This window comes from Microvirgula aerodenitrificans DSM 15089, from assembly GCF_000620105.1.
Taxonomy (GTDB): Bacteria; Pseudomonadota; Gammaproteobacteria; order Burkholderiales; family Aquaspirillaceae; genus Microvirgula; species Microvirgula aerodenitrificans.
Genome location: NZ_JHVK01000015.1, coordinates 56,498 through 99,358 on the forward strand (window position 1 = coordinate 56,498; position 42,861 = coordinate 99,358).

General features: G+C 64.2%; 41 protein-coding genes and 1 riboswitch (1 of these 42 running past the window's edge). Of the genes, 26 read left to right on the top strand and 15 right to left on the bottom strand.

Annotated elements, in window-relative coordinates:
* Together Q352_RS0112950 and folE are read right to left on the bottom strand one after the other, a co-directional pair.
* On the bottom strand, positions 1-179 hold the start of the coding sequence (locus tag Q352_RS0112950) for an acetate and sugar kinases/Hsc70/actin family protein (RefSeq protein ID WP_084300145.1). It extends 346 nt beyond the left edge of the window; only the first 179 of its 525 coding nucleotides appear in the window; its start codon is at positions 177-179; its stop codon lies off the left edge, out of view.
* Between the two features lie 11 nt (positions 180-190).
* Positions 191-901, bottom strand: coding sequence for a GTP cyclohydrolase I (gene folE, locus Q352_RS0112955; RefSeq protein ID WP_051528936.1), 711 nt, complete (start codon positions 899-901; stop codon positions 191-193).
* A gap of 383 nt (positions 902-1,284) precedes the next feature.
* Here folE and Q352_RS0112960 point away from each other — a divergent pair, with 383 nt between their 5' ends.
* The 9 genes from Q352_RS0112960 to Q352_RS0113000 all read left to right on the top strand — a co-directional run bounded on the left by Q352_RS0112960 (position 1,285) and on the right by Q352_RS0113000 (position 10,207).
* Positions 1,285-3,279: a TonB-dependent receptor plug domain-containing protein gene (locus Q352_RS0112960; RefSeq protein ID WP_028499715.1), complete on the top strand. Its 1,995-nt coding sequence runs from the start codon at positions 1,285-1,287 to the stop codon at positions 3,277-3,279.
* Positions 3,254-3,805: a DUF2478 domain-containing protein gene (locus tag Q352_RS0112965; RefSeq protein ID WP_169735654.1), complete on the top strand. Its 552-nt coding sequence runs from the start codon at positions 3,254-3,256 to the stop codon at positions 3,803-3,805. The genes Q352_RS0112960 and Q352_RS0112965 overlap by 26 nt, the downstream gene beginning before the upstream one ends.
* Positions 3,802-4,833, top strand: coding sequence for an ABC transporter substrate-binding protein (locus Q352_RS0112970; RefSeq protein ID WP_028499717.1), 1,032 nt, complete (start codon positions 3,802-3,804; stop codon positions 4,831-4,833). The genes Q352_RS0112965 and Q352_RS0112970 overlap by 4 nt, the downstream gene beginning before the upstream one ends.
* On the top strand, positions 4,830-5,843 hold the full coding sequence (locus tag Q352_RS0112975) for a FecCD family ABC transporter permease (RefSeq protein WP_036386282.1): 1,014 nt from the start codon (positions 4,830-4,832) through the stop codon (positions 5,841-5,843). Before Q352_RS0112970 ends, Q352_RS0112975 begins: the two co-directional genes overlap by 4 nt.
* Positions 5,840-6,625 (top strand): ABC transporter ATP-binding protein, encoded by a 786-nt coding sequence (locus Q352_RS21040; RefSeq protein ID WP_036386284.1) that lies wholly within the window; start codon positions 5,840-5,842, stop codon positions 6,623-6,625. The genes Q352_RS0112975 and Q352_RS21040 overlap by 4 nt, the downstream gene beginning before the upstream one ends.
* Positions 6,622-7,422, top strand: coding sequence for a class I SAM-dependent methyltransferase (locus Q352_RS0112985; RefSeq protein ID WP_028499719.1), 801 nt, complete (start codon positions 6,622-6,624; stop codon positions 7,420-7,422). Before Q352_RS21040 ends, Q352_RS0112985 begins: the two co-directional genes overlap by 4 nt.
* Position 7,423: 1 nt before the next feature.
* Positions 7,424-8,851 (top strand): ModD protein, encoded by a 1,428-nt coding sequence (gene modD / locus Q352_RS0112990; RefSeq protein WP_107889907.1) that lies wholly within the window; start codon positions 7,424-7,426, stop codon positions 8,849-8,851.
* Positions 8,852-8,913: 62 nt separating this feature from the next.
* Entirely contained in the window at positions 8,914-9,342 is a 429-nt protein-coding gene (locus tag Q352_RS21045) for a TOBE domain-containing protein (RefSeq protein WP_084300151.1), read from the top strand.
* A 115-nt stretch (positions 9,343-9,457) separates the two neighbouring features.
* A complete protein-coding gene (locus Q352_RS0113000; protein WP_028499721.1) occupies positions 9,458-10,207 on the top strand; it encodes a hypothetical protein in 750 nt (249 codons plus the stop codon).
* Between the two features lie 46 nt (positions 10,208-10,253).
* On the opposite strand, the gene Q352_RS24380 is transcribed toward Q352_RS0113000, so the two are convergent.
* Together Q352_RS24380 and Q352_RS23430 are read right to left on the bottom strand one after the other, a co-directional pair.
* Positions 10,254-11,354 (bottom strand): methyl-accepting chemotaxis protein, encoded by a 1,101-nt coding sequence (locus Q352_RS24380; protein WP_028499722.1) that lies wholly within the window; start codon positions 11,352-11,354, stop codon positions 10,254-10,256.
* 202 nt (positions 11,355-11,556) lie between these two features.
* The gene (locus Q352_RS23430) at positions 11,557-11,790 is read right to left on the bottom strand and encodes a hypothetical protein (protein ID WP_146745070.1); all 234 of its coding nucleotides are present in this window, start codon (positions 11,788-11,790) and stop codon (positions 11,557-11,559) included.
* Between the two features lie 135 nt (positions 11,791-11,925).
* Between Q352_RS23430 and Q352_RS0113010 the strand changes: the two genes are divergently transcribed.
* Both Q352_RS0113010 and Q352_RS23435 read left to right on the top strand, forming a co-directional pair.
* Positions 11,926-12,840: a hypothetical protein gene (locus tag Q352_RS0113010; protein WP_036386286.1), complete on the top strand. Its 915-nt coding sequence runs from the start codon at positions 11,926-11,928 to the stop codon at positions 12,838-12,840.
* A gap of 45 nt (positions 12,841-12,885) precedes the next feature.
* Complete coding sequence (locus Q352_RS23435; protein ID WP_156952548.1) at positions 12,886-13,053, top strand: hypothetical protein; 168 nt, start codon at positions 12,886-12,888, stop codon at positions 13,051-13,053.
* 36 nt (positions 13,054-13,089) lie between these two features.
* On the opposite strand, the gene Q352_RS0113015 is transcribed toward Q352_RS23435, so the two are convergent.
* Both Q352_RS0113015 and Q352_RS0113020 read right to left on the bottom strand, forming a co-directional pair.
* Positions 13,090-13,827 (bottom strand): SDR family NAD(P)-dependent oxidoreductase, encoded by a 738-nt coding sequence (locus Q352_RS0113015; protein ID WP_036386288.1) that lies wholly within the window; start codon positions 13,825-13,827, stop codon positions 13,090-13,092.
* 77 nt (positions 13,828-13,904) lie between these two features.
* Entirely contained in the window at positions 13,905-14,822 is a 918-nt protein-coding gene (locus Q352_RS0113020; protein ID WP_028499725.1) for a LysR family transcriptional regulator, read from the bottom strand.
* A gap of 138 nt (positions 14,823-14,960) precedes the next feature.
* Between Q352_RS0113020 and Q352_RS0113025 the strand changes: the two genes are divergently transcribed.
* The 3 genes from Q352_RS0113025 (at position 14,961) to Q352_RS0113035 (ending at position 16,894) form a co-directional block, all read left to right on the top strand.
* The gene (locus Q352_RS0113025; RefSeq protein WP_028499726.1) at positions 14,961-15,542 is read left to right on the top strand and encodes an NAD(P)H-dependent oxidoreductase; all 582 of its coding nucleotides are present in this window, start codon (positions 14,961-14,963) and stop codon (positions 15,540-15,542) included.
* 38 nt (positions 15,543-15,580) lie between these two features.
* The gene (locus Q352_RS21050) at positions 15,581-16,003 is read left to right on the top strand and encodes a MerR family transcriptional regulator (RefSeq protein WP_051528937.1); all 423 of its coding nucleotides are present in this window, start codon (positions 15,581-15,583) and stop codon (positions 16,001-16,003) included.
* Positions 16,002-16,200: riboswitch (cobalamin riboswitch) on the top strand. Its footprint overlaps the gene before it by 2 nt.
* Positions 16,201-16,240: 40 nt before the next feature.
* A complete protein-coding gene (locus tag Q352_RS0113035; protein WP_028499727.1) occupies positions 16,241-16,894 on the top strand; it encodes an energy-coupling factor ABC transporter permease in 654 nt (217 codons plus the stop codon).
* 66 nt (positions 16,895-16,960) lie between these two features.
* On the opposite strand, the gene mgtA is transcribed toward Q352_RS0113035, so the two are convergent.
* Positions 16,961-19,726 (bottom strand): magnesium-translocating P-type ATPase, encoded by a 2,766-nt coding sequence (gene mgtA / locus Q352_RS0113040; RefSeq protein WP_028499728.1) that lies wholly within the window; start codon positions 19,724-19,726, stop codon positions 16,961-16,963.
* 558 nt (positions 19,727-20,284) lie between these two features.
* Here mgtA and Q352_RS0113045 point away from each other — a divergent pair.
* On the top strand, positions 20,285-20,836 hold the full coding sequence (locus Q352_RS0113045) for a hypothetical protein (RefSeq protein WP_028499729.1): 552 nt from the start codon (positions 20,285-20,287) through the stop codon (positions 20,834-20,836).
* A gap of 42 nt (positions 20,837-20,878) precedes the next feature.
* On the opposite strand, the gene Q352_RS21055 is transcribed toward Q352_RS0113045, so the two are convergent.
* Positions 20,879-21,820: a class I SAM-dependent methyltransferase gene (locus Q352_RS21055; protein ID WP_051528938.1), complete on the bottom strand. Its 942-nt coding sequence runs from the start codon at positions 21,818-21,820 to the stop codon at positions 20,879-20,881.
* 125 nt (positions 21,821-21,945) lie between these two features.
* Positions 21,946-24,237 (bottom strand): 5-methyltetrahydropteroyltriglutamate--homocysteine S-methyltransferase, encoded by a 2,292-nt coding sequence (gene metE, locus Q352_RS0113055; protein WP_028499730.1) that lies wholly within the window; start codon positions 24,235-24,237, stop codon positions 21,946-21,948.
* Positions 24,238-24,347: 110 nt separating this feature from the next.
* On the opposite strand from metE, the gene Q352_RS21060 reads away from it, so the two are divergent.
* From Q352_RS21060 to Q352_RS0113070, 3 genes are all read left to right on the top strand, one after another.
* Positions 24,348-25,310, top strand: a complete 963-nt coding sequence (locus Q352_RS21060) for a LysR family transcriptional regulator (protein WP_084300153.1) — start codon at positions 24,348-24,350, stop codon at positions 25,308-25,310.
* 268 nt (positions 25,311-25,578) lie between these two features.
* The gene (locus tag Q352_RS0113065; RefSeq protein ID WP_199489822.1) at positions 25,579-25,926 is read left to right on the top strand and encodes a carboxymuconolactone decarboxylase family protein; all 348 of its coding nucleotides are present in this window, start codon (positions 25,579-25,581) and stop codon (positions 25,924-25,926) included.
* Between the two features lie 345 nt (positions 25,927-26,271).
* Complete coding sequence (locus Q352_RS0113070) at positions 26,272-27,717, top strand: PipA/GogA/GtgA family type III secretion system effector (RefSeq protein ID WP_028499732.1); 1,446 nt, start codon at positions 26,272-26,274, stop codon at positions 27,715-27,717.
* A gap of 6 nt (positions 27,718-27,723) precedes the next feature.
* Here Q352_RS0113070 and Q352_RS0113075 read toward each other — a convergent pair whose 3' ends face one another.
* From Q352_RS0113075 to Q352_RS23440, 3 genes are all read right to left on the bottom strand, one after another.
* Positions 27,724-28,539 (bottom strand): crotonase/enoyl-CoA hydratase family protein, encoded by an 816-nt coding sequence (locus Q352_RS0113075; protein WP_028499733.1) that lies wholly within the window; start codon positions 28,537-28,539, stop codon positions 27,724-27,726.
* Positions 28,540-28,673: 134 nt separating this feature from the next.
* The gene (locus tag Q352_RS0113080) at positions 28,674-29,039 is read right to left on the bottom strand and encodes an H-NS histone family protein (protein WP_107889896.1); all 366 of its coding nucleotides are present in this window, start codon (positions 29,037-29,039) and stop codon (positions 28,674-28,676) included.
* 271 nt (positions 29,040-29,310) lie between these two features.
* On the bottom strand, positions 29,311-29,478 hold the full coding sequence (locus tag Q352_RS23440; RefSeq protein WP_156952550.1) for a hypothetical protein: 168 nt from the start codon (positions 29,476-29,478) through the stop codon (positions 29,311-29,313).
* A gap of 130 nt (positions 29,479-29,608) precedes the next feature.
* Here Q352_RS23440 and dapF point away from each other — a divergent pair, with 130 nt between their 5' ends.
* From dapF to Q352_RS22355, 3 genes are read left to right on the top strand one after another with little or no spacing between them, the layout of a single operon-like run.
* On the top strand, positions 29,609-30,418 hold the full coding sequence (gene dapF, locus Q352_RS0113085; protein WP_233495254.1) for a diaminopimelate epimerase: 810 nt from the start codon (positions 29,609-29,611) through the stop codon (positions 30,416-30,418).
* A complete protein-coding gene (locus Q352_RS0113090) occupies positions 30,415-31,059 on the top strand; it encodes a DUF484 family protein (RefSeq protein WP_028499736.1) in 645 nt (214 codons plus the stop codon). Before dapF ends, Q352_RS0113090 begins: the two co-directional genes overlap by 4 nt.
* On the top strand, positions 31,056-31,628 hold the full coding sequence (locus Q352_RS22355) for a hypothetical protein (protein WP_051528939.1): 573 nt from the start codon (positions 31,056-31,058) through the stop codon (positions 31,626-31,628). Before Q352_RS0113090 ends, Q352_RS22355 begins: the two co-directional genes overlap by 4 nt.
* A gap of 5 nt (positions 31,629-31,633) precedes the next feature.
* Here the strand turns inward: Q352_RS22355 and Q352_RS0113100 are convergent, their stop codons facing one another.
* From Q352_RS0113100 to Q352_RS0113110, 3 genes are all read right to left on the bottom strand, one after another.
* Positions 31,634-32,434 carry a VanW family protein gene (locus Q352_RS0113100; RefSeq protein ID WP_028499737.1) on the bottom strand — a complete coding sequence of 267 codons (801 nt, stop codon included), beginning with the start codon at positions 32,432-32,434 and terminating at the stop codon, positions 31,634-31,636.
* 138 nt (positions 32,435-32,572) lie between these two features.
* Positions 32,573-33,970, bottom strand: coding sequence for a dihydrolipoyl dehydrogenase (locus tag Q352_RS0113105; protein WP_028499738.1), 1,398 nt, complete (start codon positions 33,968-33,970; stop codon positions 32,573-32,575).
* Positions 33,971-34,175: 205 nt separating this feature from the next.
* Entirely contained in the window at positions 34,176-34,913 is a 738-nt protein-coding gene (locus Q352_RS0113110) for a glutathione peroxidase (protein ID WP_028499739.1), read from the bottom strand.
* A gap of 195 nt (positions 34,914-35,108) precedes the next feature.
* Here Q352_RS0113110 and trkA point away from each other — a divergent pair, with 195 nt between their 5' ends.
* From trkA to Q352_RS0113135, 5 genes are all read left to right on the top strand, one after another.
* Positions 35,109-36,482, top strand: a complete 1,374-nt coding sequence (gene trkA / locus Q352_RS0113115) for a Trk system potassium transporter TrkA (protein WP_028499740.1) — start codon at positions 35,109-35,111, stop codon at positions 36,480-36,482.
* Positions 36,482-37,936: a TrkH family potassium uptake protein gene (locus tag Q352_RS0113120; RefSeq protein WP_028499741.1), complete on the top strand. Its 1,455-nt coding sequence runs from the start codon at positions 36,482-36,484 to the stop codon at positions 37,934-37,936. The genes trkA and Q352_RS0113120 overlap by 1 nt, the downstream gene beginning before the upstream one ends.
* A 37-nt stretch (positions 37,937-37,973) precedes the next feature.
* Positions 37,974-39,911, top strand: coding sequence for a lytic transglycosylase domain-containing protein (locus Q352_RS21070; RefSeq protein WP_051528940.1), 1,938 nt, complete (start codon positions 37,974-37,976; stop codon positions 39,909-39,911).
* 24 nt (positions 39,912-39,935) lie between these two features.
* On the top strand, positions 39,936-40,880 hold the full coding sequence (locus tag Q352_RS21075; protein WP_036386291.1) for a complex I NDUFA9 subunit family protein: 945 nt from the start codon (positions 39,936-39,938) through the stop codon (positions 40,878-40,880).
* A 94-nt stretch (positions 40,881-40,974) separates the two neighbouring features.
* Positions 40,975-42,861: RHS repeat-associated core domain-containing protein (locus Q352_RS0113135; RefSeq protein ID WP_169735655.1), on the top strand; the 1,887-nt coding region annotated here is incomplete at its 3' end.

Sequence of the window (42,861 nt, forward strand, 5' to 3'; positions counted from 1 at the left end):
GCGGCGGTGCGCCGCGTACCGATATCCAGCGCCAGCACCGCGTCCGGCACCGGCCCGTGGCCGCTGGCGATCCGCGTCTGTTCCGCGCCGATCTGCAGCACGGTGACCGGTGCGCCGGTTTCGGCCTGTCGCGTCGCGTAGTCGCGGCGCAGGCGTTCGTCGTCCAGGGAAACAGGCATGCGTCCTCCGCTCAGTCGCCCTTGTTCATCAACGCCAGGAATTCCCGGCGCAGATTGGCATCGCGCAGGAAAGCGCCGCGCATCACGCTGTTGGTCATCTTGGCGTGGTCATCCTTGACCCCGCGCCAGTGCATGCAGAAGTGGTCGGCCTCCAGCACCACGGCCAGTCCGTCCGGCTGCAGCTTGTCCATCAGCAGGTCGGCGATCTGGGTCACGGCCTCTTCCTGAATCTGCGGGCGGGTCATGATCCAGTCGATCAGCCGCACATACTTGGACAGGCCGATCAGGTTCGAGTGCTCGCTCGGCAGCACACCGACCCAGGCGCGGCCCATGATCGGGCACAAATGGTGCGAGCAGGCACTGCGCACGGTGATCGGGCCGATGATCATCAGCTCGTTCAGCCGCTCGACATTCGGGAATTCGGTGCTGGACGGGATCGGCACATAGCGGCCACGGAACACTTCGCGAATGAACATTTTCGACACCCGCCGTGCCGTGTCGCGGGTGTTGTGGTCGTTGCGGGTGTCGATCACCAGGCTTTCCAGCACGCGCTGCATCTGCTGCGCGACTTCGGCCTGCAGCGCGTCCAGCTCGCCGGGCTCGATATGGTCGGCAATATTGTCGTTGGCGTGAAAACGGACGCCGGCGGCCTCGAGCCGGGCGCGGATGCGCTGTGAAACGGGCGGGACGGAAGACGGGGGTTCGATGTCGGTGGGGCTCATTCTGGATTCTTGCCTTGGGTGGTGATGTTTCTTGTCACAGGCAGGGTAAAGCGCGCGCGCGCCGTTGACAAATGCCGGGGCCGGGCCGGCGGTGGCGGGCGGTCCATGAAGTGACGACGACGCACGGCCGCACCCCGTGGGCTTTCCCCCTCCCGCCGTCTTGACATGCATCATGGCTCCGGCCATCCCGATTGGGTTGCGTAATATATTCGGGTATATTTCGCGTCCGCATGGGCCAGGCCAGTCAGGGCTGGCCCGGGTTTCTGATTTTTTTACCTATCGCTATATATTGTTTTATATAGCGAGACAGGAGCGAAATGATTACGCCAGCGTCACCTCCGTTCCCCCGCCGTGCGCCGGGCCCGATCACCCTCTGTCCATCCGTGCCCGACTGGAGACGACGCTGGCTGCCGGCGCTGGTCAGTGCGGCCTTCGCCACCGCACCGGTGTGGGCGGCAGACGGGGTGTTCGAGCTGGGTACCGTGGTCGTCACCGGCAGTCCGGTGCCGCCGTCGGCCAGCGGGGAAGCGGTGGTCAGCGCGGCACAGATGGCGAGCGGGAACCGCGATACCGTTGCCGACGCCGTGGCCATGCTGCCCGGTGTCAGTCTGTCGAAGAACAGCCGCAATGAGGACATGGTGTATGTGCGCGGCTTCGACGCGCGTCAGGTGCCGGTGTTTGTCGACGGAATCCCGCTGTATGTCCCGTACGACGGCTATGTCGACTTTGGCCGTTTCACCACTTTCGATCTGGCCGAGATCCGCGTCGCCAGGAGCGATGCCTCGCTGCTGTACGGACCGAACACGCTGGGGGGCGCCATCAATCTGGTGACGCGCAAGCCGGTCAAGCCGCTGGAAGGGGATATTCGGATCGGCATCGGCTCCGGCGACCTGAGCAAGGTGGCGGTCAACCTCGGCAGCAATCAGGAAAGCTGGTATCTGCAGCTTGGCGCGTCCTACCTGGACGCGAACTCGTTTCCACTGCCGCATGGCTTCAAGGACCGCAAGGCGGTACCGACCGACACCGGCGACAAGCGCGAGAATGCGTACCGTACCGATACCCGGGCCTCGTTCAAGCTCGGCTTTACCCCGAATGCGACCGACGAATATGCGATCGGCTATGTGACCCAGGACGGGGAAAAGGGCAACCCGGTCTATACCGGTGACTCGAACAGCGGCATCCGCTACTGGCGCTGGCCGTACTGGGACAAGGACAGTCTGTACTTCATCAGCAACACCCGGCTGGGCGACAACATTCTCAAGACCCGGCTGTACGAGGATCGCTACAAGAACGGTCTGTATGCGTACAGCGACAGCACGTACTCGACCGAACTCGTAAACAGGAACTTCCCCAGCTACTACGACGACAGGGTGCGCGGTGCCTCGGTCGAACTGACCAGCTATCTGCTGCGCGATCATGAGCTGCGCGTGGCCGCGCACTACAAGGAAGACAAGCATCAGGACAGCAACCCGCTGTCGCCGACCAAGAACTACCGCGACGTGACCACCTCGCTGGCGATCGAGGATACGGTGACACTGGCCCCGGCCTGGCGCCTGCGGCTCGGTGCCAGCCATGACCGGCGTGATGCGAAAGAGGTCTACCAGTGGCCGACCGGATCGACCAGCGCCACCAATGGCCTGATCGAACTGAGCCATATTCTGGACGACAGCGGCAGCGAACTGTATGCGCTGGCATCGCACAAGACCCGCTTTCCGACCATCAAGGACCGTTATTCGGCCAGAATGGGAGCGGCACTGCCGAACCCGGACCTGAAGCCGGAAACCGCCAATCACGGCGAAATCGGGGTCAAGGGCACGCCGTGGGACGGCGGACGAGGTCAGCTGGCCGTGTTCTACAGCCATATCCAGGATCTGATGCAGAGCGTGATCATACCGGCGCCGACCGGCACCTGCGGCAAGAACAGCAAGACCTGTCCGCAGATGCAGAACGTCGGTCGTGCCCGCACCGCCGGCGTCGAGCTGTCGATCGAACAGCAACTGCCGGCCAACTGGTCGGTCGGCGGGGCCTATACCTACCTGGCCCGGCGCAACCTCAGCGATCCGGCCACGCTGCCGACCGATACCCCGCGCCACCGCCTGTTTGCCCATGTCAGCTGGGCGCCGGCCAACGAGTGGGTATTCAATGCCACTGCCGAGGCCGAGCAGGGTCGCAAGGTCGCCTATGCCGGTGCCAATGGCTCGACCTTCCGCAGCCTTGCCGGGTATGCGACCTTCGGTCTCAACGGCGAATGGACGCCACGCAAGGACATGAGCCTGCAACTCGGCATGAACAATATCGGCGACAAATGGTATGAACTGGCCGATGGTTATCCAATGCCCGGAAGGACCTGGTATGCCAATGCCACCTATCGCTTCTGAACCCGCCGTGCGCCGGGTCGCCGCCATCGTGCATGGCGAGGACGAGCAGGGCACGCACCGCCTGCTCGACACCTTCGCCCGCGAACTGCTGCAGCGTGGGCACCATGTGCGCGGCGTGGTCCAGAAAGACGCCGACTATTCGGTACTGACCGGCAAGCGCATGAGCCTGCTCGACCTGGACAGCGGCTGCAGCTATCCGATCTCGCAGGATCTCGGCCCCGGTTCAACCGCGTGCTGCCTGGATCCGGCGGGCATCGCCGCAGCCAGCGTCGTGCTGCGCCGGGCACTGGCCGAACGGCCCGAACTGGTGGTCGTCAACCGCTTTGGCGTGCTGGAGGCCGAAGGCAGTGGCTTTGCCGCCGAGCTGCTGGCGCTGATGGCCGACGGCGTGCCGGTGCTGACCGTGGTCGCGCCCAGATTCCTGGCCGCGTGGCGGGCGTTCACCGGCGATGATGCCGACGAGCTGCCGCCGCAGGCGGAGGCGCTGCGCGACTGGTTCACCCGGGTGGCGGAGCGCGCGCGGTGAAGCGACGCGAACTGCTGCTCGGGCTGGCGCTGGCGCTGGCGCCGTGGCTGACCCTGACTCAAGCCGGGTCGGCGCCGGCTACGGCTACGGTCTTTGGCCGTCCGCCGCCCCGGATAAAGCGCGTATTCGCCGCCGGTGCACCGGCCGGGGTGCTGGCGTGCGTGCTCGCACCGGATACCCTGCTGGGCTGGCCGATGCCGCTCAGCACCGAAGCGCGGGGCTGGCTGCCGCCGGTGGCGAGGTCGCTGCCCTTTGTCGGCCGACTGGCCGGGCGCGGCACGACCATGCCGGTCGAAACCCTGTTGCAGCTGCAGCCGGACCTGATTCTCGACGCCGGCAGTCTGGACGCCACCTATGTGTCGACCGCGCGCAAGGTCGCGCAGCAGACCGGCCTGCCGTATGTGCTGACCGGAGGCCTCCTTGCGCAACTGCCGGCGCAACTGCGCGAGATCGGCCGGCTGCTCGGCCGCGCAACGCGTGGCGAGACCCTGGCCACGCATGCGGAGCAGCTGCTGGCGCAGGCCGCGCGAGTCAGGGCGGCGCTGCCGGCCAGCGCCCGGCCGGGCGTCTATCTCGGCAGGGGCGCCGACGGGCTGGAAACCGGGCTGGACGGCTCGCTGAACATGGAAATCATCGCTGCCGCCGGCGGGCGCAATGTGGCGGCGGCAGCCGGGCAGGGCGGGCTGGCACGGGTGTCGCTGGAGCAGGTGCTGGCGTGGAATCCTGACGTCATCCTGACTCAGGATCCTGCCTTCGCCGCCCGGGCCCGCCGCGACCCGGCATGGCGTGCGCTGTCCGCCGTGCGCAACGGCCGCGTGCACTGCGCGCCGACGCTGCCGTTTGGCTGGCTCGACGGCCCGCCCGGCGTCAATCGCCTGATCGGACTGCCGTGGCTGCTGGCGCGGCTGCATCGCGAGCCGGCCCGGGTGCGTGCGCTGCCGGCAACGGTGTCGGCGTTCTACCGCCTGTTCTACGGCATCGAGCTGACTGCCACCCAGCGCGACCGGCTGCTGGGAGAGGAGGGATGAGCCGGCGCCATCCTCTGACTGGCTGGACCGTGGCGCTGGCGGCACTGCTGGCCACACTGGTTGCAGCCTTCGCCATCGGCAAGTTCCCGGTCGCTCCGGGCGAACTGCTGCGCGGGGTAGTGGCCCGCCTCGGCGGCCCGCCATCCGGCCTGCCGGTCGCCGTGGAAACGGTGATCTGGCAGATTCGCCTGCCGCGCATCGCTGCCGGCCTGCTGGTGGGGGCGGCCCTGTCGGCAGCCGGCGCGGCGTACCAGGGCATGTTCCGCAACCCGCTGGTCTCGCCGGATATTCTCGGTGTGTCGTCCGGCGCCGGTCTTGGCGCGGCATTCGGGATTTTTCTCGGCCTGCCGCTGTCGGCCGTGCAGGGGCTGGCGTTTGCCGGCGGTCTGCTTGCCGTTGGCGCGGTCTATCTGATTGCCGGGCTGGTGCGCCGCCATGACCCGGTGCTGGTGCTGGTACTGGCCGGTGTTGCGGTCGGTGCGCTGCTCGGCGCCGGGATTTCGCTGCTGAAACTGCTGGCCGATCCGTATACCCAGCTGGCGTCAATGACCTTCTGGCTGCTTGGCGGGCTCAATGCAGTGACGGCGGGCGATCTGCTGCTGACCGCGCCGCTGATCATCGCCGGCCTGCTGCCGATGGCGCTGCTGCGCTGGCGCATCAATCTGCTCGGCTTCTCCGACGAAGAAGCCTCGGCGCTGGGCGCCAATGTGACCCGATTGCGGCTGATTCTGGTGGCGGCAGCCACACTGACCACCGCCGCCGCGGTGTCGCTGACCGGCATTATCGGCTGGATCGGGCTGGTCATTCCGCATATCGCCCGGCTGCTGGTCGGCCCGGATTTCTCGCGCCTGCTGCCAGCGTCGCTGCTGCTCGGCGCCATTTTCCTGCTGTTGACCGATACCCTGGCGCGTACCGTGGCGCCGATCGAACTGCCGCTCGGCGTACTGACCGCACTGGTTGGCGCGCCGTTCTTCCTGTTCCTGCTGGCCCGGGGCGGGAGGCCGGCATGACGCCGCCGGTGATCGAAACCCGCGCGCTGGCCATCGGCCATGGCCGACAGCCGCTGGGGCGCGACATTGCCTTCTCGCTGGCCGCTGGCGAGGTGCTGTGCCTGCTCGGCCCGAATGGCAGTGGCAAGACTACTTTTTTCAGAACCCTGCTTGGCCTGCTGCCGCTACTGGCCGGCGAGGTCCGGGTCTGCGGCGAAGCCGTGGCCGGCTGGTCGCGGGCCGCCTTCGCGCGCCAGGTCGGCTATGTGCCGCAGGCGCATGCCGGCGTGTTTCCATTTACGGTCGCGGAGGTCGTGCTGATGGGGCGCCTGGCCCGAATCGGCCGTTTCTCGGCCCCGTCGCGGCAGGATCGCGACATCGCGGCAGACTGTCTGGACATGCTGGGCATTCTGCCGCTGCACGACCGTGTCTATACCGCGATCAGTGGCGGCGAGCGCCAACTGGTGCTGATCGCCCGCGCGCTGGCCCAGCAGCCGGCACTGCTGGTCATGGACGAACCGACCGCCAGCCTCGATTTCGGCAACCAGATCCGCGTACTCGACCATATCGGCCGGCTGCGCGGGCAGGGCATGGCCGTGCTGGTGTCGACCCATCAGCCCGAGCATGCCCTGCGGGTCGCCGATCGCATTGCCCTGTTCAATGCCGGTCAGGTGATCGCAGACGGCCCGCCGGCCGCCATGATCACCCCGGCGCGGCTCGCATCCCTGTACGGTGTCAGCGAAAGCGCCGTCTCCGCGAGCCTGTCCCCGTTGTTGTCCCCGGAAAGGAATGTATTGCCATGACCATTGCCGCCATTGATTTCGGCCGCCTGTACCAGGATCACCTGATCGCTGCCGCGCGCGCGCCCAAGCCCGCCAGCGACTGGGATGCCCGCGCAGCCGACATGAAGCGCAAAGTCATGCGCGGCCCGTATGTCGACGCCTTTATCGCCGGCATGAACCTGGATGGCGCCCGCACCCTGCTCGACATCGGTTGCGGACCGGGCACCATCGGTCTGGCGCTGGCCGACCGGCTGGAACGGGTCTACGGGCTCGATTACAGCCGCGCCATGCTCGACATGCTGGTCGCCAATGCCGCAGAGCTGGGGCTGGACAATGTCGAGGCGATCCACCGGGCCTGGGAGGATGACTGGTCCGACCTGCCGCAGTGCGACATCGCGGTTGCCTCCCGTTCCACCCTGGTCGCCGACATGGCTGCTGCGCTGAAAAAGCTCGACGCCAGCGCGCGACTGCGCGTGTACCTGACCCATATCGTCGGCGGCAGCTTTATCGATCCGGCCGTGCTGCAAGTGCTGGGGCGGACCCAGCCCTGCCTGCCGGACTACATCTATATCGTCAATATCCTGCACCGGATGGGCATTCATCCGCGGATCGACTATATCGAGACCCCGAGCCGGCTGGCCGATGCCGTGGATTTCGACAGCTTTGCCGCCCGGGTCGCCTGGTCGCTCGGCGAGCTGGACGACAACGAACGCGCACGGCTGCAGGACTGGTACCAGCGGGAAGGCACGGCGGCGATCGAGCCGATCCGCTGGGCGCTGATCTCCTGGGACGTTCGCCGTCCGCGCCAGGGAGCCTGACATGGCACATCCCCTCTCAAACTGGGTCAGCCACCATCGTCAGACCCATCCTGCCGCCCCGTATGGCAGCACTGCTGCCGGCGACGTGCCGGCAGACATTGTCCATATCCTGGCCAGCGTGCTGCGTCACGTACAGGACGGCGAACTGCCGCTGTTCGCCTGGACTCTCGGTCTGCCGCAACCCTCGCTGCTGTCGCTGATCGAGCGCTGCTTCCCGGAAATCGGCCCACTGGAGCGGATGGACGACAACGACTATGCGGATATTGGCAAGATCGTGCCGGAGCGCTACCGGCAGCTGGTGGCCGCGCTGTCTGCCCATCGCGCCGACAGCCTCAACCCCGAATACGCCGACTGGCTGGCCCGGGCCATTGCCGCCGCTGCACTTGGCCATCGCGAGCTGTGGCGCGACCTTGGCCTGAGCGGGCACGAATCGGTCCCGGCCCTGTTCCAGCGCCATTTTCCGTCCTTCTCCGCCGGCCTGACCCGGGTGCCGGACTGGAAGTCCTTGCTGCTGGCCGCAGCAGCGCCGCACCCCCAGGAGCATGCCGGCGGCGAGTTCGCCAATGCGGTGTTTTTCGACGAGGCGCAGATCGACAGCTGGATCGGAGAAGACGCCCCGCTGCTGGACCTGACCACGCAGTTGCTCGGTATCGGCACCCGGCCGGCGCGCATGCGGCTTCGCTCGCGTCAGGCCACCGTGGTGGCCTGCACCGAGGAGGCGGTCCGGCTGGTCGAGCGCTGCGGCGGGCGGGTCGAGCGTTTTGTTCCCAGCGGCAGCCGGGTGGCGGCCGGCCAGGTTCTGTTGAGTGCGACCGGCCGCGCCGATGCTCTGCTGCGGGCGTGGAAAGTGGCACAGAACCTGCTCGAATATGCGTGCGGCGTGGCCACTGCAACAGCGGCCATGGTCGATGCGGTCCGGGCGGTGAACCCGGACGTGGCGGTACTGACCACGCGCAAGTATCCGCCGGGGCTGCGCAAGCTGGCGCTGAAGGCCACACTGGCCGGCGGGGCGTTTCCGCACCGGCTGGGGCTGGGAGAAACGCTGCTGGTTTTCCCGCAGCACCGGGCGCTGCTCGATGACTGGGACGTGCTGCGCGAACGGCTGGCGCGAGTCTGCGGGGCGCTGAGCGAGAAAAAAGTGGTGATCGAGGCGCATGATCTCGACGACGCATGGCAGGCCCTGGCGGCCGGCGCCAGCGTCATCCAGTTCGACAAGCTGGCGCCGGACGCGCTGCGTGCCGCCTGCAACGCGCTGCGCGCCCATGACGGCGAACTGGCACTGATCGCCGCCGGCGGCATCCATGCCGGCAATGCGGCAGACTATGCGGGTTGCGGTGTCGATGCGCTGGTCACCAGCAGCCTGCATTACGCGCCACCGGCTGATATTGGCGTCGGGATCGAGCCCTGGCCTGCCGCAGATGGAGTGTGATCGACCGGGTTTTCGCCTACACTCGGCGCACCCCCGATCATCACTCAATTCAGGAGCCCAGCATGCAGACCAGTGCGCGCAACCAGTTTGTCGGCAAGGTGTCGCAGATCAAGACCGGCATGGTGAACGACGAGATCGAACTCGTGGTCGCCGGTGGCCAGAAAATTGTCGCGACCGTAACGTGTGACAGCACGGAACAGCTTGGTCTGGTCGTTGGCGGCGAGGCGTTCGCGCTGGTCAAGGCATCGTCGATCATTATCGTGACCGACCAGCAGGGCGCCCGCTTCTCGGCCCGCAATCACCTGCACGGTACGGTCTCGCGACTGCAGACCGGTGCGGTCAATACCGAAGTGGTGCTCGACCTGCCGGGCGGCGGCGCGGTGGCCGCCATCATCACCAACGAGAGCAGTCAGGCGCTCGGGCTGGCAGTCGGCGTGCCGGCCAGTGCGCTGTTCAAGGCAACCAGCGTGATTCTGGGCGTAGCGGCCTGACGGCAGGCGGGCGATACCGGCCATGATATCGCCCGCCTGCAAATACCAATTGCATACCGCTCCATTGATTTCTATTGTTCATCATGCCCGATGGTGAAACAGAAAAGGAAATGGCATGGAAGTGATCAAGATGGCATCGTCTCAGTGGCAGAACTCGCCGAGAGGGGCTTTCGCATTGACACCCAGCGCGAAAAGCATTCCCGGTCAGGCCATCGACTATGCGCTGTGCCAGATCTGCCGCTTGTCGAAAAAAGACGGGGGCATTGTCAGCAACCCGGCCGATGAGCTTGGCTGGAATCCTTCGACGACAGGAGAGGATGCGATCAAGCTGGCAACGCTGAATCCTGCCAACGGGTGGTTTGTCGACAATCTGTTCCGTGCCGACGCAAAGCAGAACTGCATCTATTTCATGGACAGTTTTGATCCGGCCTCGATCAAGACCATTCTGGACTACACGGCCGACTGCGTGGACAGCGGGACCCGATATATAAGCGGCGGGCCTGCCGCCGGCAGTCCGTTCAGTGGCGCGACCATTGCCGGGAACCTGAGGAACGGCACCATCGTGGCAACCGGCAGCAGTGCCGGAAAACAGGTCTTCCTGCAGGACAGGCCGGACATTGCCGCTGACGACCACCTCGATTTTCGTGTCTATCTGATGTACCGGACGGGAACCGAGCAGAAAAGCGAGTTCGTGACGGTCGGCGGTTTTACCTGGAGCTTTGATGGTGCCGACAAAACCGCCACCTTCGGTGGCTTTTTCACCCGCTGGGCCGACCTGATTGAAGATCTGATGGGCAAGGCCATGCAGTTCCAGAATCAGACCCAGAAAACGCAGTGGTCCTATCGCCAGACGACCGGCCAGTAACGGTCTGTTTGCCGGCGGGCTCCCCCGGATGCCCGCCGACGCTGGCTCAGTGCACCGCCACCTTGTCCAGCATGCGGCCGATACCGTCCATGACCCGCAGGTTGGCCTGCTCCATGGCCTGCAATTCGACCAGCGCCTGATCCCATTCGCCAGCGTAGTGGCACTCGATCGCCCGCCGCGCATGCTGGTGAACGGCGCGGTGCGGCGTTTCCAGCTCGGCGTAGCCGGGCAGGCCGGCAAAGCGCTCGTGGCCTTCGCCATCGTAGTACCACTGGCCGAGGCGGCATTCGGTTTCATCCGGCAACGCGTCCGGACGCAGATCGGACAGGCCGAGCAGCACCTTGTAGACCTCGAGCTTCAGCGTCAGCTCTTCAATGTTCGCCAGCTCGACATTGGACAGCGTTGCCGACGACGATACCGCCCGCTCCATGCCGCGCGACAGCGTCATCAGTTGCTGCATGCTGTGCATGGCCGCTTCGCTGTCGGTCGAATAGCGGCCGGCATCGTCGGCCCCCAGCTCCATCACCGAGCGGGCGGCACTGGTCTCCTGCTGGATGGTGCCAACCAGGGTCGCGATCTCGGCCGTGGCCTTGCCGGTACGTTCGGCCAGCTTGCGCACCTCGTCGGCCACCACGGCAAAACCCCGGCCGGCCTCGCCGGCGCGCGCCGCCTCGATCGCTGCATTCAGCGCCAGCAGATTGGTCTGGTCGGCGACCTCCTTGATCAGGCGGACGATGCCGTCGATCTCGGTCGCACGCTGGTGCAGGCCGTCGACGGTACGTGACGCCTCGTGCATGCGCTCGAACATGGCGCGCAGATTGCCGGCGATGCGCTCGAATGCCTGGCGGTTGCTGTCCGACTGGCTGGCGGCTTCGCGGGCTGCCTGCCGTTCCCCGTTCAGGGTGCCGGCCAGACCGAGAAACGACTGGCGCACGCCGCCGAGCGATTCACCAAAACGACCAAAATTGGCGAACACGCCATCCAGCGTCGCCTGACGTCGGCGCAAGGCACCGGCTTCGTCGCTCAGCCGGCTGCGCTCGGCATCCAGTTCGGCGGTCCGTGCCTGCTCCCGGGCCAGTTGCTGTTGCAGGGCGGCATTGTGCTGTGCGCTTTCGGCCAGCGCGTGTTTGTATTTCCAGAACAGCATGATGGCTCCACGTCCGGGGAGCAGGTGAGGGTGGCAATTAAAGATGAATATAAAATACATGTTTAAATGCGTCAACTCTCTGCACGTGTGTCCCTGCGACCATCAGCCGCATTGCGCGGGAACGGCAGGCTGTTTACGCTACAGATGTTCGTCGCCCCCAGCTGACGATTCACTCCAGGGTTATGCAAGCAGGAACGGCCGGTCAGCCCCCGGCCGTTTTTTCTGCCCGCCCGGCGACGATCTCGCCCTGACTGCCAGCCGGCCATGCAGACCGGCTGCCCGGAATGCGGATTTTGCCACTGCCCAGTCCTCCCCTTGAGCCCAGCCCTTGTCCTGCCTCGTGCCCACCGCTTTCTGGTGGATATCCGGTCGAAGTTTGAAAAATCGGATTTGTCTGATGGAAATCGCTTTGTGCACCGCCGATGATGGTAAGCATCAAGATGCTTGATGTTCTTGCTGCCTCACCTCTGCCCGCACTGTATGAACTTGTCTGGCTTTATCCCGGGGATGGCCAATATTGTTTTGGGAGTGACATGTTTACCGTAAACGATAAAACGTGGCGGAGATCGGCATGAACATTTACGACCCTATTTTCTCACGCAACATGATATTGGGCGTCGTGTTGCTGCCCATGATGGCGATTGCACAAGCCCCACTGCCCCCGTTGGAGTATCTAAAGAGTGATCCACCGACGGAGAAAACCAGTTATGCCTCCCGTATTGCCAACCGCAAAGGGGTACATGACGCAGACCCGCACGTGTATGTCTATAACGCCGAATTTGCCAGGCGCTTCCAGATGCCTGATGAGTGGATTTCGGCAGAGCTCAAGGGCGTCGATGCCGTGGCTTTTCGCGAGGTCCCCCGTCCGTACAAGACCTGCGGCTGGGGTGGAAACCCCAAGGCATGCCGCACGGATGAAGTGCGGTGCGAAATGGACATGTATTTCGACCAGACACGCAATCCGCTGCCGTGGGACGATCGAATGAACCCTGTAGATACTCTCTTTGACATTGCGAAGTCGTCCTGGTTTATCGGTTCATTGGCGAACCAAGAAATGCGCCCTCGCACCAGCTTGTGGGGCGGGGTGCCTCTGCCGCGATCCCCCTTTACCGACCCAAAGACGGGCAAGGAACTCATGTGGCAGGGGGGGTACTGGAATAGTGATAAAGATCGTGGCGGAAGCTACTGGGGGATAGCCAGTTACGACCGGGAACCATTCGCCGGTGTGTCACTGGTAACTGTGGGAGGGGGATGCGGTGAACCGGCAGATGCATGGTGGTTAAGCTCAAATAACACTGGATATGAGGAAAAAGCCCAAACGTACAAGCTGGTCACGTTACCCCAAACCTGGAGAGTTCGCGTGAGACAGGCGCTGCGCGAGTCCAGGGCGCGCGCAGAAGCCTTCTTCAAACGCGAAGGAGAGAAGGCGATGAAGGCGTTAAGTGAATCACCGACGCCCAGCCAATCGATTGTCCCCGTGCAGTGACGATCGGTGTAGAGCTTCAATTCGGTGTTAAATCTTTTGAGGTGCATGATCGAGCAGATTGCAACGGCAGACGGTCAGATACTACTCGATGCACAAGTTAATAACCTTGTTCAGGCGATGGCCTCGTTTTCTCCGCCAGCCGCCGGCCAGATGACACTGCCGGAAAACTACAGCCGCGCCCTTGCCCCAGTCATCGCAGCAAGCTGGAAGTAAATTCCTGTGATCGGCCCCAGTTCTCACGGCTTGTCCTTACACGTGCTGCCCCCCATTGATATGAATCTCGGCACCATTGATATATGACGACGCCGACGTGCACAGGAAATGAATGGTGGAAGCGACTTCGGCCGGGTCGCCGAGGCGTCGCATCGGCACGTCGTGCTCGATGATGTCACTGGTGCCGGGTGACAGGATCGAAGTTTCGATCTCGCCGGGGGCGATGGCATTGACGCGCACGCCATGCGGGCCGAACTCGTGCGCCATCTCGCGGGTCAGTGCCGCCAGCGCGGCCTTGGAAGCGGCGTAGGCGACGCCGGCAAACGGGTGGACGCGCGAACCGGCAATCGAGGTGACATTGACGATGGCGCCCTGGCCGGCCACCAGCTCTGGGAACAGCGCGCGGCCGAGCAGGGCGGTGGACAGCAGGTTCACGTTCAGCACCCGGGTCCAGGTCTGCGCATCCGATGCCAGCACGCCGAGGCGGGCGCCGTTGTCGCCCTTGGGCGAAATGCCGGCATTGTTGACCAGGGCATGCAGCTGGCCATTCGGCAATCGCGAGCGGACCTCGGCCACCAGTGCATCGATGCCGTCCAGATCAGCCAGATCGGCCTGCACATGCGAAGCCCGGGCACTGGGCCAGCGGCAGGCTTCGGAAAACGGCTGGCGCGACACGGTCAGGATATGCCAGCCATGCGCCTGGAACAGCTTGACGGTCGCATGGCCAATGCCGCGGCTGGCGCCGGTCAGCAGCATGTATCGCGTTTCGGGCATGACAGCCTCCTGTCTGGTCAACCATGCCGGGCAGCTTCTCATCCTCCTGCCCGCGCCCGCAAGCGTGGCAATGCCGTTCAGCCGGCCGGAAACGGCCAGTCGGCATCGAAGGCGGTGAAGCGCGCCTGCAGGTACTCGATCAACTGGCGCTGGCGATGGACCGGATAGCGGTTCTGCAGGAACACCAGCTGCAACGGCACGGTTTCCCGGCTCCAGTCCGGCAGCAGCAGGCGCAGGCGCCCGGCGGTCACATCCGCGGCCACGTCATGCCAGCTCTTGAACGCGATGCCGTGCCCGGCCAGTGCCCAGTCGCGGATCAGCGCACCGTCGTCGCTGCTGCGCCGGCCTTCGGCATGAATTTCGCGGACCTCGTCCCCGGCACAGAAACGCCACGGGCCACGCAGCTGGCCATCGTGCAACAGCGGCAGCAGCGCATGGCGGTGCAGATCGTCCGGGGTCTGCGGCGTGCCATGACGATCGAGATAGGCCGGTGCGGCGACCGCGACCCGGCGGGTCAGCGCCAGCTGACGCCGGACCAGCGGCGAATCATCGAGCTGGCCGTAACGCAGCGCCAGGTCGATATTGCTGCGCACCAGATCGGTCAGCGCATCGCCGACGCTCAGTGTCAGGGTAATGCCCGGATGTTGCTCCAGAAACGGGTCCAGCCACGGTCGCAGCAGGTGGCGGCCGAGATCGGACGGCAGCGCCAGCCGGATCGGCCCGGCAAGCTGCTGGCGTTGCGCCGCCAGCGCTGCCTCGCCATCGGCCAGTGCCGCCAGTGCGGCCCGGGCCGATGGCAGAAAGATCCGACCTTCCTCGGTCAAGCGCATGCGCCGGGTCGAGCGGGCGAACAGCCGTACGCCAAGCCGTTTCTCCAGCCGCAGAACGGCCGCGCTGGCAGCGGCGGCGGTGCAGCCCAGCTCGCGCGCCGCCGCGGACAGGTTTTCCAGCTCGGCGGTGCGGATGAACAGCCGCAGGTCGTTGATCGCATACATGTCAAAAATTTTTTGATAAATGAACGACAATTATCAATTCTAGCAGTCATGGCCAGGCCCGGAATGGAAAGCCCTTGACCCTGTCCCACGGGGCAGGGTTCACACTGCATGCTTTCGGACAGACAAGAGTGGGGCGGAATGAGCGGCAAACGCGTTCTGGTGATTCTCGGCCATCCGGCCAGTGACAGCTTCAACGCTGCGCTGGCCGATGCCCATGCCGAGGCTGCACGGCAGGCCGGGCACGAGGTCAGGGTGCTGCGGCTGGGCCAACTGGTGTTCGATCCGGTTCTGCATGATGGCTACCGCCGGGTCCAGCCGCTGGAACCCGGGTTGCAGGCGGCGACCGAGGCGATCCACTGGGCCGAGCACCTGACCTTTGTCTTTCCGGTCTGGTGGGGCGGGGTGCCGGCGCTGCTGAAGGGGTTTCTGGACCGGGTGTTCCTGCCCGGTTTTGCCTTTCGCTACCGGCCCGGCAAGGCGTTTCCCGCCCGGCTGCTGAGCGGCCGTTCGGCACTGCTGCTGGCGACGATGGATACGCCGCCGTGGTATTTCCGCTGGGTCTACCGCGACCCGGCGATCCGGCAGATGAAGGACACTACGCTGCGCTTCTGCGGCATCCGGCCAGTGCGGGTAGAGCGGCTGGGGCCGGTCCTCGGCGCTACGCCCGCCCGCCTTGAGGCCTGGCTGGAACGGGCCCGCCTGCTTGCCAGACGACTCTGAACGCGTTATCCAGTCAGCGGTCATGCGCGGGAGGAACCATGTATATCGGGGAACTGGCGAAACGGAGCGGTGCCTCGGCGCGCGCCATCCGGCTGTACGAATCGCTGGGCCTGCTGGGGCAGGTGCAGCGCCAGGGCAGTTACCGCGTCTATCGTGACGAGAGCGTGGCGCTGGTGCAGATGATCCGCCAGGCGCTGGCCCTCGGCTTGCGGCTGGCCGAACTGGCGCCGGTACTGAACGGGGATGGCGAGCCGGACTGGGACCGGCTGGCGGCGCTGCTGGCGCAGAAACGCGCCAGCCTGCGGCAGGAGATCGCGAGACTCGAAAGGCTCGACCAGGAGCTGATACATATCGAGGCGGAGATCCGTGCCTGCACCGATCTGCAGCAGCGCAGCCCGGCCTGTGAGCCTGTCCGTTCCCGTCATCAGCAGAAAGATGCATCTGTTCTGGAAACCCCTTAAGCTATGCGCGCTTAGTGGTTCCGCCGAAGTGGGCGGAGGAAACAGGGAAGTCGGCAAGCCTTCGGGCGGATACCGCGCTGCCCCCGCAACTGTGAGCGGTGAGTCTCGTGCATGAAGTCACTGGCCTGAAAGGCCGGGAAGGCGCACCGGGATGTCGACCCGCGAGCCAGGAGACCTGCCACGAGACATGCCGATCCCCGGCGTATTCCTCACCCGCATCTCCTCGGAGGGAGAACGATGCATATCGAACCCGGCATTCTCAATGCCGCCAAAGTGCTGTACGCCAACGTCGCCGCCGTCGGCGCGCTGGCCGCCTTTTCACCCAGACTGTTCACCCGGCCCGACAACCTGGTCAAGACGCTGCTGGCTGCCGTGTTCTTCTCGGTCTTCATGGAAATCTTCCACCTGCCGGTCGGCGCGTCGGAACTCCATTTCGTCGGCGCATCGGCGGTGTACTTCATCTTTGGCTTTATCCCCACCCTGTTCGGCTTCGCCATTGGCCTGCTGCTGCAGGGACTGCTGTTCGAGCCGCAGGATCTGGTCCATCTCGGCGTCAACTCGCTGTCGCTGATGCTGCCGCTGGTGGCTGCACACGGTCTGCTGGGCCGCCACTTCTTCGCCGAGGACGAACGCCGCCGCATCCGCTGGGCTGAAGTGGTCAAGTTCGACGCGTTGTACTACAGCGGCGTGGTCGCCATGGTCGGCTTCTGGCTGGCCTTCGGCGAAGAACCGACCCCGCTGTACAACTGGGCGCTGTTCGCCGTGTCCTACCTGCCGCTGGTGCTGTGCGAACCACTGTTCACCTGCCTGGTGGTGCGCACGCTGAAGCCGCACGCCGACAAGCTGCTGATCAGCCGCTTCACCTGCGTGAAGACGCTGGCCGTGGCATAGGCACGGGTCTGCAAAAAATGGCGCGAGTGCAACACTCGCGCCATTTTTCATTGCAGCGAAACCCGCTTACTGCCAGCCGTAGCGGCGGGCATAGAATCCCTTCATGGCCTGGGTCAGCGCCATATAGGCCAGCAGGGTGGCGATCAGCCACGGGAAGTAGCTCAGCGGCAGCGCCTGCAGCTTGAAGTAGCCGGCCAGCGGCCCCATCGGCAGGAAAATGCCGATGCTGATGATCACCGCCGTCATCGCCAGCAGCGGCCAGGCGGCACGGCTCTGGATGAATGGCAGCTTGCGGGTGCGGATCATGTGCACGATCAGTGTCTGCGACAGCAGCCCTTCGACAAACCAGCCGGACTGGAACAGCGTCTGCTGCGCCGCCGTGTTCGCGCCGAACACGAACCACATCAGCGCATAGGTGCTGATGTCGAATACCGAGCTGATCGGGCCGAAGAACAGCATGAAGCGTCCCAGTTCGTCCGGGTTCCACTTCTGCGGCTGGCGCAGCGCGTCTTCATCGACGTTGTCGAACGGGATGGCAACCTGCGACACGTCGTACAACAGGTTCTGCACCAGCAGATGCAGCGGCAGCATCGGCAGAAACGGGATGAACGCGCTGGCCACCAGCACCGAGAACACATTGCCGAAGTTCGAACTGGCAGTCATCTTGATGTACTTCAGCATGTTGGCGAAGGTCTTGCGCCCCTCGATCACGCCCTGGTCGAGCACCATCAGGCTCTTTTCCAGCAGGATGATGTCGGCTGCCTCCCTGGCGATGTCGACTGCCGAGTCAACCGAAATGCCGATGTCGGCCGCACGCAGCGCCGGGGCATCATTGATGCCGTCGCCCATGAAGCCGACCACATGGCCATTGCCGCGCAGCGCGCGCACCAGCCGTTCCTTCTGTATGGGGGACAGCCTGGCGAACACGGTCGCATTTTCCACCGCCATGGCCAGCCGGGCATCGCTCATCGGCTCGATATCGCCACCGAGCAGCACCCCTTTGACCGTCAGCCCGACGTCGCGGCACACCTTCAGCGTCACCCGTTCGTTGTCACCGGTCAGCACCTTGACCTCGATGCCATTGGCCTTCAGCGCCGCCAGCGCCGGCGCGGTCGACTCCTTCGCCGGATCGAGGAAGGCGATATAGCCGACCAGCGTCAGTCCCGACTCATCGGCCACTCCATACGTGTCGCGGGCTGCGGGCAGCGCCCGGGTCGCAACGGCAACCACGCGCAGCCCTTCCTGATTCAGCCCGGCGGTCACGGTACGGATGCGTGCCAGCAGTGCCTGGTCCAGCACTCCGGTCGTCTCGCCGTGCCGTACATGGCTGCAGACCGACAGCACTTCTTCCAGCGCGCCCTTGCAGATCAGCAGGTGGCGATCGTCGTGCTCGCTCACGACGACCGACATCCGCCGGCGGCTGAAATCGAAAGGAATCTCGTCGACCTTGCGGAAATTGCCGGCGGCATCCAGTTTCTGATGCAGGTCGGCATGTTCCAGCACCGCCACGTCGAGCAGGTTTTTCAGCCCGGTCTGGTAGCAGCTGTTCAGGTAGGCCATGTCCAGCACTTCGTCCGAGACGGCGCCGAAGGCATCGGTATGCCGTTCCAGCACAATCCGGTCACGGGTCAGAGTGCCGGTCTTGTCGGTGCACAGGACATCCATCGCGCCGAAGTTCTGGATCGCATCCAGCCGCTTCACGATCACCTTCTTGCGGCTGAGGATGACCGCTCCCTTGGCCAGGGTCGAGGTCACGATCATCGGCAGCATTTCCGGGGTCAGGCCAACCGCGATCGACAGCGCGAACAGCGCCGCCTCGACCCAGTCGCCCTTGGTGAAACCGTTGATGAACAGCACCAGCGGCGTCATGACGAACATGAAGCGGATCAGCAGCCAGCTGACCTTGTTCACCCCGGCCTGGAACTGGGTCGGCGTGCGGTCCTGCGTCGTCACCCGTTCGGCCAGGGCACCAAAATAGGTGTCGCTGCCGGTGGCGATGACGATCGCCGTGGCGGTGCCGCTGACCACATTGGTGCCCATGAAGCACAGATTGCCGAGTTCCAGCGGATTGCCGTCAGGGCAGGGGCCGGCCGCGCAGAATTTTTCCACCGGCAGCGATTCGCCAGTCAGCGCGGCCTGGGCGACAAACAGGTCCTTGGCTGCCAGCAGCCGTACGTCGGCCGGAATCATGTCGCCCGCCGACAGCAGGACGATGTCACCGGGAACCAGCAGCCGGATAGGTACCTCGACCCGGCGTGCCGCCTGCGGGTGCAACTGGACGCCGAAGTACTGCCGTGCTTCCTGTGCGATTTCCTGTGCCACATCGCGGCGCAGCACGGTGGCCGTGTTGCTGACCATTTCCTTCAGCTTGTCCGCTGCCGAGTTCGAGCGCTTTTCCTGCACGAAACGGAGCAGGGTAGAGATCACCACCATGGAACCGATGACGACAGTAGCCTTCATGTCGTCAGTCAGCCACGAGATGGCGGCCAGCAGTGTCAGCAGCACATTGAACGGGTTGCGGTAACACAGCCACAGGTGCGTGAACCAGCGCATCGGCTTTTCGTGCCCGACTTCATTCAGCCCGGTCAGCTCGCGCTTGCCGGCGGCTTCCGCCTCGGTCAGTCCGTCAGCGTGCGAGCCAAGTCGCGTGACGACCGCGCTGGGCACCAGCCGCGCCAGCGCTTCCAGGCGCCCGGTGAGCCGGTGTGGCATTTCCTTGCCTGCCGCCGCACCGCGCAGCAGGTCGAGAATGGCCTGGCGGCGAAACTGACGCGCACTCAGGCCCTTTTGCAGAAAGGTCAACAGACCCTTTTTCATGATTTCAAAACGCATGCTTTCCCTCCGCCGGGCACGCGCGGATGCGGCCCGGCCATCGCGGGGTCGACCCCGACGGCCAGCAGGCGGCAACAAGGCGCCATCGCCGTTCTGCATGCAGCAGAACGCGACAGATCCTCGCCTGATGGCGACGTCATGAGTCAGGTGGTGTATGGAATAGGGGATGAGCCGGACCGAACGGTCCCGCTGATGCCACTACCCGCCTGGTCGGCAAGGGCAGCGGCAGGAAAAGCCTGCGATGTCCTTGCCGTTAGCGGTCGATACCCGATCGACAACTGGAGCAACTGTCCACGGATGGACTCCATCTGAAAAAGACCGGCGCAAGATACTCCGCTTGCGACCTGCCTGTCTATCGCAATGCGGGCGCCGCTGGTGGGAATTCATGAAGCAGCATGGAAAAACGTCAAATTTCTGTAAATTGACGCAAATAACGCCATTCTTTGCGGGTAGCTAAAGTTAGCTATTGGGTCTTATTGCAGCCATTTAATGCCGTATGCATTGAAAATCGGCCCATTGAATGCTATGACATCAGCACTTCAATGACGGAGTTTGAGCATGGCGGTTTTTTTCTGTGTCGATACCGGTACGCAGTATGCCGATCTTTCCCCCTGGATCCGCACGGCAGCGGACCCGGTCCAGGCCAACAATGTCGTCAGCAATCAGGTTCGCGCACCACGCCTGCCAGGCAACCGGTTGTTCGTTCCCGGTCTGAACAGCTGCTCGGCTTATGTGATCGTGACCGACACCCACATATATGTTCAGCACAATGTACAGATTCTGGCCAACGGCACCTTGCAGACGCCGGCCACGGCAGACGCCCGGTTCACCACGTTCTACAACAACAGCCATGACCCGAACGAGGTGGTCCGGCAACGCTTTGCCATTGCCGCCAGCGTTGCCGACAACCAGGACTGGACGCGTCCCGCCTACGTCACGCAGCTGTCCGGCAGCGGGGGCACCATGACGGCACAGATCGACGTGAATACCGTCACCGTGGTTGCGGTGACTCATGGGGGAGCCGGCTGGACGCTGGCGGCCAACCTGTTTGCCGTCACACCGCGGATGGAATGGGCGACGCCGCAATCAGCCCGCGTCGACGTGCCCTGACGCCACGCCGGCAGACCGCAACGCTCATGGCCGGCAGCAGACTCAGTCAGCTTGCCCGGCCAGGGCACGGCGCCGGAACAGCACAACCTCGGCGCCCAGCTCCGGGGGCAGCAGCAATCGGCTCAGATCGGGGCGCGGCTCCAGATCGAAGTGACGCTGGGATTCGTATTCTGCCCAGTTGCCGCTGGCGAATTTGTGCTGGCTGACAATGGCGATATACAGCTCCACGCCGGGGGTGCGGAAGACCTCGCCTTCGAACGGATTCCGCGCCGGTGGCCACGAGCAGAGCACCACTTTCGGTGTGTACTGGCGCAGCGCCATCTGGGCCGGCAGGCGGACGACGGACTCCGGGAACGTGATCCGGTCCTGCCAGCTGTAATCGTCCGTCGCCGTGATGCGGACGCCGCGTTCGCGCAGAAAGCGGGACAGGGTGCCGTCGCCGGCGGCGATCTCCAGGCAGGAACGATCGCCGATCAACTGCTGCAGCTGATCGATCAGCGCCCGGGAGTAGAAACAGTAGATGCCCTTGCGTTCGGCCAGCGGCATCAGGAAACGCTTTTGCCAGACCAGCGGCCACAGCAGCCGGAACCAGAACAGCGAGGCCGGCTTGCGTTCGAAACCGCGCCGGAACAGCAGCCGTTGCACCAGCAGACCGTTGAACAGATTGAAGCGGACCTTGCCCGAGCTGCGGCCGGTCGCCACCGCGAGGCTGTAGCGCTCGATGGCCAGCGCCGCCATCCGCTGGCGAATGGCCAGTTGCAGGCGCCGGGTCTTGTCCTGTTTGCCGAGCGTGGCTTTCGGCACTTGGGACAGGGGGGGTGGATTCAGCAACCGGTGCAGGCTGGCCGGGTCGCGCCGGGTAATGGCATCGGCCAGTTCCTTTTCCACGACATCCCATTCTTCCGGAAACGCTTCGCGCAGCGCCTGCTGGGAAGGCCTGCTCTGCAACCAGGACAGGACCTTGCGTGGATCATTGAGCTTCACCGAATCACCTTTCGACCATTAAATACCGCGAGCGAGAGGATAACTGGAATTGCTCAACCGGACGGACTTGACAGGAAAAAAACCGGGAGGCGCATCGACCCGTGACGCGCCCCGCCCGGCAGGTCTCAAACGGTGGCGCGCAAGGTTCTGGCCGCTGCCACCATCTGGGTCAGCGCCGGAATGACTTCCGCCCACTGACGGGTTTTCAGCCCGCAGTCCGGATTCACCCACAAGCGCCCGGCCGGGATGCGTTCGGCCGCCTTCTGCATCAGTTGCACAATATGCTCCCGGGTCGGAATGTTCGGCGAGTGAATGTCATAGACGCCGGGCCCGATCTCGTTCGGATACTTGAAGTCGTCGAATACATCGAGCAGTTCCATGTCGGAGCGTGAAGTCTCGATGGTGATCACATCGGCGTCCATGCCGGCAATGGCGGCGATGATGTCGTTGAATTCCGAATAGCACATGTGGGTGTGGATCTGGGTTTCGTCCTGCACGCCGTTGGCGCTGATGCGGAACGCTTCCACCGCCCAGTCCAGGTAGGCCTGCCACTGCGAACGACGCAACGGCAGTCCCTCGCGCAGGGCGGCTTCATCGATCTGGATGATGCGTACCCCGGCCCGCTCCAGGTCCAGCACTTCCTCGCGGATGGCCAGTGCCAGTTGCTGGCAGGACACCGAGCGAGGCTGGTCGTCACGCACAAAGGACCAGTTCAGGATCGTGACCGGGCCAGTCAGCATGCCCTTCATCGGCTTGTCGGTCAGCGATTGCGCGTAGCGGATCCATTCGACCGTCATCGGTTTCGGCCGGCTGATATCGCCAAACAGGATCGGTGGCTTCACGCAGCGCGAGCCATAGGACTGCACCCAGCCGAACTGGCTGAACGCATAGCCATCCAGCTGCTCGCCGAAGTATTCGACCATGTCATTGCGCTCGGCCTCGCCATGCACCAGAACATCCAGTCCCAGCGCTTCCTGCTCGCGGATGCAGTGGGCAATCTCCGCCTGTATTGCCGTCCGGTAGGCGGCTTCGCCCAGTTCCCCGGCCTTGTACTGACTGCGAACCTGGCGGATTTCCGCTGTCTGCGGGAATGAGCCGATGGTGGTAGTCGGGTAGGGCGGCAGCGCCAGCAAGGCGGTCTGTTTGCGGATGCGGACCGGGTACGGACTCTTGCGCTGGCCCAGCGCCGGGCTGATGCGGCTGACAGCCGCCTTGACCGCCGGATTGGTCACGCGGGGCGAGGTTCGGCGTGCTGCAACGGCTGCAGCGTTCTCGGCAAGTTCTGCCGCCACGGCCGTGCGCCCCCGGTTCAACGCCGTGGCCAGCACGGCGAGTTCGTCCAGTTTCTGCAGGGCAAAGGCGAGCCAGGAGCGGATATCGGCATCCAGCTTCTGCTCGCTGGCCAGATCGACCGGCACATGCAGCAGCGAGCAGGACGGCGCGATCCACAACCGTTCACCGAGCTGCGCCGCGACCGGTTCCAGCCAGTCCAGCACGGCAGCAAGATCGGTTTTCCAGATATTGCGGCCGTTGATGACCCCCAGCGACAGCACCTTGTCCGACGGCAGCAGTTTGAGCAGCGACGGCAATTCGTCACCGGCATTGACCGCATCCACATGCAGGCCGGCCACCGGCAAGCGGCAGGCCAGCGGCAGATTGTCCTGCAGCGAGCCGAAGTAACTGGCCAGCAATACCCGGATGCGATCGGTCGCCAGTTGCCGGTAGGCATGGCCCAGCGCCTGCTGCCAGTCGGCATCCAGCTCGGTCACCAGCACCGGCTCATCGATCTGTACCCACTCCACGCCCTGGGCCGCCAGTTGTGCCAGCAGTTCGGCATAGACCGGCAGCAGGCGTTCCAGCAGGGCCAGCCGGTCGGAATCGTCCTTGGCCTTGCCCAGCCACAGATAGCTGACCGGGCCGATGATCACCGGCTTGGCCCTGACATTCTGTGCCCGGGCTTCGGCAAGCTGTTGCAGCAGCCGGGAAGCGTCGAGCCGGAACGTGGTATCGGCCGTGAATTCCGGGACGATGTAGTGGTAGTTGGTATCGAACCACTTGGTCATTTCCCCGGCGGCAATGCCGGCGCAGCAGGCAGCGTGCTCCTCCGCCCCCTGGGCAGAACGGCCGCGTGCGACCCGGAAGAGATTGTCCAGCGCATCGCCATGGAAGTGACGGGCCCGTTCCGGCAGATTGCCCAGCATGAAGCTGGTGTCGAGCACCTGGTCGTAGAAGGAGAAATCGCCGACCGGAACCAGGTCCAGGGCAGATTGCTGTTCCCAGTGACGCTGGCGCAGCGTTGCGCCGAGTGCGGTCAGCGCGTCGCGCGAGGACTGGCCCTTCCAGTACGATTCGAGTGCGAATTTCAGTTCGCGTCGGGCGCCGATGCGGGGGAAGCCGAGATTGTGCGTGGTAACCATGATGGCCTTTTCAGTGTCCGGTACGGGGATGGACACATCTTAGGGACTGGCTACCCATGACGTAAAATGGCATTATTTCAACAATCAATTACTATTTTTCATGGATAGTCATGCTTGAGCGAGCCCATCTGGTCATCGTGCGCGAAGTCGAACGACAGGGGTCGCTGACGGCCGCCGCCCGCGTGCTGTGCCTGACCCAGTCGGCGCTGAGCCACACCATGAAAAAGCTCGAGCAATCGCTGGGCACCGATATCTGGCTGCGCGAAGGGCGCAACCTGCGCCTGACCCAGGCCGGGCACTACCTGCTGGAAGTGGCCACCCGGCTGCTGCCGCAACTGGACCGGGCGGAAGACCGCCTGCGCCAGTTTGCCCATGGCGAACGTGGCACCCTGCGCATCGGCATGGAATGCCACCCGTGCTATCAATGGCTGCTCAAGGTGGTGTCGCCCTACCTGCTGCAGTGGCCGGACATCGACGTCGACGTAAAGCAGAAATTCCAGTTCGGCGGCATCGGCGCGCTGTTCGGCAACGAAATCGACCTGCTGGTCACGCCTGACCCGCTGTACAAGCCTGGACTGCATTTCGAGCCGGTATTCGACTATGAACAGGTGCTGGTGGTGAACCGCAGGCATGCGCTGGCCCGGGCGACGCATGTCGAACCGGCACAACTGGCTGACGAGGTATTGATTACCTATCCGGTGGAAATCAATCGGCTGGATATTTACAACCAGTTCCTGATGCCGGCGGGCATCAGCCCCAGGCGGCACAAGGTCATTGAAACCACCGACATCATGTTGCAGATGGTGGCCTGCGGACGTGGCGTGGCCGCATTGCCGCGCTGGCTGGTGCAGGAATACAGCGGCAAGATGGAAGTGCAGCCGGTCCGGCTGGGTCCCCGCGGCATCAGCAAACAGATTTTCCTGGGGGTGCGCGAAACGGAAGTGGATATTCCTTATCTGCGCGCCTTTATCGAACTGGCGCGCAAGCCATTACCCCTGGACAGCAAGGCCGGGTTTCCGGATCACGGAAAACAGGATGGCATCGCAGGACCGCTGATACACCCCGATAGCTGAAGGGAAACCGGGACCGATTCACGCGGCGCGACCGGGCGGGCGAGCAGGGCAGGGGCGTGGCGTGGCCCGGAGCGTGCCGGAGAGCATCCGCTCGATTTCCGGCGAAATCGGCACGGCCAGAAGGACGTGTCGCGCTTCCCGGCCCAGGCCGGCACATTCAGCGCCGGCCAGCCGATCTGTCGGCAATCGTGATTTTCTGCGCCATATTCAATGCATGGCGTTCATCCTGGACGCTTCTCCGGCATGCCGGAGCCCAGGGAAAGGAATCATGATGTTGAACTGGAACGACTATCGCAAACAGCTCATGCGCCGGGTTGGCGAACTCGGAAAACTGTCTCCCGATACCTTGTCCGGCTATCAGGCGCTTTCGGGCGCCGGCCAGAAGACCGGCCATCTGGATGCCAGGACCCGTGAACTGATCGCCCTGGCCGTGGCGGTCACCACGCGCTGCGACGGCTGCATTGCCGTGCATGCGGACGCCGCCATCAAGCAGGGCGCCACCCGCGAGGAAGTGGCCGAGGCACTGGGTGTGGCCGTGGCACTGAATGCCGGCGCCGCCATGGTGTATTCGGCGCGGGTGATGGATGCACTGGCCGATGACAGCCAGGCAACGTGACGGCGGCGGAAGCGGCTGCAAAACCCGCGCTGCGGGGGCCGGTGCGGCAGCACCTGGCTTCCCATGCACAACACTTACTATTATTAAGGTAATAGTAAAAAATTGGCATTAAAGATAACGTAATTTACGTATTACGTTATCTTCATCATGCAACGACATGCGTCGCCGGAAAAACCGACAGATTGCGCAGAAAACAGAAAGACGTTTGCCGGATGGCGCTGCTATCACTTCACCCTGTCCCGATTGCACGCCCACACCTGGAATGGAATCTGCATGAGACCTGTCCTTCCTCCCATGCCAGCCGTGCAACAGCCGGGTCTGCCCGGACCGGGGGCAACGTCCACCATGGTGCGGGACCGCGAACTGGTGCGGAAATTTCCGGACCTTCTCATGCAGCTGCGCGACCCGTCGCCAGGCAGGATCATTCATGACCGGCAGGCGGCAGACACGCGTTGCCGCTTCCCGCCCGGGGAGATTGCCGGACAGCTTTTTGCCGAGGCCACGCTGCCGCCCCCTGACATGGCAGAGGACCATCATCACGTCGCCTCGACGCTGGCGACGGCCTACCGCAGCAGCGAGACATTCCGGCGGCTGTTCAACCACGCCTGGGACAGCGATCTGCGTTGCCCGGCGCGACGCTGGGCGCTCGGGTCGCCTGGCAAGGATCCCGGCGTGGCCGGACACCGCCAGGTCATCGTGCTCGACAGGGCCCGGCTGGAAGCGGCAAGTTATCCCTCAGTCTCCGGTGAACAGCCGCTGGGCTGGGCACGCGGTTGCCTGCAGGAAATCATCAGCGGTCTGCTTGGTGTGCCGGATGCCATCGATGCCCGCCATCCGCGTGGCGCGGCGGTGGAATACACCAATATCGTGCTCAAGGAACTCGGCTGCAGCAGCCCTGCCCGCCAGTCGTCCGCGGATATCGATATGCCATCATCCTTGCCCGCCGACAGGCTGACGAGCGCGCTCCGGCTGGCACAGCGTTATGTGCAGTGCGGGCGTCAGCCCGACACGGCGGTGACCCTGAGCGACATGGCAAGCATGCGGGAGGTGGCCAGATGCGAGAACGACAGGAAAACCGGCCTGAACCTGTCGCTGGCCGGCTCGATGGACGAGGTGGTTGCCCTGCTGGCCGGCAAGGCGCCGCCCTTTCATCTCCGGCTTGTTTTCAGGGAGCCGCGCCATGGCTACCATCACGTCTTTGCCGATATCGACGCGCAGCCCGGTCAGCCCCTCTCCGCCATCCTGATAGAAACGGCAGCTGCAGCGAGCGCCCATCCGCTTTATCAGCGCTTTTCGCAGGCGCTGGGACAGTTTGCGGACCGGCATGACGGCATGCTGCTGGCTGTCATCGACAGCCATGTGCAGCGCAGCCGGGGAGACTGCCTGATTTTCTGCATGTCCTTTGCGCTGAAATCGCACAGGCATGCGTCCAGTTTCACCCGGCTTCATCACGACCACCGCAGCGGTCAGCTGGCTTGTGCCAGGGTGAAGGACGACATTTTCAGCGGCATGGACATTCTGCTGCTGCCCAGCGCCTTGCTGCCTGCGGACTTCATCAAGCACACACATTCAGCACAACTGATACGTGAGCGCTTGCTTGCGGGAAATGACGACCAGGACGCGCGCGCCCTGCTTCGCCTCAAGATGGCATCGATCGAAGCAGGCCGTCGGCCGGAGCAGGCGGGGGCCTCTTCCGGCAGCCGCCCCTCTATTGAATACAAGCGGCTGGGTCTGATCCGGCGGGCGATCGCGGCGGTCTCCCGGCCCGATGACGGGCCGGCCGGGTCATAAGCCGCTTCAGTCGGCGAATTTCGGTGTCGATTTACTCATCTGCGCCAGGATGGCGACCTGGATATCGTCGGAAACCAGCATGGCGGCGTTCCAGTGGGCAACAAAGGCCAGTCCTTCGGCAATGCTGTGATCCCGGCTGTAGTTCATTACCTGCTTGGTGCCACGCACGGCCAGCGGCGACTTGGTGGCGATTTCGCAGGCCAGGGCATCGGCGGCGGCCAGCACGGCTTCGGCGTCCGGATGGCAGCTGTTGACCAGGCCGATGCGCCCGGCCTCCGCGGCATCGATCCTGCGGCCGGTCATGGCCAGTTCCCGTGCCCTGCCCTCACCGACATTGCCGGCCAGACGCTGCAGTGTACCCAGGTCGGCGACCATGCCGACATCCACTTCCTTGACCGAGAAAAACGCATCTCCGGCGGCCAGGCGCATGTCGGCCGCCAGCGCAATATCCAGCCCGCCGCCGACGCAGGCGCCATGAATGGCGGCGATGACCGGCTTGCGACAATGCTCGATGCTGCTGACGGCGCGCTGCAGACGCTCGATGGTCAGCAGCAGTTTTTCCCGCTTGCGGGCTTCACAGTGATCCTGAATCTGCTGCTGCAGGCCGATCAGCATCTGCAGGTCAATGCCGGCGCAGAAATGCTTGCCATTGCCGGACAGGACAACGGCGCGGACTTCCGGCGCGTCACTTGCCCAGTCGAATGCCTGGTGAAGCTCACGCCACAGCGTGTCATCCATCGCATTGGCGCGATCAGGGCGGTTCAGTTTCAGGTGGGCAACCTGGTTTTCAACGGAAATGGCAATCGATTCAAGTTTCAACATGATTCCCCGATAGGCAAGTGCTGGACAGCGGCCATCATACCGTGCTGCAGCGAACTTGCGACGAATTGCATCGCCAGGTTCATTATCGGAAGCAGCGCCGCAAAAGTGAAACTGAATTGAAACAGCAGTACGATTCACTCCTCATTGTTGAATAAATCGAGCAATTCCTTGGGAATGGATTTTGCTGCCGTTCTGGACGGTTTTCCCGTCCTGTTCTGACGGTTTGCCGGAGCAGGCGATTCCTGGGCGGAAGAAGACGGCGCAGGTTCGGCCGGAACGTGCGACTTGTTGCTCAATGTGGCCTCAAGTTCGATGTCGAACTTGGCGGCCAGCTGCTTGACTGCATTGATGGCTTCAAGCCGTTCGTGCTTTCTGAGGGAGGCTATCTGTTCCTGAACGACATCGGCCAGGCTGGACAATTCAAACAGATTCATGTTTTTCACAAGCTGTTTCATGTCCTTGGTCGACATGCCACTGCCTTTTGCATTGTGTGTTGTCATTTGTGTATTCTCTTTCTCACCAATTCAATGGCGTCCGGATCCCGGTAACGGGTACCGCGCCCGCTGTGTTTGCCGGGGGCTGTTCATTACGCAAGCCGTTGCATGACAGTATATTCCGGACCGCAGGTGGGCCCGGAGGAAGGGAGGCGGATCCGGCGTCTCGCCCCCGCAAGGATGGGGGCCTGAACAGCGGTCTTCAAGCGCATGCCGTTAACAGCTGTTGTGTGCCCCTCGTCCGAATGGTGGACACCCTTGCATGATTAGCCATTTTTCAATGGTGATCAATCTTTTGTAAAAAAATTTTCAGCGTTTCCGCCGGACGGAAATCCGGTAATGCGAAACCGGCACCATCCTCACCGGCAATATTGCTGCGATTCAACGCCAGCCCCTGCCATCCTTTGCTATTCTTGCAACTTCCTGCAGGACCGTGACGCGACATGACATCCCGCCTCCGGCCTGTGGCGATGGCTTTCTTGTTATATTGAGGCGGCGAAGCGCAAGCCGTCTTGCGTTCAATGCGTTGATTCTACAATAAAAGTTGGCTCAAATTGAAGATTCCGTTTACCAAGATGCAGGGCCTCGGCAACGATTTTGTCGTGCTGGACGGGGTACGCCAGTCCATTTCGCTGTCCGCTGAACAGATCCGTCGACTGGGTGACCGTCGCTTCGGCATCGGATTCGACCAGTTGCTGCTGGTCGAACCAGCCCGGGAAGCCGGCCATGATTTCCGTTACCGGATTTTCAATAATGACGGCAGCGAGGTCGAGCAATGCGGCAATGGCGCGCGCTGTTTCGCCCGCTTCGTTCACGACCAGCATCTGACCGACAAGGCCGAGATCAGGGTCGAGACGGCGCGTGGCGTGATCGTGCCGAAGCTGGAAGCCGACGGGCTGGTCAGCGTCGACATGGGCAGTCCGCGTTTCATACCGGAGCAGATCCCGTTTCTGGCCGAGGCAGACGCCATTATCCACCCTTTGGAGGTGGCCGGGCGCACCATCGACCTGACGGTCGTGTCGATGGGCAACCCTCATGCGGTACAGGTGGTCGATGATGTCGATACCGCGCCGGTCACGGCCATCGGCGCGCTGATCGAGGCCCATCCGCGTTTCCCCGCCCGGGTCAACGCCGGCTTCATGCAGATTGTGTCCCGCAGCGAGATCCGCCTGCGGGTATTCGAACGCGGCGCCGGCGAGACGCTGGCCTGCGGTACCGGCGCCTGTGCCGCCGTGGTGGCCGGTATCCGGCGCGGACTGCTGGATGACACGGTCCTGGTGCATGCCAGGGGCGGGGACCTGACCATCCGCTGGCAAGGCGACCAATCGCCGGTGCTGATGACCGGACCCGCCGTCACTGTCTATCAAGGGGAAATTGCTCTGTGACTCCGCAAGCCGTAGCCGAATGGCTGATCGCCAACCCTGATTTCTTCGACCGTCACCCCGAAACCCTGCTGGAATTGCGCATTCCGGCACCGGCGCGCGGCGATACCATTCCGCTGATCGAACGACAGGTGCTGGCGCTGAAGGATCAGGCGCGGCAGCTGAATGTGGCCATGGCCCGCCTGATGGCCTACGGCGAGAGCAATGGCAATATCGTCGCCCAGGCGCACCGGCTGGCGGTCGGCCTGCTGGCCGCGCGCCGGGTCGAGGACATCATGGCTGCCGTGCGGCGCTCGCTGGAAGACGATTTCCAGCTGCGTGGCTGGGCGATCCGGCTCTGGCATCCGAAGGCAGAAGCTTTCGGCCTGCACGCGGCGCCCTTGCCGCTGGCGGAGCGCACCGTGGCAGCGCCCTATGTCGGTCATTACCTGAGCCAGCAGGCGATGGACTGGCTGCCCGGCCACCATGTCTGGCAGTCGTTCGGCCTTGCCGTACTGAAAACCGCCGACGGTGAACCGTTTGGCGCGCTGGTGCTGGCCAGCGAGGACGAGCAGCGCTTTGCCACCGACATGGAAACCCTGCTGCTGGCCGATATTGCCGAACTGATCGCCACGGCCCTGACGCGCGAACTCGACCGGGCATGAGCCTGCTGGTGGCTGCGGCACTGCTGCCGCTCATCCTGGTCCACCTGCATGCGCTATGGCTGATGGTTTCGCGCCGCGACGGTATCGCCATTGCCTGTAGCCTCGCCGCCTGGCTGGTACTGGCCCTGCTGTTCAAGGCGCTGCGTCCGTCGATGCCACTGGCCGCCGTCTGGCTGCCCGGACTGTACCCGTACGCGCTGCTCGGCATCAGCGGCGTATTCTGGTCGATCAGCCGGGCACAGGGCGATACGGCGCGGGAAAAATGGAACTGGCTGCTGTCCCCTGCCCGGCCGGATGGCCCGCATGCGCTGTTCCTGTCGGTGCTGATCGGACATGCCGGCTTCGCCGTGCTGGCGCTGTGGGCGCGGCCGGCCCTGCTTGCCTACCTGTATGCACCGTCAGCGACGGCACTGTGTTTCCTCTGTTATTTCCTGATTCTGGGCGGGTACCAGTCCCGGCGGCGTGGCCGGCGCCTGGGCGGGCTCTTTGTGTCGCTGTCCATTCTGGTGCTGCCGCCGGCCGCCATTGTCTTTTTCTCCGCACTGTCGTCCTGGTGGCAGGGCCGCTGACGGCTTCAGTCGACAGGGTATTTGACCACGACGTGATTGCGGTACAGCCGTTCGGAATGCAGCAGCACCGGGTCGTGACCCTTGCTGTACACATCGCGCCAGATTTCATTGTGCCGGAACACGGTTTCGCCCTGGCGAACAAAGCGGTGCGCTTTCTGATAGACGTGGTATTTCCTGTCGCGGGGCTGGTTGCACAGCAACTCCCCCTCAAGCTGTTCCCCGGTCATGTTGAACACCAGTTGAAACGTGCTGGCCGTCGGGTTGTGAAAGACCAGGTCCACGTAATTGTAGAAAATGGCGGCGCCGGAACCGAATGGCAGAATGCGCCCTTCGTCGGGAAACGGGTCGAAACTGTGATTGGCGCGTTCTACCACCACCAGCGGCGAATGCATGATCATCCAGTGGATCAGGTTGCTCAGCTGGCAAATCCCGCCCCCGACCCCGCTGCGCGCCTCGCCCATCGACAATTCCATGCCCTCGACAAAACCCCGCTTTCGGGTCGGTTTTCCGACCAGCCGGCAGAACGAGAAATACTCGCCCGGGCCGATGGTCGTGCCGTGGATGGCGGCGCTGGCCAGCCGCAGATTGATCACCTTGTTATGCTGCAGGCGGATATCGCTGTCACCGAGTTTGCGTATCAGCTTTGACGTGTGCTTGATATGGCGATAGGCGAGTCGCTGCATCGGCGTGCGGGTACGCGCATAGCGGCGGGACGACAGCCACCAGCCGAGACGACGATACGTTCTTTTCTGCAGCACGCGCAGCCAGTACAGCACGGGATGGTACGAGGACAGCGGCCTACGCATGCCGCGTTACTTCATGAATCATGGGGTTCTGGTGCTCGGCGGAAACAGTTTCGCCGGCACCTTAGCGTATCCGGAACAGGGCGTCCATGCACTGCCCGGGCGGGCCAGGCGTGAGTCTGCCTGGCCCGCCCGGGGGACTCAGTTGCGGATCGCGGCCAGTTTGGCGGCAGCATCGCGCAGTGCGGTGCGCAGCCCTTCTTCCACCACCGGGTGGTAGAACGGCATCGCCAGCATCTGTTCGATGGTCAGCGACTGCTGATGGCTCCAGGCCAGCAGGTGGGCAATGTTTTCCGCACGCGGCCCGGCCCATTCCGCGCCGAGGAAGCGACCGCTGTCACGATCGGCGTAGACATGCATCAGCCCGCGATTTTTCAGCATGACCCGGCTGCGGCCCTGATCGGCGAAATCGACTTCACCAACCACGATCCGTTCCGGGTCCAGTTCGGCATGGCGCTGGCCGACCATCGCGAGTTGCGGATCGGAAAACACCACGGCGATCGTCGAGCGACGGCGCAGTGCCGACAGCGAGGGCCATGCCGCCGCGTTTTCGCCGGCCAGCCGACCCTCGTCGGCGGCTTCGTGCAGCAGCGGCAGGACATTGTTGACGTCGCCGGCAATGAAAATCGGCGCGTCACCACATTGCAGCGTGACCGGGTCGAATAGCGGCACGCCACGCGCATCCAGCGCCAGGCCGGTATTTTCCAGCCCCAGCCCGCGCACATTCGGCGCCCGTCCGGTAGCCGCCAGCAGGTAGTCGAAGCGCTCTTCGACCTGTTCGCCGGCCAGATTCACATACGGAATCACGATCTCGTCGCCGTCGCGGCGGATCTCGCCGACCGTGGCCGCCGGGTCGAGATAGAACTCCTGCTGGAACAGCGCGGTGACATGGTCGCGGATGGCCGGGTCGGACAGCGGACCGACACTGCCGCTCATGCCGAACAGGCGCACCCCGACCCCGAGCCGCGACAGCGCCTGACCGAGTTCCAGCCCGATCACGCCGGGGCCGAATAAGGCAACCCGACCCGGCAGCGTGTCCCAGGAGAACACATCGTCATTGATGATCAGGCGATCGCCGGCAGCGCGGAACGGCGGCGGCACGACCGGCGACGAGCCGGTGGCCAGCACGATGCGCCCGGCGCGGACCCGGATATCGTCGCCGACCTGCAGCGTGGTGTTGTCGATGAAGCGGGCAATGCCGGACAGCTTGTCCGTGGCCGGAATGTCGTCGACACCGCGCACAACAAAGCCGACAAAACGGTCGCGTTCGCGCCGTACCCGTTCCATGACGGCGCGACCGTCCACTGACACGCCGGCCACCTGCACGCCGAACGGGGCGGCATGGCGGGCTTCATGGGCGGCTTCGGCGGCGGCGATCAGCAGTTTGGACGGCATGCAGCCGACACGGGCGCAGGTAGTGCCGTGGGCATAGCCCTCGATCAGGACAGCGGTCTTGCCGGCAGCCTTGACCGCGCGATAGGCAGCGAGGCCGGCAGTGCCGGCACCAATGATGGCGACATCAGGACGAATCTCTTGCATTTTGCTCTCCGTGAAAAGGGGGGCGAACCGGAAAATGGCAACACGGCGGCAGCGAACTGCGCTGGCATGTTCGGGCTCGGGTCAGGATCAGGGGAAAACCGGGAAAGACATCCGGCCGGCGGAAGCCGCCGGATGTCGCGAACGCAGGCAAGGACGCCGCATCCTGTCCCGCCCGCGCCGGACGGCGCAGGCGGGGTATCACGCATCAGGCAGCGAGGAACTTTTCCAGCGCTTCGGCATTGCCGATCAGGCGGCCGTTGATGAAGATCTGCGGCGCGGTCATTTCGCCGGACACGGCGCCGAGCACCTTGCCGCGGATCTTGTTGTCCAGCGGCACGTCGGCGTACACATAGCCGTTCTCTTCCAGCAGGCGCTTGGCTCTGGCGCAGAACGAGCAACCGACCTTGGAGAACACCACGACCTGATCCGGCTTCTTGGCGTTCGGGTTGATGTAGTCCAGCATGGTATCGGCGTCGGACACCTTGAACGGGTCGCCCGGTTCCTGCGGCTCGATGAACATCTTCTCGACCACGCCGTCCTTGACCAGCATGGAATAGCGCCAGCTGCGCTTGCCAAAGCCGAGGTCGGTCTTGTCGACCAGCATGCCCATGCCGTCGGTGAACTCGCCGTTGCCGTCCGGCACCATGACGATGTTGCCGGCTTCCTGGTCCTTCGCCCATTCATTCATGACGAAGGTGTCGTTGACCGATACACACAGGATGGCATCGACGCCGTTTTTGGCGAAGGCCGGGGCCAGTTCGTTGTAGCGCGGCAGGTGGGTCGACGAGCAGGTCGGCGTGAACGCACCGGGCAGCGAGAACAGGACGACGGTCTTGCCCTTGAAGAGATCATCGGTGGTGACATCCTTCCACTCGTTGTTTTCACGAACACGGAAAGTGACGTTCGGTACGCGTTGGCCTTCACGATGGGTCAGTTGGGTCATGTTCATCTCCTTGGGTTGACGTTGTCTGGGGTGCTTCGACGGGATGCAGTATCCTGCCAGCCACAGTATGCGTCTAATTTATTATCATCAAGGTGTCGATTGTAATTGGCTATGCTGTGGTGGCGGGGTTCGGTTCGCCGTGTCCGTCACGTAAAATACCCTGATCGACAAACAGCAAACGGATGGCGGGCTTACGTGAAAATACTGGTTCTGGGCGGTGGGCAGGTCGGCGCCAGCGTGGTCGAGAATCTCGCCAGCGAAGCCAATGACATTACCGTGATCGATCTGGACGCGGCGCCACTGAAACTGCTGCAGGACCGGCTGGACATTCAGACCCTGGTCGGCAACGCCGCCCATCCGTCGGTGCTGCAGGCGGCAGGCGCTGCCGACTGCGACATGCTGCTGGCGCTGACCCGCGATGACGAGACCAATCTGGTCGCCTGCAAGATTGCCTCCAGCCTGTTCAATGTGCCGACCAAGATCGCCCGGGTCCGCTCCGCCGACTATGTCGAGCATGGTGACGGTCATACGCTGGAACAGTTCGGCGTCGACACCACACTGTGCCCGGAACAGATCGTGACCGACAACCTGTACCGGCTGTTTACCTGTCCCGGCGCCCTGCAGGTGGTCGAGTTCGCCAACGGTCGCGCACAGCTGGTCGCGGTTCGCGCCCATACCGGCGGCGAGCTGGTCGGCAAGACGCTGGACACCATCGCCGACGACATTCCCGATGCCGAGTGCCGGATCAGCGCGGTCTATCGCGGCGACCGGCTGATCATTCCCGATGGCAAGACCGTGCTGGACAGCGGCGACGAGGTGTTCTTCGTCGCGGCGACACCGCACGTGCCGGCGATCCTGCGGGCGCTGCGTGCCAGCGAAACGCCGATCAAGCGGGTCATGATCGCCGGTGGCGGCAATATCGGCTTCCGGCTCGCCAGCCGGCTGGAAACCGATTTCGAGGTCAAGGTGATCGAGAAGCGCCGCGAGCGCTGTGAGTGGCTGACCGAACGACTGGGCAGCACGCTGGTGCTGCATGGCGAGGGCACCGACGAGGAGTTGCTCGAGCAGGAATACATCGACGAGATGGACATGTTCTGCGCGCTGACCAACGACGACGAGGACAATATCATGTCCGCGTTGCTGGCCAAGCGCATGGGGGCCCGGCGGGTGATTGCGCTGGTCAACCGGCTGTCGTACGCCGACCTGCTGCAGGGCGACCGCATTGACGTGGTGCTGTCCCCTCACCTGTCGACCATCGGCTCGCTGCTGGCCTATATCCGCCGCGGCGACATCGAGGCGGTGCATCCGCTGCGGCGCGGCAAGGTCGAAGCGCTGGAGGCCATCGTCCACGGCGACCGCAAGACCTCGCGCCTGGTCGGCCGGATGATCCAGGACGTCGATCTGCCGCAGGGCTGCTATATCAGTGCCATCGTCCGCGATGAGCGGGTGATGATGGCCCACCATGACCAGGTGGTCGAATCCGGCGATCACCTGATCGTCTTCGTGGCCCGTCGCCGCCAGGTGCGCAAGGTCGAACAGCTGTTCGAAGTCAAGCTGGGGTTCTTCTGATGTACAAGCTCATGCCCATCCTGCATGTGCTGTCCAAGCTGGTCATGCTGTTTTCCGGGCTGTTCATCTTCCCGTCGCTGGTGTCGATCTATTACCACGATGGCGCCCTCGACGATTTTCTGGCCTCGATGTTCGTCGGTCTGTCCGTCGGTCTGTTCCTGTGGGCGGCGACCCGCCGCTACGAGCGCGAGCTGAGGCCGCGGGACGGCTTCGTGCTGGTATCGCTGCTGTGGATCGGCTTTGCCGCGACGGCCACCACGCCGTTCCTGCTGTACTACCCGCACATGAATGTCGCCCAGGCCTTCTTCGAGGCGATGAGCGGACTGACCACCACCGGCGCCACGGTGCTGTCCGATCTCGACAGCCTGCCGCAGTCGATCAATTTCTGGCGTCACTTCCTCAGCTGGCTCGGCGGCATGGGCATCATCGTGCTGGCGGTCGCGGTGCTGCCGCTGCTCGGCGTCGGCGGCATGCAGCTGTACAAGGCCGAGATGGCCGGGCCGATGAAGGACAGCAAGCTGACACCGCGCATCATGCAGACCGCGAAAAACCTGTGGACGGCCTATGCGGCGCTGACACTGGCGGCCTTCCTGTGCCTGCGTCTGGCCGGCATGAGCTGGTTCGATGCGCTGTGCCATGCGTTCACTTCGCTGTCGCTGGGCGGATTCTCGTCGCGCAGCGACAGCATTGCCTACTTCGATTCGCTGGCGATCGAGCTGGTGATGATCGTGTTCATGCTGCTCGGCGCCATGAACTTCGCCAACCACTTCCTGGCCTTCCGCAACCGTTCGATCCGCCATTTCCTGCACGATGCCGAAACCCGCAGCGTGCTCGGCGTGATGGGCGTCAGCATCATCGGCCTGTCCGGCTACCTGGCCTGGCACAGCAATTACGACTATTTCACCGCCATGCGCCTGGTCAGCTTCAACCTGGTGTCGGTGGCAACCGGTTCCGGCTTCGTCAGCGCCGACTTCGGCAACTGGCCGCTGTCGGTGCCGCTGTGGATGCTGATGCTGTCCTGCTTTGCCGTCTGCACCGGCTCCACCGGCGGCGGCATCAAGATGGGCCGGGCGCTGATCCTGTTCCGCCAGGCCTCGGGCGACATCATCCGTCTGCTGCACCCGACGGCCGTCGTGCCGGTCAAGATCAATCAGCGCGTGGTGCCACCGCAGGTGGTGCAGTCCATACTGAGTTTCATCTTTGCCTACATCGCCTGCATGGTACTGTCGACCTTTGTCTTCATGATGAGCGGGCTGGATTTTCTGTCGGCCTTCACCGCCGTCATTGCCTGCATCAACAATACCGGCGTCGGGCTGGGCGTCGTCGGCCCGTCGTCAAATTTCAGCGTGCTGAACGATTTCCAGATCTGGATGGGTTCGCTGCTGATGCTGCTCGGCCGGCTGGAAATTTTCACCCTGCTGATCATCGTTACCCCGGCGTTCTGGCGCAAATGACCGCCTGTTGCAAACCGTTTATGAATCAAGTTGAGCCATGATGACGTTTCCCCGACTGACACTGACCACCCTCGCCTGCCTCGCCGTTTTCTCGCTGCCGGCCTGTGCCGGTGATGCCGACATCGTGTCCGCACGCGACGCGGCACGACGCAATGACAGCGTGGCGCTGGATGCCGCCGCTGCCGCGGCGCAAAACGACCTGCTGGCCGGCTATCCTCAGTTCTGGCGGCTGGCCCGCACTCTGGACCGTGCCTCCCCCACGGAAGTGCATGGTTTTATCGACCGCAACAGCGACGGCCCGCTCGGTGAACAGCTGCGCCTGCTGTGGGCCAAGCAGCTGGCGAAGTCCGGCCTGTGGCGGGATTTTGCCGCCGAGTATGCGGCACTGCCGGAAGCGGCACGCGATGATGAAGTCGAATGCTATGCCCTGGCCGAGCGCATTCTCGACAACAACGACAAGGCGGCCGTCGCCACCGCACTGAAAACGCGCTGGCGCATCGGCAGGGCCCAGTCTGCCGGCTGCGAAACCCTGATCCGCACCGTGGCCCGCAGCGGCATGGTGACCGACGACGACCTGTGGCTGCGGGCCCAGGCATTGCTGGCAGCCGATCGCACCACGGCTGCGCGCGAGCTGACCGCCGGCACCGCCACGCCGCTGACCGCCGCCGGCATCGCCCGGCCTGAACTGGCCGACATGTCGACCCCGGCCGGCCGTACGCTGCGGCTGTATGCAATCCAGAAACAGATGCGCAAGGACATCACCGGCGCCGCGGCACAGCTGGCCTCGCTGCAGGACCGGCTGCCGGCACGGGACGTCGGCGTGCTGTGGGGGCAGATCGGACTGGCGTCGGCCCGCAAGCTGGACACCATTGGCGCCCTGTCGTACTTCGCGCGCGCCGACAAGGCGTCGCTGAGCAATGAACAGTGGGAATGGTGGGCACGTGCGGCGCTGCGCGAAGGCCGCTGGCCGACGGTACAGAGCGTGATCGAGTCGATGCCCGCCACGCTGGCCGACAACGCCAGCTGGCTGTACTGGCACGGCCGCGCCCTGGCCGCCCAGGGCAAGCCGGGCGCGAACCGCGATTACCAGCGCGCCAGTGACACCGGCAACGGTTTCTACCCGCTGATGTCGCGCGAGGAGCTCGGCAGCAGTTCGCAGCCGGCGCAGTCGGCCTGGAAGCCCGATGCGCGCGAAATCGACAAGGTGCGCGCCCAGCCGGCGGTGCAGCGCTCGCTGGCGCTGCTGAATATCGCCAACAGCTATGCCCGTCCGGAATTCCGCGAAGATGCCAAGCGCGAATGGCGCTGGGCCATGCGTGACAAGAACGACGCCTGGCTGCTGTCCGCTGCCGAAATCGCCCGCCAGGCGAATTTCTACGACATGAGCATCTACAGTGCCGACCGCACCCGCAGCCAGCACGACTGGAGCCTGCGCTACCTGTCGCCGTTCCGCGACGTGACGCGGCGCTACGCCAGCCAGATGGGGCTGGATGAAGCCTGGATCTATGGCCTGATCCGCCAGGAAAGCCGCTTCGTCAACGTGGCCCGCTCCGGCGTCGGTGCCTCCGGCCTGATGCAATTGATGCCGGCCACCGCCAAATGGGTGGCCAGCAAGTCGGGCATGGGCAGTTACTCGGTCAACGATATCGAACACAATATCCAGCTCGGCACCTGGTATCTGAACTACGTGTATACCTCGCTGGGCGACGCCGTGCGGGCCACGGCCGCCTATAACGCCGGCCCGGGCCGGGCGCGGGCCTGGCAGGCCGAGCGGCCGCTGGAAGGCGCGATCTATGCGGAAACCATTCCGTTCACGGAAACCCGCGATTACGTGCAGAAGGTGATGGCCAACGCCGTCCACTATGCGTCGGTATTCGGCCATAGCCGGATTGCACTGAAGGACCGCCTCGGCGTCATTCCGCCGCGTGGTGGCGCAGCCGTCGCCAACCCGTCCCCGTCTCCGGACGGCAACTGATTTGTCCCTTGCGGAGAAACGACCATGTACCCACTGCAACGCTTCTGCCTGATCGGCGGTAGCGGTTTTATCGGCACCTATCTCGCTGAGCGGCTGATCCGCGCCGGCAAGCGGGTCACCATTCCGACCCGGCAGTTCGAACGGGCGAAGCGGCGGGTGCTGTCGCTGCCGCAACTTGAGCTGGCCGAAGTCAATATCGGCGACGCCGATGCGCTGGCTGCCCTGCTGCGCGGCCATGATGCCGTGGTCAATCTGGTCGGCATCCTGCATGGCAGTCGCCAGGATTTCGAGCGGGCCCATGTCGGCCTGACCGGCACGATCCTGCGCGCCTGCCAGCTGGCTGGCGTCCGCCGCTATGGCCATATCAGCGCCATCGGTGCCGCCCCGGACGCTGCCAGCGACTACCAGCGCAGCAAGGCGCAGGCAGAAGCCCTGGTGCGCGACTCCGGGCTGGACTGGACCCTGTTCCGGCCGTCGGTGGTGTTCGGACGCGAGGATCACTTCCTGAACCTGTTCGCCAGCCTGCAGCGCTATCTGCCGCTGCTGCCGCTGGCCGGTGCCGATACCCGTTTCCAGCCGGTCTGGGTCGATGATGTCGCCCGGGCCATCGTGGCCGCGCTGGCCTGCGATGCCGCGGTCGGCAAGACACTGGAGCTGGTCGGACCCGATATCCTGACCCTGCGCGAACTGGTGAAGAAAGTCGGCCGCTGGAGCGGTCATCCCCGGCCGGTCATCGGCCTGCCGACCGGACTGGCACTGCTGCAGGCCGGGTTGATGGAGTGCCTGCCGGGCCAGCCACTGATGTCGCGCGACAATGTGCGTTCGCTGGCCACCGACAATGTCGGCAGCCAGGGTTTTCCGTCCGGCCTGCTCGGCTTTGCACCGTCGTCATTGAATGCGATTGCCCCCGGCTGGCTGGCGGGTGGCGACAGCGCCTTCGACCGGCTGCGCGCGGGCGCCCGCCGCTGAGACGCGGACAGGCACGTTTGTCGGCATGTCACTTGCCGTGATGGCGGGCTTTCTATGCTGAGAGCTGTCAATGCGCCTGCCACTGGAGCATGCGATGCCAACGCTCCCAGACATGCCGACGGCCCATCGCTGCGCCGGCACCCCGACCGTCACCGTCCACGACAATCGTCTCCTTGCCGTTCGCGTCATTCGCTACCACCGCACTGACGACGAAGCCGCCGACGAGCGTATCGAGCGCCACACCTTCTCGCACACCGGCTTCCCGCTCGACAGCAGTGATGCCCGACTGGCCGACAGCGGCCAGTCGGCCAACTTCCGTTACCTGTGTTCGCTGTCCGGCCGCGCGCTGGCCACCGCCAGCCAGGATGCCGGCGCCAGCCAGGTCCTGTTCGATATCGAGGGCGCTTCGGTCTGGAACCGCGATGCCCTCGGCAATTCGCAACGCTTTGCCCACGACCCGCTGCACCGCCTCAGCAGCGTCAGCGACAACGGCGTCAGCAGCGAACAGCTGGTCTACGGCGAAACGGCCGTCGTCGCCGGTGCCAATCGCCGCGGCCAGTTGCTGCAGCATGACGACCCGGCCGGACGCGTCTCCACGCCCGCCTACGCGCTGACCGGCCTGCTGCTGACCGAACAGCGCCAGTTCCTCGGCGACGATGGCAAGACGCTGGAAACTACCGTTTACACCTCCCGCTACCATTACGACGCACTCGGTACGCTGCGGCAGTTGACCGATGCCGTCGGCAACCGCCGCCGGCAGACCCTGAACGTCGCCGGCCAGCTGGCGGCACGCGACCTGCAGTGGGCGGGCAGCAACGACTGGCTGCCCTTGCTGCAGAGCATCGACTACGACGCCGCCGGCCAGGTGCGGCACGAAGTCGCCGGCAACGGCGTGGTCAGCGACTACGACTACGAACCGCAGACCCGCCGTCTGGGCACCCTGAACACCACCCGCCCCGGCAAGCCATTGCAGGCGCTCAGCTATCAGTACGACCCGGTCGGCAATCTGCTCGGCTGCAGCGACGGCACGGTCAGCCGCCGTTTCCGACGCAATCAGGCCGTCGATGGCAATCGGAGCTACCAGTATGACGCGCTGTACCAGCTGGTGCAGGCCACCGGCCGGGAACAGGCCGGGCAGCAGACCGAGGCACTGCCTGCGCCGCTCCCCATCGATGACACCGACCTGAGTGCCTATACCCGGACCTACGACTATGACCGCGGCGGCAATCTGAGCGCCATCCATCATCAGGGCAGCCAGCCGTATACGCTGGCCATGGTGGTATCCAGCACCAGCAACCGCACGCTGCAGCAAAGCGACGGCCTGACCCCGGCCGATGTCGACGCCGGCTTCGATGCCGCCGGCCAGTTGCTGGCGCTGGCGGCCGGCCAGCCGCTGGGCTGGGACACACGCGGCCAGTTGCAGACCGTCACCCTGGCCCGGCATGACGACGGCAGCAGCGATCAGGAAAACTACCGCTACGACGGCCACGGCCAGCGCTCGCAAAAAACCCTGACGACCCGCACCAGCGGCACCACCCGCAGTCAGCGCGTGCGCTACCTGCCCGGGCTGGAGCTGCGCGATACCACGCAGACCCCGGATGGCGGCAGCGCCAGTACGGTCGAAACCCTGCAACTGCTGCAACTCGACGGCAGTGGCCGGCTGTCGGTTCGCGCGCTGCACTGGACGCTCGGTCAACCGGCCGATATCGCCAATGACGGACTGCGCTACAGCCTGGCCGATCCGGTCGGTTCATCTCTGCTGGAGCTGGACGACGCCGCCGCGGTTGTCAGCTGGGAAGCGTATTACCCGTATGGCGGCACTGCCGCCTGGGCCGCACGCAGCGACAGCGAGGTCAGCTATAAATTCGTGCGGTATTCGGGCAAGGAGCGCGATGCCAGCGGCCTGTATGCGTATGGTTTGCGCTATTACGCGCCATGGCTCGGGCGCTGGATCAATCCCGATCCGGGGGGCACCATTGAT

What these genes read in the sequence shown, in the direction of transcription:
- folE (WP_051528936.1), bottom strand. Translation starts at nt 901, where the DNA reads ATGAGCCCCACCGACATCGAACCCCCGTCTTCCGTCCCGCCCGTTTCA.
- Q352_RS0112965 (WP_169735654.1), top strand. Translation starts at nt 3,254, where the DNA reads ATGCCAATGCCACCTATCGCTTCTGAACCCGCCGTGCGCCGGGTCGCC.
- Q352_RS0112975 (WP_036386282.1), top strand. Translation starts at nt 4,830, where the DNA reads ATGAGCCGGCGCCATCCTCTGACTGGCTGGACCGTGGCGCTGGCGGCA.
- Q352_RS21040 (WP_036386284.1), top strand. Translation starts at nt 5,840, where the DNA reads ATGACGCCGCCGGTGATCGAAACCCGCGCGCTGGCCATCGGCCATGGC.
- Q352_RS0112985 (WP_028499719.1), top strand. Translation starts at nt 6,622, where the DNA reads ATGACCATTGCCGCCATTGATTTCGGCCGCCTGTACCAGGATCACCTG.
- modD (WP_107889907.1), top strand. Translation starts at nt 7,424, where the DNA reads ATGGCACATCCCCTCTCAAACTGGGTCAGCCACCATCGTCAGACCCAT.
- Q352_RS21045 (WP_084300151.1), top strand. Translation starts at nt 8,914, where the DNA reads ATGCAGACCAGTGCGCGCAACCAGTTTGTCGGCAAGGTGTCGCAGATC.
- Q352_RS0113000 (WP_028499721.1), top strand. Translation starts at nt 9,458, where the DNA reads ATGGAAGTGATCAAGATGGCATCGTCTCAGTGGCAGAACTCGCCGAGA.
- Q352_RS24380 (WP_028499722.1), bottom strand. Translation starts at nt 11,354, where the DNA reads ATGCTGTTCTGGAAATACAAACACGCGCTGGCCGAAAGCGCACAGCAC.
- Q352_RS23430 (WP_146745070.1), bottom strand. Translation starts at nt 11,790, where the DNA reads ATGCTTACCATCATCGGCGGTGCACAAAGCGATTTCCATCAGACAAAT.
- Q352_RS0113010 (WP_036386286.1), top strand. Translation starts at nt 11,926, where the DNA reads ATGAACATTTACGACCCTATTTTCTCACGCAACATGATATTGGGCGTC.
- Q352_RS23435 (WP_156952548.1), top strand. Translation starts at nt 12,886, where the DNA reads ATGATCGAGCAGATTGCAACGGCAGACGGTCAGATACTACTCGATGCA.
- Q352_RS0113015 (WP_036386288.1), bottom strand. Translation starts at nt 13,827, where the DNA reads ATGCCCGAAACGCGATACATGCTGCTGACCGGCGCCAGCCGCGGCATT.
- Q352_RS0113020 (WP_028499725.1), bottom strand. Translation starts at nt 14,822, where the DNA reads ATGTATGCGATCAACGACCTGCGGCTGTTCATCCGCACCGCCGAGCTG.
- Q352_RS0113025 (WP_028499726.1), top strand. Translation starts at nt 14,961, where the DNA reads ATGAGCGGCAAACGCGTTCTGGTGATTCTCGGCCATCCGGCCAGTGAC.
- Q352_RS21050 (WP_051528937.1), top strand. Translation starts at nt 15,581, where the DNA reads ATGTATATCGGGGAACTGGCGAAACGGAGCGGTGCCTCGGCGCGCGCC.
- Q352_RS0113035 (WP_028499727.1), top strand. Translation starts at nt 16,241, where the DNA reads ATGCATATCGAACCCGGCATTCTCAATGCCGCCAAAGTGCTGTACGCC.
- mgtA (WP_028499728.1), bottom strand. Translation starts at nt 19,726, where the DNA reads ATGCGTTTTGAAATCATGAAAAAGGGTCTGTTGACCTTTCTGCAAAAG.
- Q352_RS0113045 (WP_028499729.1), top strand. Translation starts at nt 20,285, where the DNA reads ATGGCGGTTTTTTTCTGTGTCGATACCGGTACGCAGTATGCCGATCTT.
- metE (WP_028499730.1), bottom strand. Translation starts at nt 24,237, where the DNA reads ATGGTTACCACGCACAATCTCGGCTTCCCCCGCATCGGCGCCCGACGC.
- Q352_RS21060 (WP_084300153.1), top strand. Translation starts at nt 24,348, where the DNA reads ATGCTTGAGCGAGCCCATCTGGTCATCGTGCGCGAAGTCGAACGACAG.
- Q352_RS0113065 (WP_199489822.1), top strand. Translation starts at nt 25,579, where the DNA reads ATGATGTTGAACTGGAACGACTATCGCAAACAGCTCATGCGCCGGGTT.
- Q352_RS0113070 (WP_028499732.1), top strand. Translation starts at nt 26,272, where the DNA reads ATGGTGCGGGACCGCGAACTGGTGCGGAAATTTCCGGACCTTCTCATG.
- Q352_RS0113075 (WP_028499733.1), bottom strand. Translation starts at nt 28,539, where the DNA reads ATGTTGAAACTTGAATCGATTGCCATTTCCGTTGAAAACCAGGTTGCC.
- Q352_RS0113080 (WP_107889896.1), bottom strand. Translation starts at nt 29,039, where the DNA reads ATGACAACACACAATGCAAAAGGCAGTGGCATGTCGACCAAGGACATG.
- Q352_RS23440 (WP_156952550.1), bottom strand. Translation starts at nt 29,478, where the DNA reads ATGTCGCGTCACGGTCCTGCAGGAAGTTGCAAGAATAGCAAAGGATGG.
- dapF (WP_233495254.1), top strand. Translation starts at nt 29,609, where the DNA reads ATGCAGGGCCTCGGCAACGATTTTGTCGTGCTGGACGGGGTACGCCAG.
- Q352_RS22355 (WP_051528939.1), top strand. Translation starts at nt 31,056, where the DNA reads ATGAGCCTGCTGGTGGCTGCGGCACTGCTGCCGCTCATCCTGGTCCAC.
- Q352_RS0113100 (WP_028499737.1), bottom strand. Translation starts at nt 32,434, where the DNA reads ATGCGTAGGCCGCTGTCCTCGTACCATCCCGTGCTGTACTGGCTGCGC.
- Q352_RS0113105 (WP_028499738.1), bottom strand. Translation starts at nt 33,970, where the DNA reads ATGCAAGAGATTCGTCCTGATGTCGCCATCATTGGTGCCGGCACTGCC.
- Q352_RS0113110 (WP_028499739.1), bottom strand. Translation starts at nt 34,913, where the DNA reads ATGACCCAACTGACCCATCGTGAAGGCCAACGCGTACCGAACGTCACT.
- Q352_RS0113120 (WP_028499741.1), top strand. Translation starts at nt 36,482, where the DNA reads ATGTACAAGCTCATGCCCATCCTGCATGTGCTGTCCAAGCTGGTCATG.
- Q352_RS21070 (WP_051528940.1), top strand. Translation starts at nt 37,974, where the DNA reads ATGATGACGTTTCCCCGACTGACACTGACCACCCTCGCCTGCCTCGCC.
- Q352_RS21075 (WP_036386291.1), top strand. Translation starts at nt 39,936, where the DNA reads ATGTACCCACTGCAACGCTTCTGCCTGATCGGCGGTAGCGGTTTTATC.